Here is a 57,671-nt window from a genome sequence, read left to right as displayed (position 1 = left end):
TTTAAAACCTATCATATCCGGTTCATGGGCGGAGCGCCCTATAGCCCGGCAGATTCCGTAAATGGATTTGTGATAAATGAACTGATGATGAAAAAATTAGGGTTTAGTCATCCTGAGGATATCATCGGTAAAAGAATAACTTTCTTCGATGGCGATATGGTGGCGCCTATTGTGGGAGTTGTGAAGAATTTTAATGGCAATTCGTTGAAAACGGAAATGACGCCTATCGTGCTGGGTTCTTTCAAAACGGTATACCGGATGCTCAATATAAAAATACAGCCACAACGCACCAAAGAAGCCTTAGCCAGCGTTGAGCGGATTTGGAATAAAGCGTATCCTGGTTTTATTTTCGAGTACGAATTTATGGATGACAAAATCGCCAGCTTTTACGAACAGGAAAATCAGCTCTCCCAATTGTATAAAGTATTTGCAGGCATTGCGATATTTATTTCCTGTCTTGGTTTGTATGGCTTTGTTACGTTTATGGTGATACGACGCACCAAAGAAGTGGGAGTAAGAAAAGTATTGGGTGCATCCGTAGCGAATATCGTTTATTTGATCTCTAAAGAATTTACGGTACTTATCGGCATAGCATTTTTAATTGCGGCCCCGCTGGCGTATTACTTCATGCATCAATGGTTACAGCAGTTTGCATACCGGATACATATTGGTGTAGGATTGTTCCTGTCTACTATTCTGATGGCAGAGTTGATTGCATGGCTGACGGTTGGTTACCGGGCAGTAAAAGCAGCGGTAGCAAATCCGGTGAAGAGTTTGAAGATGGAATGAGATATTGTATTATCTTGTATTGGATTTACCCATTATCAAATTAATGAGGGTATTTAGCCTATGTGGTACAAGCTATATTTGTTAACTGGTCTCATTTTATTGGCGATATCATTAACCCTGTTGAAGCAGTCCATTGATTACATCGGTAGAAGTGAAAGAGCCATTGGCACCGTTGTCTCAATGGAATTGAGTGACGGCGCCTATTCACCGGTTTTTGAAATAAAGGTAAAAAAACATCCCCCGGTTGTTTATGAACTTCCTGCTTCCAGTAACCCACCGTCCTGGCATATAGGAGAGCAGGCCACCTTTTTGTATGATACTGAAAAGCCGGATGAAGTCCGGATGATGAGTTATTTCTGGATCTTCAGCTGGACGATTGTCCTGATGGCAATCGCCATTCCTTTATTGATTATTGGCGGAGGATATTTTTTTCTCCAGCCACGAATAGAGAAAGTTAATGAATCCTATTTCTAACGTGGATGACCGCCACCAGAAAATCTAATCAAATGATCGTGTATTCCATTTTTATAATCATTGGCAGCTTGCTGTTGGTTGCAGCCGTAGCGAGTATGAAAAACAGGATGGCCTTTTTAAATAAGGGTGAGCGGGCGGTGGGTACCGTTGTTAATTTGGAAAAGAGAAAAGATGATGAAGGAGAGTTTTATTATCCTGTTTTTGAGGTACGTACCCGTCAGCAGGAAAGAATGGAGTATAAAAGTTCAGGAGGATCTTCGTTCCCATTATGGAAGGTGGGAGATACCAGGAATTTTATATTTATACCTGGAAAGCCCGAAACACTGGTGCATCTTAGCTACTGGAAGCTTTTTGGGTGGTCGTTAATCCTGATGTCGGTAAGCGTAGATCTTTTGATGATTGGTGCCGGCTATTTTCTGTTGAGCGGATATTTTAATGTGTGAGTAAACCTTTTGTTGCCGGATCTCCATTGATATATAGTTAAAGCCAGTAAGTGCCCGTGGTCGTTTGCTGATGATCCGGATTGTCCAATTCACCCCTATATCTTGTCCAACACACCCCCTATAAAAAGTTGTATAAGCCAGTATTTTTGAAAAAAAATAAACAGTTATGGCAAATATCTTACATCGGGTTGGAATTAAAACATCGTCTATTGATGAGGTGTACCGCGCATTGACCACAGAGAAAGGTCTGGCAGGCTGGTGGACTTCCGACACAAAAGGAGAAGGTAACCAGGTGGGCAATACCATTACATTCGGATTTGGTGAGAACGGAAGTATCACTATGAAGGTAAAGAAACTGGAAGCTCCCAACTTCGTGGAATGGGCAGTAATAGAAGGCCCCAAAGAGTGGCTCGTTACTACCATCAGCTTTGAGCTGAAACAGGACGGTGATTATGTTATCGTACTCTTTAGAAACCTGGGCTGGGCAGAACCTGTTGAATTTATACATCACTGCAGTACTAAATGGGCCGTGTTCCTGATGAGCCTGAAGTCATTGATAGAAACAGGAAAAGGACAGCCTTCTCCTGACGATGTCAAAATAGACAACTGGAATTAATATCAGCAGTAGATAACATTAATGGAAAGCCCGCGTTGAACGCGGGCTTTTGTGGTTCATGCTGTTGTTGCAGAACGAATTAGTTCCATCCATTTTTAATGTCTTTCGCAACGTTAGGATTGTAATTCTTCTCAATGTCTGGTATAGGGAGCAACAGGTTTTTATCCTGGAAGGGTTGCGTGCCCGTGCCTGGTTCTGCAGCTTTTTCTGTATTGATGGTTTGCTTGATAATACCCCATCTCAGCAGATCGAAATAACGGCTTTGTTCTCCGCATAATTCCAGTTGCCGTTCGCGCATTAATATTTTCATCGCGTTGTTTTTATCCCCCAACGTAGTATACAGGAGGGCATGGGAGCGGGAACGTACGCTGTCTATCAGTGCCAACGGTGCATTACCGGTGTTGTCTTGCTGGATGTATGCTTCCGCCAGCATCAGCATCACATCTGCTAAACGGATGACCTGTCCGTTAATCGGGCTTTTCGGATCACCATATTTTTCTACGAGGTTGTAATATTCATACTTCTTCCAGCGATAATCACCTTGTGGATCGGTGGCATCAAAGTTATAAGATTTTATACCGGTAGCGCATTGCTGGCAAAATACGGTGTCGCCGCCAGAGGCAGGGGTGCCATAGAAAGTGGACCGGGCACGGGGATCCGTATACGGTAATCCATCCACCGGGCTTGGATAAGTGAACGATTTCACTGCAGCAGTACTGATGTATACGTTTTTCCAGTCGTTAAAGCCGTATTCCATAGCGCGACCGCTATGTGTTTGTTTACCTACCTGTTCTGCGCCGTTACCAAACATATAGTAAGGAGAGCCAACACCCCAATCCGTCCACTGTTGATTCATGACCTGGAAAATACTTTCCGGCGTGTTCTGGTTGGTGGTACTGAAAACATTGTCGAAAGAAGGGTCCAGTTTGTAAGTATAAGGTGCGCCCATCAGCTTTTCAAACGCCGCTTGTGCCTGGGCCCATTTTTTCTGGTACAGGTAAGTTTTTCCGAGGAGGGCAATCACCGCACCTTTGGTAGCACGGCCCAATTCTGCTGCGGAATATACTGTAGGTAATTCTGTGGTAGCTTCTGCTTCTGTCAGGTCTTTTTCAATCTGCTTCCATACATCTGCGGCTGCGCTGCGTGACAGGTAGTTGTTATGAAGCGTGGTTTGATAATCGGTATAGAGTGGCACATCTCCCCATAAAGTAACTAAATGGAGGTATGCATATGCCCGGAGAAACTTCACTTCCGCCAGGTATTGATTCAGTTTTGCACGATCTGCGGTGGCAGTAGGATTCCAGGCGGCTGCGCGATCAATTACCAGGTTGCACCTGAAAATCATCCGGTAAAGGGAGCCCCATAAGCTGCCCAGGTCCGAGTTGTTGGTACCGAAGGTATAATCTCCCAGTTCCTGTTCGGGGCCCAGTAAAAAGCTGGCGCGTTTGGCTTCATGACCCATGAGGTCAAAAATGAAATAGTACTCTCTGGCCCACAGTCCAGGATGTAGCAGGGTTGCATAACTGGCAACGGTAGCCTGGTTCAGCGCGGCAATGTTGGTGAAATAGGTATCGTATGCGTAGGCGCTCTGATCTACCAGGTCAAGACGTGATTTCTTACATCCTGTGGAAATGGCCATCAGACCGGTTATTAGTAATAGTTGACGTATATGCTTCTTCATAAAATCACTTTTAAAAATTAAAACCCTAATTGAAGACCAGCCATGAAAGTTCTTGGCTGTGGCACCTGGCCCTGATCAATACCGCGTGCAAAGATGTAGTCGCCCGCTATTTCCGGATCATAACCACTGTAACGGGTAAGGGTTATTAAGTTTTGCGCCGCAATGTAAATGCGCAGCGATTTAAGGGTGTTTTTTGTCGCGGTGCTTAATATGGCAGCAGGTGCATTGTATCCAATGGTAATATTACGTAAGCGCAGGTAGCTGCCATCTTCCAGCCAAAAGTCGGATGGGCGGAGATTACCATTACCGGTTACATTTTGTCCTATCCTTGGCAGTGCGGCTACATCGCCGGGTTTACGCCATCTGTCGAGGATATCAGTGGTTGCATTATGTCCGGTAGACATGAAGCTGGTATTTAATTTCAGGCCATTCAGCAGTTTTGAATCACTCACACCTGACAGTACCAGGTTCAGATCAAAATTTTTATAGGTGATACCTGCGTTGATACCGTATACATATTTAGGGATGGCATTACCTAAAATTTCCTGGTCTTTTCCGGTTACCACGCCGTCGCCATCAATGTCTTTATAGATAAAATCTCCCGGTAACAAACCGTCCTGGTATTTTGCATTCGGGTTGCCTGTTTTTTTAGCAGCAGCTTCGTTGAGTGCCGTGATTTCTGCTGCATCTTTGGCCACATGGTCCATGCGGTAACCGTAGAAAGAACCAATGGCATAACCCGCAGCAGTATACGTAGTGGTAGGTACCGGTGTAAAGGCGCCCGCCTGGATAGGGGCGGAGAACTGGTCGCCCAGGGATAATACTTCGTTGTGGTTCACCGATCCGTTCACGCTTACGTTGAAGTTGAAGTTTTTGTTGATTTTATCGTGGTAGCCGATGGTCAGTTCAAAACCTTTGTTCCGCGCGTCTGCGGCATTCACTGTTTTCCTGGGTTGTGTGCCCGTAGGACTTACTCCAATGCTGGCAGGCAATAAAGTGGTCACCAGCAAACCGGTACTTTTACGATCATACCAATCTGCTTCCACGGTGAGGCGGTTTTTCAGGAATGCAAGGTCGAGGCCGATGTCTGTCTGCGTGGTTTGCTCCCATTTTAAATCCGGGTTGCTCAAGGTAACGAGTGTGGTACCGGATACAAATGTTTCGTTACTGCCGAATGAATATACCAGTGCACCACCAGGCGTACCCTGGTAGGTTTTTGCGGTGTTCAGGAAGTTGGGAATGTTGTTGTTACCGGTTTGTCCCCAGCTGGCACCGAGTTTTCCTTCTGATAAGAAAGGCAAATTGTCTTTAATAAAATTTTCTTCTGAAAAGCGCCATGATACACCACCGGCGGCAAAGTTACCATACCGGTTATTGGGGCCGAAGTTGGAAGCGCCATCTCTGCGGTAACTGGTGGTCAGCATATATTTATCGTCGTAGGTATAGTTCAGGCGGGCATAGTAAGAGATCACAGAAGGACGTGAGTAGTTGGAGTAAGTATTGGTGACAGATTGGGAAGAGGCCACTACTACATCCGGGAGGTTATCGTTAGGTTGACCGGTACCTCTGATAGAAGAGCCGTTGGTACGTCCCGGGTCAATGTAGCTTTGTCCCGCTATGGCAGACAACTGGTGTTTGCCGATTAATTTGTCGTACGACAGGTAGTTTTCTACCATATAGTAAGAGTTCTCTGAAAAAACGAGATTGGCCTGGCGGGCCTGGTTCAGGAAATTAGAGGCCTGGTATTGTTTCTGGTAACTGCTGGTCCGGTTGGAATTCACTTCTGCAGCGAATTGCGAGCGGAACTTCAATCCATCGATGATGCGTACTTCACCGGATAATTGCGGGAAGAAAGCCAGTGATTTGGCGGTCTGACTTTTCATGGCAATTTCCTGCAGCGGATTGATCGCATTACTATAATCATCGATATTGGAAACAATAGAGTAGCCACCCTGGATAGATGGATCCAGCACCGGTTTATACGGTGCATATTGTATCGCATTGATGATATTGGCATAGTTACCTTTCCCTACATACTGGCGTACGATCACGTTTTGTGTAAACTTAAAGCGGCCAAGTGTTTCTTCCAGGCCTAGACGTGCCTGAAATCTTTTATTGGTAGCATCGGTTAAGATGGCCTGTTGATCTATATAGGTGGCGGAGATGCTATAGTTTACCCTTTCGCCGCCTCCGCTGAGGTTCAGATCATTTTCAGATACCATGGCGTTGCGGAATATCGCATCCTGCCAGTTGGTGCTGTCCTGTAATCCGCCGGGTGTGCTGAATTTGGCGGGCAGGGTAGTATTTTTTGTAGCAGCAAGATCTTTCAATGCTTCCACATATTGATCGGTGTTGAGCAGGTGTAACTGTTTCCACGCTTTGGCCATACCCCATTGCGTGGTAAAGCTGACGCGGGGAGGACCGGTCTTACCTTTTTTGGTGGTGACAATCACCACACCGTTAGCCGCTGCGGAACCATAGATGGCGGTAGAAGAGGCGTCTTTCAGGACGGTGATATTTTCGATGTCCTGCGGACTAATGCTATTAAAAAGGCCTTTGCTGCCCTGGATACCGTCGATGATATACAGGGGATTCACATCGGTAAAACTACCGGTACCCCTGATAATGATCTGGGCATCTGCACCTGCTACACCACTGCTTTGCAGTACCTGTACGCCTGCAGCCTTACCAATGAGTAGTTGTGAAGGGTTGGTAGCGTTAACGGCGCCGGCTTCTTTCACATTCACCACGTTGAAAGCGCCGACTATATCTTTCTTCCGGGCAGTACCATAGCCGATTACCACGATATCGTTCAACGCGGATACGGTTTTAACGAGGCGTATGGAAAAGGTGAGGGTGCCCCCTGGTTTCAGGATGACATTGTTCAGTTGTTGGGTTTCAAAGCCCACATACGAAATGCTGAAAGCGTATTTTCCTTCGGGGGGTAACCCGGAAAAACGGAATACACCGTTACTGTCCGTCATAACACCGGCAGTATACTTTGTTTTTTCATTGAGTGCCACCACAGAGGCATTAGGGAGTAGTTCGCCCTGATCCGTGCGCACAGTGCCGGTCACCTGCATGCGGCTTTGCGCCATGGATACGCCTGATATCAGCATAATCAGCAGCAGGAAAAGGCGCCATTTTGGTCGATAGAACATCTTCATAACTGGAACGTGTTTTTAAAGTACAGGGCACAGCAAGCCCCCAACGCCATTGGCGTCGATTGTGGAATAGAACTATATCAGTGAATTATTTCTTCTTAATAATAAATCCGCTATCGTTTCTGATCAGCGCAAGATTATTAGGAAGCGTTAAATCGGTCAGGATCTTTTCCAGTGAGTCTGTTTTCTCAAATTTACCATCGAAATAAATTTCCATTACGTCGGAAGGATAATAATAGATGCTTACGCCATAGTAATTACTCAGCTGTTCCAATACCTGTGACATTGGTTGATTGTTAAACTTATACCAGTCCGGTTTCGTGTAACCGGTACCGTTGTTACCGGCTTTTACTAATACATTTGCGGCTGACGTATTAAAATCAGCTACCACGGCCTTCCCGGATCTGCGGTAATACCTGAGTTCTTTACCTGGTGTCAGTACTACATCATTAATGACTTTGGTTTTATTGACTGTTCCTTCTACCAATACTTTCCCGTTGTTGAGTCTTACGGTAATCATATCCTCCCCGGGGATTGCTTTCACATGAAAAAAGGTGCCTAATGCCGTGGTCGTTAGTTCGCCGCTATGAACAGTAAAGGGGTGTGATTTGTCGGCGGCTACAGTAAAATCCGCTTCTCCTGTCAGGTATATATGCCTGTTTGCTTTGAATTCCTTGTAATATACCATGGTGGCAGCGGGTAGCAGTTGTACTACAGATCCGTCCGGTAATACCACGGTCATGGCCTTATTGCCGTTGTTGACGGTAAGCTGTTGTTGTTCCCGTGGAATAGCCACCACGATAGATGTATTGTTCGCCATTTGCGGGCGGTGACGGTTCACCAGGAAGAGGGTACCGCCTGTTAACACGCCGGTGGCAACCGCCGCGATGGCCAGTCGTTTTACCCACCTTTGCCGCCTGTTACGGGACACTGTTTGCAGATGAATATTTCTCAGCCATTGCCGGGAAACGGTTTCAGGGAAGTTGTCGTCGTTTGTTTGTTGCAGGAATTCTTCCACCGGCAGATATTTTTCTGCCAGATCAGGATGTTCCTGCAGGTATTTACCAACCTCACGGGCTTCTTCCGGTGTGCATTTATTGCTGAAAAACCGTTTCAGTAATTCATCATTTATCATAATAGTATACGGCTGATAGATAAGTAATACGTTTGTAAAGCACTAACTACGTAGTCCGATGCAAAAAATATTTTAAAACCGGCTAAACCAGGCCAGGAGCGAGACCAGGAATCCCAGGTAACGCTTGATCTGTTTCAGGGCCTGGAAAATATGTGTTTCCACTGTCCTGGACGACAAGGAAAGTTCGTGCGCAATTTGCTGGTAGCTCATGCCTTTATAACGGCTCATTTCAAATACCTTGCGACGCATGGGGGGCATTTCTTTCAGTGCATTTGCTACTTTGACCTGCAGTTCCTTTTCCGCCAGCTTGCCCCAGAGGTCATCTACAGGCAGGGTATATTTATCTATTACATGGATTATTTTTTCCTTGTAAACAGTTTCTTTACGTAGTAAATCGATGAGGGTGGTGCGGGCAATACGGAACAACTGCAACTGGATATCGAGTTCGTCTGCCAGTTGTTCCCGGTGGTTCCAGCATTTAATAAAAGTAAGCTGCGTCACCTCTTCGGCAATGAAGGACGACCTTGTTTTTTGAAGAATGAAATAGTAAATCCTTTTGTGCCAGGTATAGTAGACTTCATTAAATACCAAAAGGTTACCCTGTTTCAAAGCAGCAATAGTATTCAAAACGTGGCAATTTTACTACAGCAATTTAAATAAATAAAAATGGAAATTCCTATAAATACGGTAAGTAGTTCCGTATATATGAACGCGTTATATTTAAAAAGGAGCGCCATAGCGCGTTTGATTTTTAAAAGTTAACGTGGCTGCCTGCGCTGGCGGAATCGTTAATCCGCGCGCCGGCAGCTCCATATCCATCTCCTCAGATATTCATAATGACCATCAGGTGCTCATCATGCAAAACACCATTTTTAATAATTGCATTTACTTTCACCGCTTCCTGGTGAAATCCACTCTTCAACAACACCTGTTTAGATGCTTCATTATAAGCAAATACGCCAGCATAAATACGAAGGATAGATAATTCATTGAATGCATAGGCGGTCAGTAATGATACCGCTTCGGTCATAACGCCTTTGCCCCGGAAGGGCGCACCCAGCCAGTAGCCAATTTCAGCAGAGTGGCGGTAAATATCTGTTTGTGGTGTAAGGGTAATCACACCGGCAATTTTATCTTTTACATAAATTCCCCATACATGATCCAGCTTGCCTTCCTGGATCAGCGCAAAAAATTCCTCCGCATCTTTCAGGGAATAAGGCGATGGAAAAATATCACGGAGATTGGCGGCTACAGCAGGATCATTGGCGAGTATCGCCATGTCCGCCAGGTCGCGTTGTTCAATGTTTTTTAGTATAACATCATTTTTTCCGGTAAGTGTCCGCATCTTTTTCATGCCACAAAAGTACGGTTATCGTGTTGTTATTATCTTATATTTAGCCGAAAATGTGAGGCGTATAGGTGGAGATATTGTATTTACCAGGTATTATTATCGGCGTTTTCTTATCGGTGGTGTTGTTCACCAAGTCAGGTAAAGCGGTGGCAGATTATATGCTTGCCTGCTGGCTGGCGGTTTCTGCTACCATGCTACTGTCGGTATACCTGTTGATGTCCGGAGGATATACCACGTATCCATCGTGGGCGGTTCTGGGATTATGGATGCCGCTGGCACAGGGACCTTTCCTGTATCTGTATATAAAGTATCAAACGCAACCTATACGATTTCAGCAATGGGACCTGCTTCATTTTTTACCGTTCGTGCTGGGATACTTACTATTTGCGCAGCGGGTATCCTTGAAGAGCAGGAGCAAATGGCATCCGTAAAAGCAGCCGCCGCAAAAATTACTGCGATGGGCAATATTCCTTTATATGTGCTGACCGCCACCGATCCCGATAGATTCAATACATTTATTAAAGATAGCCGGTTGCAGGGAGAGATGCTACAGGCCTGGACCCGTATGCAACAGGACCTGTTACACCTTTCGCGGGGGAGCAGGCAGGTATTAGTGCCGGGTAGCGGACATTATATTCACCAGGATCAGCCGGCAGCAGTGGAAGCAGCTATAAAAGAGATGTTGGGCCAACTGCAGCAACACCCGCCAGCTACTGCGGATGTTGGAATCTTCATGCGAAGCTGTATCTTCATGGCCCGATAAATATCTATGGAAGAATTACTGACTTTTAAAAGATTTCACACGGCAGAACAGGCCGCTGAAATAATAACGCTCCTGCACGAACATCATATCCCTGCGCAATATGAAGAGGAGGTGATATTGCTGGATAAAGTTTATGTTGGACAGAACTTTGATCAGCGACACCTGGTGAAAATTGCGGCGGCGGACTTTTCCCGTGCCGATGCCCTCCTGAAAAGCCTGATCAGCGTGGATCCTGAGGACGTGGAGCCTGATTATTACCTGTTGTCTTTCACTACCGAAGAGTTGAAAGAGGTGATTACAAAGAAAGATGAATGGGGCGATTTCGATTATGCGTTGGCGTTAAAACTTTTGGAAAAGCGGGGGATAACCTATTCACCTGAACAACTGGAACAAACAGGGAATGGCCGCATACAGACGCTTTCGCAGCCGCAGGAAATACCGGTCGCCGGGGTTTTAATTGGTTTCCTGGCCCCGCTCATCGTGTTTATACCATTTCCATATTCACCCGTGTTCTCTTTCCTGGGCATCTTTATGGGAGGATTTATCTGGTGGACCAAAAAAACATTGCCGGATGGTTCGCGCGTACTGGCGTTTGCAGAAAAAACACGACAAAAGGGCAAGTGGATGATGATCTCCGGCGTGGTATTAGTCGCTATCTGCTGGGCATTGGCCATCAGGATGGCACGAGGTTATTAATCTGTGGTTAACCGCAACAGTTACCCGTATTCAAAAATGTTTTCATCATCATTATAAATTCTTCCGGTTGATCCATGTGCAAACTATGTCCTGCATCCCGGATCAGCCCTGCCTGTAGCCGGGGATTCAGTTGCTGTAATTCCTCTGCCATGTCAACTTGCACCACACCTTTATCGCCAAATAACAGCAAGGTAGGTATATCTATCCGGCGGATCAGTTCCCGGTAATCAGGATTCGGTGGCCTGAGTACGTCGAAAGCCGCCATGCTGGTTTGCAGGCGGGCATTTGCATATGTCTCCGTTATTTCCGGTGATCGTTTAGGATGCCGGATTCGTGCTGCAGCAATCAGTTCTTCCAATGATTGCCCCAGTATTTTTTGATGCTGCGCGGCTACGTCGCTCTCATACACTTCCTGCTGAACTGCCGGCGACAGGAAGGTGGGATCCGCCAGGATTACGCTACAGAGTGCAGCAGGAATGCGGCTGGCAACAACGGCTGCTGTCATCCCACCCATGGAGTGCCCAAGGAGAACAGGCGCCGGAAGTTGTAAGGCGGATATGAAACCAATGATGTCACTTGCATGATCCTCGTATTGATAGCCGTGGCCCGGCTTACCGGAGAGGCCATGTCCCCTGGCATCCGGCATGATAACGTCATAATCCGTTTCCAGTACACGGGCAATATGGCTCCAGCAAAGGCCGTTTGTCATCAGGCCATGCAGCAGTATAAGCGGTGGTTTGTTGCCACCCGTGCGGGTGTAATGTAGACGGATACCGTTGGTTTCGCAATAAGCCCTTTCCCAGTCAGACATTTTTTTCTTTTTCCGGATGAAGCATAAAGATAGCATATTGCCCCGCTGCAGACAATGATGAATTAAACCAGTCTTTCGTATATTCGTCCATGTTATACATTGCCGGCGCATTTAAACGGGATGGGCGCCGGAAATTTTAAAATTACCCAACGATATGGCCCTGATAACAATCAACGGAATCAAACTAAATGTAACAGTGAAAGGAACCGGACATCCTATTATCCTTGTCCATGGCATTGGCGGCGACCACAGCTATTTTTCAGACCTGACTGACCGGCTTTCGCTTCACTTTAAAACCATTGCTTTCGACTGCCGGGGACATGGACAGTCAGACAAGCCTGCAGCCTATACTTTACAGGACCACATCAACGATGTTATTGGTATCATGGATTATTATGAGTTGCCGGTAACCGCTTTATATGGCGTGTCTATGGGCTCTTATATTGTGCAGGGGGCGGCAATTGCGCTGGGAGACAGGGTAAACAAACTGGTGTTGACAGTACCAAAGTCCAACGGCCTGACCTCTTCAATACAACGACTCATGACGGAGCATGCCGATGAGCTGACAGGCATGGATAAGAACGAAATTTTTTCCTACCTGGTCCGCTACTTCACTTATGATCCGGAAGCGATGAAAGTGCATATGGATGTATTTGTTCCCCAGATGCCACCAGAACAGTTTGCAGCAGCCAGTAAAGCGCTGGAAGGATTTGATTTCCGGAAAGACCTTCCTGCAATAACGGCTGAAACACTTGTTATCAGCGGAAAGTATGACGGGCTGAATCCACCGGAATGGGGCCGGGAAATTGCGGCGTTGATACCTAACGCGAGTTTTACAGAGATGTTATACTCCGGCCATATTCCTATGTATGAGGAACCTGAGACTTACGCTAATTTGGTAGAAACATTCCTGTTGAATGGTGTTGTTGCATAAGGAAGAATTAAAATGTGCCACCCGTAGGGTATATTGCGTAACCAATAATTTCCTTTCATTTAACATCTCAAATCGATGGATAATTATAGAGACAGGCTAATTTATTTAAAAGGATTTCTTGATAGCATATCCTATTTAAATACATTTGATAATGACGGCAAAACATATGCTGTCGGGATGATAGAGAAAGTGAATGCTGACTTCCAGGACACCCTCTTAGCACATTTTAATAAAAAGAACTGGTTAGTGACCACAACGCTTATAACCGGGAACTGGCGGGAAGTACTCAGGAAAGACCTGCGGCCGTACTTTGACCAGATAATAGCAGAGGTTTTTACTAAAACAAACAGAACGACGCTATTTGACGAGCGTGGTCATTACAAACAAGGTGCAAAAGAGTTAATTGAAAAAGTACGCTTAGACAATAGCTTTTACGTTGACCATTTGCTGCAGCAGAAATTTTTAGATTGTTTGGAACAAATAGTTGGCAGCGAACCACAACTTTACCGTGTTGAAATAGATTGGCAGCCCAGCGACAAAGCATTTGAAGGCTATTACGAAGGGTACTGTAATGACTTCCTGTTTGACATGGGTAACCAGGTATTATTCTTACATTTTGGTGGGTCAGACTAGTGCGAAAGAAAAGCAATGCATAAGTAGGCGAAAATAATCAACCCATATTTCCATTGGGGCTGTTCACCCGGCTTTCCTTCTTACAAAAAAAATGTTTAATTTATCAGACAGGATCCGGGTAACCCATGAAGCACTAATAACAGCCGCTATGAGAATCATCTGCTTTTTATTGCTGGTACTTATTGCCAGCTCCGTAAAATCACAGGCACCTTTTGATACAGCTTTGGCTGTCCGCAACAACCGCGGCATCTACTCGCTGGTAATAGCGGTGAAAAACCAGGTAGTATACGCTAACACCTTTAACGGACAAAAGGAGAACGACCTGCGCAACCATCAATCTCTCACCAAAAGCCTGGATGCGGTATTAGTAGGCATTGCCATCGACAAAGGTTTTATTCCTTCAATCCAAACCAGGCTATGTGACATACTGCCGGCATTGAAAAATGATCCGGATAAACGTAAACAACAAATCACTATTGCGGATGTCATGAACCAGGCCTCTGGCTTGTGGCATGAAAACCTTGACCGGTTAGACCGTTACCTGGGGTTGCCTGATCCATCCGGTTACGTATGGCAACAACCCCTGCTGTCTGATCCGGGCGCCGAATTGCATTATAACAACGCCGCCTCTCACCTGGTATCTGTGATACTTACCAAAGCCACGGGGCAAAGCACACTGGAGTTCGCACGTCAATATCTCTTTGCACCGCTGGGAATTGAGCAGGTAGAGTGGCCGCTGATGAAAGACGGATATAATGATGGCAGCGGATTATTAAGCGTGCGCATGCGTACAGCCGACATGAATAAAATAGGCCGGCTGATACTGGATAGTGGTCGATATAACGGCCAACAGCTGGTAGCAGCGCAATGGACCCAGGCGTTACTTCATCCCCCGAAAACCTACCCGGCACCCTGGGGACTCCGGAATACCACTTATGGATTGTTCTTCTATCATAAAACATTTAAGGGAACAGCTATCACTTACGGCATGGGCTGGGGCGGGCAATTCCTGATCCTCATCCCATCCCTGGATGCGGTGATATCCGTGAACCAGGCGGTAGATGACCGTAACGCCATCCGGCAGTCGGGTGTTTTTATGGAAGAAATATTTCCGTTGATTTTCGATTGGATACAACGTGGTGCCGGCTTAATAATTCCTTAATGTTGGAATAGTAGTTTTGTGAAACGGAACACAGGAATTAACACTATTAAAGTATTTGGTTTGAACTACATTAGTTTGTTAGGTGCCTTCCAGGCATTGGTTGTATTGGGAATTTCTATTGTTTTTGCCGCGAAGGAACCGGTGAGGAATGATCGTATACTGAGCTGGCTGCTGGCCTGTATCTTTGTACATCTGACAGGTTGCTTTGTGATGAACAAGGCATTTCCGGACGCGGAAATTCATAAGGGCTATAGTACTTTTATTGTGTTATTATACGCACCACTGTTATGGCTATACGCCAGGCAATTCCAGGAACACCGGAAGATGCCGGCTATAAAAGTGGCATTTTTGTTTATTCCTGCAGGATTGGCGGCTATCGCTTATTTCACCATTGCGGGGTATGTAATTACCCATGGTGGCAAAACTCCTGTTTATATCGGCTTATATAATAAGATGGTAGGTTGGTCCTGCACTGTTTCATATATTTTTTTTGGTATAAAATCGCTGAATATATCGCAGCAATTACGGGGACTGTCATTTTCTGAGAAGCAACTCATCCGCCTTATAGCGACTATATTTATTGGTGGTATTGCTATCAGCACTTTGATATCATTAGCTAACGGGGCTTTCCCCAATGAAATTTCAGCAACAGATGCGCATCTCTGGATAAGGATAGTAAGTTATACCATGCTGTTGGCTATTTGCCTGGCCATCGGCCGGGTGAAAATTATTGCTATATGTAATATCTCCGCGGCAGATATCTCCCATGGTCATCTATTACTGGCCGAACCTGCGCTGGTAGAAGCCCGGAAGAACTTTGTTTATCCTGTTTTGATAGACAGTCCTGAGCCGCAGCCAGCACCAATAAATCATATGGCAGCGCCCTTGGGTACCACCCATGAAGCAGGCTTCATTTCAGAAAGTAAACAAAAGAAGTCTTCATTATCGGATACCATGCAAGCTGAAATTATAGAGAAAGTCAATTATCAGATGGTGAATGAAAAGTTGTATACAGATGCTGATTTGTCGTTGGATGGCCTGGCGGTACTGATCAAAGTACCACGGCATCATTTGTCGGAATCGCTTAATAAATACCTGGGAAAGTCTTTTTATCAATATATCAATGAATATCGGATTCAACACGTAATAGTAGAAATGGAAAGATTGAGGGAGCATCATAAAGTACCTAATATTTTATCTATTGCTTTTGAGGCAGGATTCAATTCTAAATCTTCTTTCAATCAATATTTCAAAAAAACAACCGGAATAACGCCTTCCGGCTGGCTGAAAAATGGTAGTACTCCTGTAGATGATGTGATTGCTTAATAATTCCTTAATATATTATAACTAATTGTTTATTAGTTGTTTAGAATAAAATCATACTAGCCCGATTTATCCGGACGTACGTCTTTATCGGGAAGGACGACCAAACCTTCTTCAACTTTCATCTTTGTGCAAATTAAAAATGCACAATGAAAAGGATTCTTTTACTCGTATGCTTACTGGCACCGGTATTTGCCAACGCGCAGCAGATCACCGGGGTAACGGTATCAAAGGGCGAGTTACTTCCCGGCGCCACTGTTACCGTCGGAAGCCTGGGTACCCAAACTGATCTTAATGGAAAATTCACCCTTGTACTTAAACACACGGGAAAGGTTACACTGACTTTTCGCTACCTGGGCTACACCAGCAAATCACTCGACATAGACGTAAAAACAGGACTGAATAATATCGGAGATATTGAATTAGCGCCTGCGGCGGGCGTTTTGGGAGAAGTGATCGTCAACGGGGCCACCGCTGGTTCGCAGGTAAAAGCCATTAGCATCAAGAAAAACGCCACTGGTATCATGGAAGTATTGGCGGCCGATGCCATTGGAAAGTTACCAGATCGTAATGCAGCTGAAGCTGTACAAAGAATTCAGGCGGTTTCCATTGAGCGGGATGGCGGAGAAGGCCGCTATGTATCCGTGAGAGGAACCCCCATTCAATGGAGCGCCACTTTATTAAACGGCAACCGCTTACCTTCTGCCAGCCTGGATTACACGGACCGCCGCGTTCAAATGGATATTTTCCCCTCGGAGCTGATTGAATATGTACAGCTCTCCAAAGCCCTCACCCCGGATATGGAAGGCGATGCTATTGGAGGCTCCATTAACTTCATTACCAGGGCCGCGCCACAGCAACGGATCCTGAACATCAACGCTGCCGGAGGATATAATGCACAATCCGATAAGGGATCTTACAATGCCTCCGTCGTATATGGCGACAGGATCGCCAAAGGAAAACTGGGCTATCTCTTTTCCGCAGTGGTGTGGAAACGTACCAGTGGCACCGACCGGTATAATGTTAATTATGATTTCTCGAATCCTGATAGCAAGCAGTCGTATTCCATCACCGATCTGCAACTGCGCGACTATCTCGCGGGTCGCCGGACAACAGGTTTAAATGGTGGTATCGAATATAAATTCAACGACCGCCATAAAATACAGGCCAAAGGAATTTATACAGAATACCAGGATGTACAAATGGTAAGAGAGAATTACTTCTATTTCAATACCGGCGTTTCCACCATCACTACCCGTTCCGCTAAATATAATACGAACCTGTATTCCGCAGAGTTAAGCGGGCAATCCACTTTGTCAGGCAAACTCCACCTGGACTGGGCTGCGAGTATTGATAAATCGAGGTTTAAGTTCGGAGATCCGGGTTCCTATCCCATGGCCTTCTTCTCCCAAAAAGTTAGCTATGATGGTCTGGCTCCGGATGGTAAGAAATACCTGGCCATGGATGCACCCAATGGTATAGGAGATCAAATTGATGCGGTATTGCCACACCTGTCAGCCACTACACCTATCAGTCCCAATGCAATGACGCTATCACAGGTGGTGATGCTCAGAAGCACCAACTGGGAAGCCAACAAACGATTTGGCATCCACCTGAATTATCATCCCAGCGAAAAGTTGAAGTTGAAATTTGGTGGTAAGGTGATTTACAAAGACAAGCTGGTGGAATCCCCGCTGAGTATATATATGGCGGGCATCACCGGCAAGGCACCTACGCTGACACAAATAGGCACGGAGCCATTCCCTTATAACGGCGGATTTCTGACTGCCATCCATGCACCCTACAAGAATGTAATGATTGACCAGATGCCAATTGACCAGGTAAAGCAACTCATCACACCAGCGGGAATTGCCAAATACAGCCTGTTTCCCGTAGAAGTAGATTCCGCTACCAACGCTTCCGGTGCCGGCAGATATTTTACCGGGAAAGAAAATGTATATGCCATATACGCAATGGGAGAGTATAAAGTATCTGATAAAATCACCATTATTGGAGGCCTCCGAAATGAGTACAGCAAAGTGACCTTTAATGGAAATAAGGTGGTGACAAAAGCTGGTCGCAGTACCGTAGCGCCATTGACACAAGACAATAGCTACAACGCTTTCCTGCCGATGCTGCACTTTAAATTAAATGCTACCAGTAATGACATTATCCGCCTTGCCTATACCAGGACGTTTGCGCGTGCTGATTTCAACAATCTCAACCCCGCTACCACGGTGGACGAAACCAATCGTGTGATCACCCGCGGCAATGCGGATCTGAAGCCTACCTTCTCCAACAACTTCGACCTGATGGCAGAGCACTATTTTGGTGGCGTGGGATCTATCACCTTTGGGGCATTCTACAAAAAATTAACGGACCTGATCTATACCAACGAATCTTCCCAGGATATCAATGGCGTATTATACCGGGTCAGCGAACCGGTAAACATGCAGAAAGCCTGGCTGGGCGGCCTGGAAGCAGGATTCTCAAAACGGTTCACCAACCTGCCCGGGTTCTGGAAAGGCTTCGGCGTTGATCTGAACTACACCTATACCAATTCAAAAGTGAAAATACCCCGCTTTACCGGTGGACAGAAAGTAGAAGATGAAAGTGTGATACCTAAACAGGCAAAGCATGTCTTCAACGCATCTATCCTGTATGAGTATGGCAAATTTACCGCGAGAGTAGCCGGCAACTACAAAGGAAAGTACCTCGATGTGATCCGCCAGGCGGCAGGCCCGGATCATTATCGCTGGTACGCAGAGAACTTCACAGTCGATTTCTCCTCCTCCTACAGTATTACACCCAAAGTGAGAGTGTTTGCGGAATTAAATAACCTCACCAATGCGCCTGTGCGATATTACCACGGCACCTACAGCAGGGCAGAAGAAGCCAGTTGGTTCTCTATCCGCGGACAAGTGGGCGCCAGCATAAAACTTTTCTAACCTTTAAGCATATATGAAATGAAAAAAAAGATAACAACATTGGCAGTGGTAGCAGTATTGGCCACAGGTAGCGTTTACGCACAAAAAGTAAAACAGGGGACGGCTGCTGTAGATGGACTTAAGATCAATCAAATACAGGTATTGGGCACCCACAATAGTTATGCGCGTCCGGTAGATCCTAGACTGCTGGCTTTGGCGGATCCGATTGCGGAAAAAATGATGACGCAGATGACAAAGAATATCACGAAGGAACAAGCCGCAGCTTACCAGGAATATCATCCCAACCTGACGAAACTCAGCGAGGGCTTAAGTTATAACCATCCATCTTTTGATGTGCAGCTGGATGCTGGTATTCGTAGCCTTGAAATAGATGTGTACTATGACCCTACCGGCAATCGCTTTAATCATCCGGCTTCCTATCGCGCATTGGCAGAGAAGGGCGTAAAGAACCTGCTTCCTTTCGATAGTACAGATCTGGATAAGCCCGGGTTCAAAGTGTTGCACATGGCGGATTTCGATTTCCGCTCACACTATCCTACGTTGAAACTGGCGTTACATGCGCTGAAAGACTGGTCTGACAAACATCCGGATCATCTGCCTATCTCCATTATGGTAGAAGCCAAAGACAAAGGTATTCCTTTATTCCCCAATTCAGCCGAGGTGCTGCCTTTTACAGCAAAAGCCTTTGATGAACTGGATGAAGAAGTGGGGAGTGTGTTGGGCAGAGATAAATTAATTACGCCAGACGATGTACGTGGTAATTATGCTACCCTGAAAGAAGCGGTACTCGCTAAAAACTGGCCTACCGTAAAGTCGGCCAGGGGCAAGTTTATTTTCCTGTTACTGCCTTCTGCTGCGGGTATGGAGTTACGCACCCCATACGTAGAAAACAGGCCTAACCTTGAAAAAAGAATCATGTTTGTGCAGTCTGCTGAAAAGGATAGCTATGCCGCATTTTTCCTGCTGGACAATGCGATCTTAAGACAGGAGGAAATCAAACAATACGTTAAAGAGGGTTATATGGTCAGAGCACGTGCGGATATTGACACCTATGAAGCGAAAGTAAACGATCAAACGCGCGCCAAAGCTACTTTTGAAAGCGGGGCCCAGGTTATTTCCACTGACTTTTTCCGCCCGGGGAATGCTTACGGAACCAGTTATTTTGTACAACTTCCCGGTGGCGGTGAGGTGCGCCGCAACCCGGTAAATGGCGGTAAATAAACGATCCGTATATTAAGCACAAAAAGCGTTACACGGCAGCATCCGTGTAACGCTTTTTGTTTAATGGTATATGTTGACGGAAGGAGTAGTTATTCATTCACGGCAACCTCTGCATCCAGGAAAGCCGGAATCATGGCCATGAGCAAATCTGTTTTTTTCGTCAGCGCGGTATGCATAGTACCAGGTAGTATCGCCAGTTGGGAGGCCGGCAAGCCAAACTCTCCAATGCCGCCACCACCCAGTAATCTAAATAATTCAACCACATGACCGGGCCGCACAATATCTGCATCTCCGGCAATGATTAATGCCGGAGCCGTTATTTTCCGGATCTCATCGGCGGACCAGTTGGGTGGTTGCTGATTGAACGCAGTAACTTTCGCCAGGTGTAAGGGCCAATCCTGTGGCCTCGGCGCGGTGCTCAGGTATTCTGCAGCATACGGCGTGCGCTGCATGGCTTCCACGGTGAGCAGTTGCTCCAGTTCGCGGAGGCCCGGATGCCGCCCGTTGCTGTTCCAGGTAATGGAGGCGAGGATCAGCCTGCGCACCAGCACGGGCTGCTGCATGGCCACCAGCAACGCTACGCCGGCGCCGGTGCTGTACCCGAAAATGTCGGCCTGCTCAATGTGCAGCGTTTGTAATAGTGCAATCACATCTGCCGCAAATTGTTCAAAAGAAAGCGGCCGGTCGGGAATATCGGCGGTATGGCCATAACCCTGGAATTCCACCGCAATTACCTGGCGGTGCATCGATAACAACGGGATGAGTGCTCCAAAGGCAGTGCCGGTGCCGGATACAGCGCCGGGAAGCAACAGTAATGGCTGGCCCGTTCCATGTATTTCGTAGTACATATCCAGCCCGTTGACGTGGGCATAGTGAGTGGTAGTCATAGCAGTATTGTTTGCGTGGTTGTAAAGGTCGCAAGCCCATGGCAAACCAATCTTGGTATACACCAACCTCAGAACTTCACCTGGTTAAATAGCTTACTGAAATTGGTAGGATCTATTCCCAGGTAAGAGGCAATGTATTTATGTGGCACCAAATGCAGTAGCTGCGGGGTTTTCTGGCAAAACGTTTTATAACGTTCTTCAATGGTCAGTGCACGCAGGTTTATATGGAGGTCTATCATACCGGCAAACATGGCTTCGGTCATGCGGCGAAACAGCCGTTCTATTTGTTGCGACTGGTCCACCAGTTGTTGCAATTGTTCGTAGGAAATATATTCAAGAACACTATCCGTTAAACAGGTGAGATAGTACCGGGAAGGCACCTGGAATGAAAACGATTCTGCAATGGCGCATAAGTTAGGCGGGTAGCTGAAGCTGATTACATAGGTTTTATCACCATTATCGAAATAGGCCATCTGTACGCCATTATTCACGAAGTAGAGATCGCGTTGCACCTGCCCGGGTACGGTGATGTAATCTCCTTTTTTAAACGAGCGGGATTGCAACTGTTCCGTGAGCAGGCCATAGTCTGCATCACTGATAGGATGAAATTGCCTGAAGTACTGAATACGTTCCATAACAATAAAGCCAGTTCCAAATATAAGAAGAACGGGGGCTTAAATATGTTTTCTAAGCAAAGGTTGTGTGCTGCAGCGAAACGAGCCGCCAAAGCTGCGACTGATCCTGAAATCGATATATTCCACTTTTACGCCGTGTGCCGCAACCTGCTCACCGATATGGCTAAACGCCGGATCTGTAATATACACTTGTGCGCTGATGGGTAGTCCGTTAGTACCCAGGGTGGTGGCTTCTTCCATAGGTATATTAATCCGCTTCCAGTCTTTCAGTGCAGCAGGTATACCGTCCACAAATGCATCTTCACAAATCACCATGAGACCTTCGCGGATAAGGCCCAGCGCGCAGTCCAGGTGAAGGATGCCAGGATCCAGTTTTACTATTTCCACATCGTAGTGAAGGGGCTGTAAAAATTTACGCAGCCATTGGGCGCCCAGCGGATTGGAGGCGAGGCCGGAGCTGCCAACAAAAACTTTTTTCCCGAGTACCAATACATCGCCGCCTTCCAGGAATGGCCCGGGGCCCAATGTGCTGTCATCAGGCGCGGCAATTGCCGGTCGTGGCACTGCTGCATATACACAATCGGCCGGGTATACCTGTGCCAGCATAATATCGCGCACCGGCAATACTTCATTCCTGCGGTGCAGGAAGCGCATAGATCCTTCTATTACACAAGGCCCCACCGTAAAGAATGGATCCCTTACAAAGAAATTGGAATAACCATCATTGCCGGCGGCGGCCTTTTCAGCCAATGTGAGTTTCCGCGGACGATATACTTTTACCCCGTATTTTTCCAGTACCGCTTGTAAGCTGGCTCTTTCTTTTTCCCACTGTTGTTGCAGGTCGGGGAAGGCTTCGCTATAGTCCTGTCCCTTATGCTGCATATTTTCTGTGATGGCTTCTTTCGTCAGGAAACGAAGGTCTTCCGGCCGGGGTTGCAGCGGAAATCCAAATTCTGATTGGGCCAGTACCACGCGTTGCAAAGTGGCAAATTCGCTTTCTACAAAAATCATTTTTTAGCTTTTAGCAGTTAGCTCTTAGTAGTTAGAAAGTCATGGAATCCCTAATGGGTAATTGCTAAAAGCTAAGGTAACTTTTTTATTTTCAACGATTAACCTAGTTTTGCCGGATGTTTTAAATCTATTGCGCATGCCGTTGACGAAAGTGTTGATTACTGTTAAAGCATATCCTACATTATCTTCCCATTATAATGAGCAATTGAGCCTGGGAGGTTTTAGGGAAGATGGTACTTTTATCAGGATATACCCCATTCCTTTTACAAAAAAAACTTACGACGAACAATATCAGCTGTACGATTGGGTAGAATTTGACCTGGTGCGGAGTAACCGGGATTTCAGGTTGGAAAGTTTCAGTCCTGTAGTACCAGATGCACCGGTAAAAAAAATTGGTCACCTTGGCGAAGCAGACCACTGGAGCGATCGGAAAGCAATTGTTCTGAAAAATATTTATCGTAACCTGTCTACCCTTGTTGTAGAATCTAAACACGAAGCCTTTTATACTTCTTTGGTTGTATTTAAACCAACCCGCATACTGGGATTTGAGGTAGAAGAAACAGAGCGGGAGTGGAGCCGGGAGCGGCGATCTAAGCTATATGCTGAAACGAACTACGGACAAGTATTTGAGCAACCGGAAGACCCGTTTGAAGTCATGCCCAAACTGCCATATAAATTTTCTTACCGGTTTGTGGACCAGGAAAATAAGGAAATTACTTTGCTTGTAGAAGACTGGCAACTGGCGTCTTTATACTGGAAAAGCCTGAAGAAGTTCAACGGCGCTGATAAGGAACAGAAAGCCATTCATGAGGTACGAAAGAAATACCTGCAGGAATATGCCCGGAACACAGATCTGCACTTTTTCCTGGGGACTACACAAAATGTGCACGCCAGTTCAAAGCAGCCGTTTACGATTGTAGGAGTGTTTCCGCCTACGATGCCACCGGCCGTAGTGCAAGGCAGTTTATTTTAACGTCACCAGCCGATATATCGTTGTTTGCATTATCTTGCGTTTTCGTATATACGTGACGTTAATTCCATTTTGTACTATGAGTAACATATCTATGAAGTTCCGGCAATGGATGCTGGTATGCATGATTCCCCTCATGATGCTTGGCAGTTGCCATGAAAACGACCGCAAAGCCGGCAATCAGCAAGACAGCGTCGCCGCCGTTGTCCGCAAGGATTCGCCGGTGGTTAACAACACCGTTGTTCCCGATAGCCTGCCGACAGAAGCTTACATTGCGGAGTTGGTTCGCAGGAGAGAGGCCATCAGCAGGCAAGTGGCCAGCATGGATACCGCTACCGCCGTGAAAATGTATCTGTCGTTGTCCGCATATGTGGATTCGGCTATTGCAGGATTGATGCACAATGAATCCCCCTGGCTGGATAAATACGTGGAATACTATATCCCGGAGAAAGGCATTACTGTGCCGCCTCCACAGGTAGTATCGCGCATCAGGTTGCTGGCTACCGCCGGTATTGAGCCATGGGAAGTAGGAGAAGGCTACACGGACTTACGGGCAGTACCTGATTTCTACACGCACTTGTTTAAATCTTCGCTGCCACCGGATTATACGGCTTACCTGCAGTTGAAAGCAGATGAAGATACTGTTTTATACAGCGCTGATGCCGGATTAGCCGTGCCGTTTTCATTGATAGGTACCAGGGCCCTCAACTGGGAAAAATTCCTGGACACCTATCCGAACAGCGCACTGGCGCCCGCTGCGAAGGAACTATATGAATGGTATTGCATAGATTATTTGTTCGGGGAAGATAATACACCGGCTTTCGACAGGCAGGAAGATCTTACGTCGTTGGTACCGGAAAACAGGCAGGAGTATACTTCCTTTGTAGCACAACACGGCAATACCAAAACAGGCGCCGTAGTAGCCGGTTACCTGCAGAAATTAAGTACAGCAAAATCGTATGAACCATTCCGTGCGCAAATAAAAGCCACCATAGAAGCGGTGCATGCGCCCAAAAAATAATACCTGGTATACTTACAATCCTCCGGAATCTGCAAGGTTCCGGAGGATTGTTGCTTTATATAAATTCCGCCGCAGTAATTACCCGCGCATACAATCCATTCAACGCCGTCATCCCTGCGAGGTAGGCATGTTGAACAGTAGCTGCTTTTACAGGTGTGCCATATAGTTCCCGGTCGCGGGTAGCACAGGCGTCGCCGATCACGGTAGAGGTAAAGCCCAGGTCCATGGCCGCCCGCACGGTAGCATCCACACAAACATCCGTCATCATCCCGCAGATATAAAGCTGCGTAATGCCCTGTTCCTGCAACTGTGCCAGCAGGGAAGTATCTCTGAAGCTATTCGGATAATTTTTGGTGACGATGGTTTCGCCCGGCAATGGCGCTACGCAGGCGTTAATGGCTGCACCGGGCGTACCTGGCAGGAAGAAATCAGCGCCTTCGTTCACCGCCAGGTGTTGGATATGAATCACGGGTAGGTGCTGCTGCCTGGCGCGCTGCAACACCTGTTGCGCCTGTTGGCCGGCTGCCGCGGCATTTACGAGGACATGGGCGCCCCCTTCGAAATAATCGTTTTGTACGTCAATAATGAGCAGTGCTGCTTTCATGTTGTTGTCATTTAGACTTCAAAAGTAGCTGGCCCTGCGCTCCCGGAATTTGAACTAGTTCAAAAAATGCACGCGTTTATTTATTTACCGGATAACTTTTTCCGGATCTTACTTAAAAATTCATGGGAGATACCAAGATATGCCGCCAACTGTTGCTGGCTAAGGCGTTGCTCCAGCGCCGGGTATTTTTCAATAAATTCCAGGTAACGTTTATCCGCTGTTTTGCCTAAAGAAGAAATAACCCGGCGCTGGAAAGTAACAAGCGACTTCTGGTTCATAATACGAAACATCTTTTCTACTTTGGGCACGGTTTCATATAACCTGTCTTTATCCGCTTTGTTGATCACCAGTACCTCGCTGTCTTCCAATGCCTCAATATTGAGCAGGGAAGGGCGTTGGTTGGTGAAGCTGTCGATGTCCGTTGCCCACCAGCTCTCTACCGCGAAGTACAGGATCTGTGCATCTCCTTTGTCGTCGGAATAGTAAATGCGGAAGCAGCCTTTGATGACGAACGCCTCGTATTTACAAATTTCTCCTTCCCGCAAAAGAAAATCTTTCTTCTTTATTTTTTTCGGGTGGAAAAGCGCGGTAAACTGTTCAAATTCCACATCGGTGATGGGAACGTATTGTGCCACATGTTGCCGGAGTAAATCAAAATCTGTCATAATATACTTTTACCCGGGGAGGAAGATAGGGATTTTTCCCTGATGCCGGGAATATCCCGTATTCAGGGCATTTAGGGAGATGTGATTGGCATTGCTAACTATTAAAATGCGGATAATTTGTTTTTTTAGCCTATATTTAGATATCGTGTGATACGAACGGATCTGCAAGCAAGTTTATTCCCCCATTCTCAAAATAACTTTTTACATCTCACTCATTATTGCTTTAACCAAAATTCTTCAAGCTATGAAAAGAAAGTACAGCGTTACCGGTCTTGTGTTTACCCTATTTGGCCTGGTGGTATTCGCTTATAACTGCGCAAGCAACAACAAAAAAGAAACAGGCACCCAGTCGGAGGAGAATGTTTCTTTTACAGAAGGTGCGTTCATGAATCACCGGGACTCCGTACCATCCAAACAACAGTACTCTGCCCCCTTGTTTGTGCTCAGTCATGATTATCCGACCAGTTTTACACCTATTGTTGATCCTCCCTGGCGCCGCGCATTGAACGGGCATCCGATCGACTCTTCGAATGTATTTCCGTATATGGATTCCCTTAAGAATTATATTGCTCCCCGTGTAATACCTTTCTTTACCAGCAATACTACGTGGACATCCGCCAAATACGGCTGGTTTAATGAACCCTGGCTGGGATCACAACGCGAAGCGATCCTGGGTGCTTACCTGGGAAATGGTAACCCGGCCAATATGTTTAAAACATTAAAAGAGGCGGAAGCCGGCTATGCATTGGTATTGTATGATTCCATTGCTGCGTATACGGTCGGACAAATCTGGGGCAAAACAGGTCAGAAAGTGAACCTGATGAATGATGCCGCACAGTTTAAAGAAGGCAGCGTGATTGTGAAGCTGGCATTTTCCAACGTGAATGGCCCCGATTGGTCACCTATGGACGGCGCACAAACTTTTGATGTATATGATACCATTCCTACAAGAGCCGATCCCCGCCTGGGATACCAGATGCGGAAGGTAAGCTTCTTCCAGATGGATATTATAGTGAAGGATAGTGCTACGTCTCCGCAAACGGGATGGGTGTATTCTACTTTTGTATACGACAAACTTAAACCTGGTAAGTCTTTCTGGGATAAGATGGTGCCACTGGGCGCTATGTGGGGCAATGATCCGGATGTAAATAGTCCGCTGCAACCGCCTTATCCGCCACTGAAAGAAACCATCATCAACAAACTGGCTCCTGAATACAGCCGGGAAACATTAGGTTGGGGTGGCCGCCTGAGCGGTCCCAATGATGGTGCCGTAGCGCAGGAAGCATTTGATATTAACACCGGTAAGAAATACAATAACCTGGCCCTCTCGTCCTGTATGAGCTGCCATAGCCCCGCACAGGATACGTTCGTGTCTTTCCTGTTACCAGGTCCTTTCCCGAACGATACTTTGTTTGTATACACGCCCGGCAGCCCTAAATGGAAATTATGGTTCCGGAATAATTACGGCAACGTACCATTCGATCAGGGACAGGTAGCCATGGACTATGACATGGTGATGGCGTTTAAATCAGTTGGCGCCTACGAAGCTGCTAAAAATCCACAACAGACTTCCCAGCTTAAAAAGAACTTCGAGGCAGTCAGGAAATTCAGAAGACATAATACCAACGCCCGGTTCTGGCACTAAGCTACTGGCAACAAATAATTTTATGTGGGATGTAAAGAAGCCGCCTCTTAGCAGGCGGCTTCCCTTTTTTAATTGTATTTTCGGGCTATGTGTAATACCACTATCATGAAATTTAGAGTAGCCACCATCGAAGATATTCCCCAGATACATGCTGTTAGAACAGCAGTTACAGAAAACAGGTTATCTGACCCCAACCTGATCACAACAGACGATTATATCTCGTTCTTAACTGAAAGGGGCCAGGGATGGGTATGTGAGGTAGATAAACGTATTGTTGGTTTTGCGGTAGTGGATGTTTGGGAAGACAATGTATGGGCATTGTTCCTGCTGCCCGGATATGAAGGGAATGGCATCGGAAAGGAATTACAGCGCCTGATGCTCGATTGGTTTTTTACCAGGGGAAAAGACTATATCTGGTTAGGTACCAGTCCTGGTACGAGGGCCGCCACTTTTTACCGGATGACCGGCTGGCAGGAGGTAGGTTGTCACGGGGAAAAGGAAATTAAGTTTGAGCTGACGAAGGAGAACTGGATGAAGCGCCAGGCCCTTTAAAAAATTGCGAATTACGAATTACGGATTTGTGGGGAGACAATAGCGAAAGTTATCATTTGCGTTTACCATCTACCCACAAATTCGTAATTCGTAATTCGTAATTCGAACGCCGTACGGCTTAAAATTTAATCAGCAGCTTTTCAGAAATCAGCTTGCCATCTTTGTAAGATTCAAAGTACCAGTCGCCATTCTTTTTCAGCACAATACCATGACTGTCTGCACCCTCGGCGATGAAATAATCCTGCGCAGAAGTTTTAAACAGTGTCAACACTTTTTTAGGCGATGTATCAATGAGCTGATAACCAGTAGCGGTTGCCTGTGCATACAAGGTACCTGCTGCTTCCTTCACCTCAGCTACCGCTGGTGTGGTAGCTGGAGCTGCAGCTGGAATTGTTGCAGGTGCAGGTGTTGTTGGCTGTGCCACTGCAGATGCCTGTGACACGCTATGATTGGTGCCGTCATACGCATAAGGCACGTCATTCAGTGATGTAAATGCATCCCTCAACGCAAGGTTATAAGAAGTAGCAAATTCTTTTTCCCGGCTCTTACCTTCTTTACTTTTGAAAATGATGTTACCAGTACAGTCTTTCAGGATCAGCGTCAGGTTGGTCACAAAAAGACCTTTTTTCTGCACTACTTCAGTGGTCAGCGCATTGCAGCGATTGCTGGCTATTTCTTTGGGTATTTCTGTGTTATCAATATAAGCGGCAAATCCTTTTTCTTCCAGCAGTGATTTCGTCAGTGTGTTTAATCCATATTGGTTTATTTCCCTGGAAAAGTTAAATCTTTCCGGTACCAGTACATACTTGTAGCTGTTGATCGTATTCTGGGCATAGCCGGAGATCGAGGCGAATAATGCGAATAATAAAGCGTATCCTTTCATATAATAGATTGATTGCTGATGGTGACGAATATAGAAAATAATTGTCACAATCAGCAGTTCATCTGCCGGCTTATCCAAAGCTAACCGTTAAAGGCGCCGCTACCACCATGGTGGTTCCGCCACCTGCTACGGGTACCTGGATGGTTTGGCCAATGAAGGCTACAATGCTCTGACCATCAGGTGCAGTATAGTTGAAAGGGGTAGGGGAAGATACATTATTCATGGTGCCAAATGGGCCATATGTCTTATCCAGGCTGGTTTTAACCGTTACCTGTGCAGTTACCTGCCAGCCAAACCAAACGCCGCTGTAGCCGGATATTTCCGTGATGAGTTCTCCGGGTGCCAGGTTGATAGTTTGGCTATGACCGCCATTACCACCATGTTGCAACAGGCCCAGCACATTGGTGGTACCATTGGTGATCCAGGTGTTGGTTGCCTGCAGGGCATCGAGTACTTCGCCGCTGTTCACAGCAAGATTGCTAATCGGTGGGTTGCCGGCCTTACTCACAATGGTGCCGTCGTTAAAGGAAGAAGAGAAAGTCCCATAGGCGAATTGATACAGCAGTATTTGCTGGCTCTGTTCATATTCATAGTTGTTGGAATTGAGTCGCCACTGGGTAATATTATTGTAGACATACTGAGTGTCCTTGTACTTAAACCCGGCCTGTGCCTGCTGCCAGGCGTTGTTGGCGGTTTGATAGTTCGATTCAAATTTGGCGCCATAAGCCATCAGCAAATGGTTGATGCCAATATCCACAAAGTCATTCACGAACGTGAAGCCGGAGTATAATTGCAGGTTCACAATATCAAAGCAGGCGTTCATGGTAGCCACGTCCAGGTTACCCACGTTGGCTGGCGAGAGGCTCAGGTACAGGTAGGAGCCGGTAGTGGCATCAAAAGCCTGCCGGATGGCATTGAAAAGAATGCTGAATTGCTGTGGGGTGATGGCCGTAGAGAAGCTGCCTTCCCAGTCGATATCCAGTCCATTCATTTGATTAAGCGTAAGATAGTTGGTGACGTTAGCCGCAAAATTAGCGGCTTCCGTAGGCCACTGGCTGGAATCGGACGAAAAGATCTGTGCCAGCGTGTTGGTGTTGTAATTGATGGTAGCCAGAATTTTTACGTCGGGATTCTGGGCACGCGCATCCTGTATTACATATTGCAGGTATTGCGCGGTGGTGGAGCCATCCGGATGCACCGTGGAAGCATTGCCGATGTCGATGGTATAGTAGCCACCAGGATCCAGGAATACAGCAAAAAAACAGACCATCAGCATGTCTGTATTTTGATATACGTTGTTGTTGACGAGGGATTGGTAGCTACTGTTGACGGTGGTGTAACCGGTGCCTTTTGGCTCGTCTTCGTCCAGGTAGATCCAGGCGTTGACGCTTTTTGAGGGAATGAGAGGAGCTGTCATAAAAAATAGGGTTTGCAATGATAGTAAAGCAAATATAATGGGTAGCCCCGGTTGGGCGACCCGTGAAAATCCCCGTATCCCCTAAAAATAACATCGGGTTAAAATGAACGCACATCGGGGTAATTACTGCAAACAGATATCTGCCAAAGCTGCGCATATTTGGGAAGGGCGTTCTGCTATCATGGAGCGCCGTAAATGAAACGCTATGTCCCACACTTCCCTGCCAGCATCGCATCCTAAGGGCCTGTATATTCTTTTTGCCACAGAAATGTGGGAGCGCTTCAACTACTACGGTATGCGCGCCGTATTGATCCTGTTCATGACCAAAGCGTTGTTGTTCAGCAAAGTATTTGCCGCCAACCTATATGGCAGCTACACCGGCCTGATTTACCTGACCCCTTTGCTGGGCGGCTATATGGCCGACCGTTACTGGGGCAACCGCCGCTCTATTATTACCGGCGGGATTGTTATGGCAGTGGGAGAGTTGATCCTTTTTGTCAGCGCTTCTTTATTTCAAGATGCGCAGCAATTATCTCTCTTGTTGTTTTTCAGCGGCCTGGGTTGCATGATTGCGGGCAACGGCTTCTTTAAGCCGAATATATCTTCTTTAGTAGGGCAACTATATCCGGATGGAGATAACAGGAAAGATACGGCCTATACCATCTTTTACATGGGCATTAATACCGGTGGGGCATTGGGGCCCATCATCTGCGGACTGGCCGGCGATACCGGCAACCCGGCCGATTTCAAATGGGCGTTCCTGTTAGGTGGCGTAAGCATGATCATCAGCGTGATTGTACAGGCCATATTTCATCACCGCTATGTAGTGAGCCCGGAAGGAAAAGTGCTGGGACTTACACCCGAAAAAGCTTCCGCAAAATTACTACAACCATTGATCATGACTGGCGGCCTGGTGCTGATTTCCCTGGCCATGATAGGTTTACTGTACCTCGATGCAGAAGTGGTAAATTATTTATCTTACCTGCTGCTGGCAGCGGTGGTGCTGATTGCGGTGATCATCTTCCGAGATCCATCCCTTACCTGGCTGGAGAAGCAACGGATTAAAGTTATTTTCATCATCTCTTTTTTTGTGATCTTCTTTTGGGCCGCCTTTGAACAGGCAGGTGCCTCTCTTACTTTTTTTGCGGATGAACAAACCAATCGCCATCTTGGTTGGCGCATCCCTATATGGAGTATTCACCTGCTGAGTGTTTTCCTGGTTTATGGCATCTACCTGTTGTATCAAAAGGCCCGCCGGCAGTTGTCTGCGCCAGCGGATCTGGTACTGCGTAACACCGTATATGCGTTACTGTGGTTATCCTTATTTGGTATCGTTGGTTTGAACGGCTACTATCTCATGAGCCGAGAAAAAGTGTTGGTATTGGAAGAAGTGCCGCCTAGTCTTTTCTTATCGCTGGGCTCTATTTATATCGTCTTGTTTGCGCCATTCTTTGCGTGGCTATGGCCGCGCATGGGCAAATACGAACCTGCAGCTCCCGTGAAAATGGGCATCGGGTTATTGTTGCTGTCGCTGGGATACTTATGGATTGTATTTGGTGTAAAAGAAGCAGGGCCGGGAACAAAGGTGAGTATTATCTGGATTACCGGTATGTATGCGTTACATTCTTTTGGAGAGCTTTGTTTATCGCCTATAGGCCTGTCGCTAGTCAATAAACTTTCCCCGCTGAAATTCTCTTCCCTATTGATGGCAGTATGGTTCCTGGCTACTGCGGCGGCCAATAAATTAGCCGGCGTGCTGAGTACGTTATATCCTGAGCCTGGCCGTGTGATTGAACTGGGAGGATATGCCATCCGGAATGCGTATGATTTCTTCCTGCTCTTTGTAATAGTAGTAGGCATTGCAGGAGCGTTGCTGCTGGGGATGTCCAGGTGGTTGTCGTCGTTGATAATAATACGGAAGTAGCATAAGCAGAAAGCTGAAAGCAGAAAGCAAAAAGCTATTGAAGCGATTGACAAGAGCGGAATAACCGCAATGATCAATCGCTTCAATAGCTTTTTGCTTTCTGCTTTCAGCTTTCTGCTTTTACTACTTCCTGGCGCTATCCGCCTTCAGCAAGCTAGCCGGCGTAATTTCATTGCTCAGCAAATGCCCGAAACGTTCCCATCTTTTTTCTTCAGGAACTGCTGTAATGTAATTTTTGATCAGGTCCTGGCCGTAGTTATAGTTAATGATATAACTGCGGTTTTTCTTCACAAAAAGTAGTCCTTTATCAGCGGCCTCTTTATTGAGCAGGGTGTAGTCCAGCAGCCAGCGGAGAGCGGTGGAATCGGACATGGTACCATTGATCAGGCCTCTGCCTACTTCGTTGCGGGCGTAGTTGAGAGCGCCTTTGATGGTGAGTGCTTTGATATAGGTAGTGATACCGGTGGTGTCTATGCCTACGAGTGGCAGCAATACATTTTTGGTAAAAGTGGTTTTTTCCTCGCCGGGGAAGGCCATTTCAATACCGTAGTTGGCGCTGCCTTCCGCAATCAGCGATTGCGGACTGAATAAGGGATACAGCGATATTTCCACCCATCCTTTATCATGATAAAGGTTCTTTTCCAGCAGCATATTATACACATGATGCCCCGGATATCCCTCGTGACAGGCCAGGTCGATGGCTTTTTCGATGAAGATCTTCAGGTCGGCACTGATTTGAATCAGGCTGGTGTAATGCCCTTTGTACCAGTTATAACCCATCCACGGCTTACCGGATACATATTCCAGCGTAAAGGTTTCATCAGCAGGCAACGGATAATGTTGCAAGGTGCGTTTACGGGCTTCCGCGATGGCGGTTTTAAAAACAGTATCCAGTTTGTTGGGGGAGATGATGAAGTGGTTGGCCAGTTGTTGAAAACGGTCTGCTACCGGGCCTTTGCCGGGCAGGAGGCTGTCCAGCTTTGCAATGAGCGATTGATAATAGTGCTCGGGATAAGTGGGAGCCACCGCATCAAACAGCTCTTTGGATTCCGCATCGAAGGTGCTGTATTCGCCGGAGAATATTTTGATACGCCGGCTGAAGGCTGTAAGTTGACGCATCATCCAGTCTGCGCGAACACGCACGGTATCATTTTTTGTGTTGGTTGCTATTTGTTGTAAGGATGCTTTCAGCGTATCTACCGCCTGCAGGAAACTATCTTTCGGAAACACCGGTTGGCGACTGGTGGGTTTCAATGAATCCGGGCCATAGTAGGCGTCTACAAAGTCAGTATCGTATTGACCAATGTTGAGTCCCAGCCGCACATATTTTTCGGCGAGCACTGATAGTTGCTGGTCGCTGTTGTTGGCTGGCTGGTGTTCCTGGCAGGCGTTTAATACTACTACGCAGAGGAACAGGAATAATTTGTTTTTCATGCTAACGGAAATTTATGACTGGAGCAGGTTTTCAATGTCGGTGGCAGTGCTGGCAAACGGACGGCCCAATATACGGCCGCCGGTGGCAGTCACGAGGAAGTTATCTTCTACCCGTACGCCGCCGAAGTGACGGTATTCAGCCACCCGCTCATAGTTGATAAAGTGGGTGTGTTTCCCGGCGGCCTGCCAGGCTTCTGTCAGCAACGGGTTAAAGTAAATGCCCGGCTCAATGGTGAATACAAATCCTTCTTCCAGTTCACGTCCCAGGCGTAACGATTTTAATCCGAAGTCCGTACTTTTCTCCAGGGTATCCGTGTAGCCTACATAAGCTTCTCCCAGGTTCTCCATATCATGAATATCCAGTCCCAGCATATGTCCCAGGCCGCAGGGGAAAAACAGGGTATGTGCGCCGGCTGCTACCGCTTCTTTGGCATTGCCTTTCATGAGTCCCAGCTCAATGAGTCCGGCAGCCAGTTGCTCGCAGGCCAGCAGGTGTACATCTTTAAAGCGTATACCCGGCTTGATGGCATTGGCAGCGGTTTGGTAAGCATGATGTACAATATCGTAAATTTCCCTTTGCCGGGTGGTGAACTTTTTATCTACGGGATGGGTGCGGGTCAGATCGCCGGCATAGCGCATGGCGTTTTCTGCGCCGCAGTCGCACAACACCAATTGCCCTTTTTGCAAAGGCGTAGGATGCGGATGATTGTGCAGGAATTGCCCGTTGACCGTGAGGATCACGGGGAAAGAAATATTACCGCCTGCGGCGATGGCTACCGCCTGGAGTCGCCCTGCTATTTCAGTTTCGGTGACGCCCGCTGCCGCCAGCTCCATGGCTTTTAGCTGCATATCGATGGTGGTATTCACCGCATCATCGATCTGCTGGATTTCTTCCGGGGTTTTAACAGACCGTTGGCTCACGATCGCTTTAATCAACTTAACGGATACACGCCGTGGTATTTCGCCACCGGGTATACCCAGCCAGCTGCTTAATTTCAGTGTCGTTTCTCCGCGGTATGGCGGCAGGAAATGAATGCCCTGTTGCAGGTTCACGCAGCGCCATAAAAAATCAGGTAACTCCGATGAAGGCCGGATATCCGTCAGGCCCGCTTCAGCCGCCTGAGACGCCAGTGAGTGGATAGGCCCCGCCCACATGATCTCTTCAATGGTGGCTTCGTCGCCGAATAATATCTCCCGGTTATTATCTACATCTATCACCAATGTAAGCCCCGGGCGATCTATACCCGCATAATATAAAAAGCAGCTGTCCTGCCGGAATGGATAGATGTTATCTTTATAGTTCATGCCGCTGTCGTCATTCCCCGGCAACAAAATAATGCCTTGTCCGATGGCTGATTGCAGCCGCTGTCTCCTGTTACTATAAGTTTCCTTTGAAAACATACCTGTGAATTTGTGCAGCTTAAAATTAATTAACAAACAGATGTGATACGTCAGCAGGTTAAAAAGAGCAGACAGATAGTTAATTATTGCAAAATTGAATGGCCTGTTTACCGGGCGTTTCTTATATTAGAAGCCTGACCGCCACTACATGAAAAGATTTGTTTTTGCCTTGACCCTCCTGTTGGGAGTTAGCCATAGTTTCGCGCAATCCATGCTTTCCCGTGAAAAAGCCGTGGAAGATATCGACTACTATATTCGTGTTATGAAGGAGTCGCATTATGCGCCTTTTATGTACATCTCACAAGCCGCGTATGATGCGCAGGTAAAGCAACTGAAAGCTACCATCGGGGATAGTATCGGTATCCGCGATTTCGTGCTGCTCTGCTACCAGGTCACAGCATTAACGAAAGATGCACATTGCACGCCCAACCTGGTACAGGCCGCATTCATGGATGAATTTAAAAAGGAACAATTCTTCCCCTATAAAATTGTACAGGATAAACATCTCATCTATGCTCCGCTATTGCTGGCGAAAGATCTGGATATACCGGAGGGCACAGAACTCGTCACCATCAACGGGAAAAAGTTCAACGCCCTGTTTGAGCAAATACAAAGCGGGATAGCGGGTATTCCAGCATTTAAAGAAGAAGCAGCCTGCAGGCTGATGCCTTACTTTTTATTCCTGCATGGCATACAGCCGCCATTTGTACTCGGGTACAAAGATGAAAAAGGCGTACTGCAACAAGTAACGCTGCCCACAGGTACCACTTTTAAAAAAGCATTAACCGCTTCTTTACCGCATCTTGTCCAACCTTACCACAGTGAAATAGTAGAGGGCACACTGGGCTACATTGATGTACGAAGCCTGAGCGGTGATGTAAAAACCTTCGGTGCTTTCCTGGATACCTGTTTTCAGACCTTTCGCAAAGCAAACGTCAAAGCGGTAGCTATCGACCTAAGACAAAACAGTGGAGGAAATACTCTGCTGGGAGATGTGCTGTTCAGTTATATCACCGATAAAAAATATAGCTGGGGAAATAAAAGCTGGAGAATCAGCCAGGCATATAAAGATTACCTGGTAGCAGATGGAGATACCGGCGCTGCATATTTAAAACAGCCGAACGGCACGGTGTGGGAGAGTGGCAACAATTGTGTGCCGGAAGAAAATAAATTCACGCAGAATGAAAAATTCCAGGGAAAGGTTTTCTTTATCACCGGTCCTTTCACTTTCTCCAGTGCTATGGCTATGGCGGACGTTGTTAAAACTTATCATTTAGGCACCCTTGTAGGAGAGCCTACTGGTGAAGATACCCAGGACTTTGGAGAAGCATTTGGCATTCTCATGCCCAACAGCAAAATAAAGATACAATCCACTACTTCGTTTAGTCACGGTGCGGATTGTCATCGCACAAAGAATAGCCCGGTACAGCCGGATATCCCAATCAGCAGGGAGCTGGTGGAAAAGGTATGGGGAAAAGATAAAGCACTGCATGGGGTGTTGCATCTTACCATGCTGGGGAATTAGCTTAAAGCGGTTTTTTGTTTTGTTCAGGAGGATACTGATTTTGTTTTTGATCTGAGAGATAACAAGCATCATCTTCTTTCATCTTTTAATACAAAATCAGTATCCTCCTGAACAAAACAAAAATTCGCCTTATTTCCACCCGCCGCCGAGGTCTTTATAAATATTTACCACCGCGTTGAGTTGTTGTTTCTTCGTTTCTATCAGCTCCAGCTTAGATTCCAGTGCATCCCGCTGTGTCATCAGTACCTCGAAGTAATCGGCCCTGGCTGACTTAAACAGGTCATTGGAGATATCAATTGATTTGGTCAATGCCTCCACCTGCTTCGATTTCAGCGTATAGCTTTTTTCCAGGTTGCTGATGTTCGACAGTTGATTGGATACTTCGAAATAAGCATTCAGAATGGTGCGCTCGTAGTTATACATGGCTTGTAGTTGCCTTGCATTGGCGTTGCTGAACTCTGCCTGGATAGCGTTCCGGTTAATCAGCGGAGCCGCCAGATCGCCTGCCAGCGAGTATAGTAAGGAGGCAGGCAATTTTACCAGGTAAGAAGGTTTGAAGGCCTGTAATCCCAGCGCCGCAGAAATGCCAAAGGACGGATAGAACTCTGCTCTTGCTACTTTAACGTCGAGCTTCGCTGCTTCCAGGTTGAGTTCTGCCTGTTTGATATCACTACGGTTGGCCAGTAGTTGCGACGGAATACCAGTACGCACTGCGGGTGGCAATGCCTCCAGGAAATTGCTTTTATCGCGGGCTATTTCCTGCGGATAGCGTCCCAGCAGGAAGTTGATCCTGTTTTCTGTTTCTTTGATGTTCTGCAGGATATCAAATTCCAGGCTTTGGGATTTCAATACTTCTGCCTGAAATTTTTGTACCGCGAGTTCCGTCACACGGGCCGCTTCTTTCTGTACTTTCACCAGCTCCAGCGCATTTTGCTGCAGTGTGATGTTTTGCCGCACAATCGCCAGTTGATTGTCCAGCGCCAGCAGTTCATAGTAGGAGTTAGCCACTTCTGCAATCAGGCTGGTGAGCACAAAGTTCTTACCTTCTACCGTCGACAAATACCTGGTAACTGCCGCCTTTTTAGCGTTGTGTAATTTCTTCCAGATATCAGCTTCCCAGGTTGCATAGGCGCCGATGCTATAGTCCATCAACGGGTCTGGTACTTCTTTGCCGGGTTCAATTTCGGTAGAAGCATCACCGGCACCCTGGCTGGTGTACCGGCCTACCTTCTCAACGCCGGCCCCCGCTCTGAGGCCTACGGTGGGAAGTAGCGCCGCTTTCTTTGAACGGATATCGTTGCGCGCTATTTCTACTTCCTGTAAAGTAACCTGCAGCTCCTGGTTATTTTTCAGCGCTGTATCAATCAGGCTGACCAGGTTGGGATCAGTAAAAAAGTTGCGCCATTGCAGGTCCGATATATTAGTGCTATCCTGGCCGTTGCCATAGGATACAGGAACCGCCTTGTTTTCGGCAGATGGCCGGAGAGCAGGCACTTTGCAACTGGCTACTGCCAGGCAGGCGCTCAGCAAGCCAATGCCGCTATGTATCCTGAATTTATACATTGTGATCAATTTCTTCAGTTAATGGATTCTCTTCCTCATTTTTAACAAGTGCATATCTTTCAGCAATTCTGCCGAAGATGTAGTACAGTCCGGGTATTACGAGCACGCCGAAAATAGTTCCGAACAGCATCCCGCCGGCGGCAGCGGTACCAATGGTCCGGTTACCCAGCGCACCAGGCCCGGTAGCAACCACCAATGGAATCAACCCCGCAATAAAGGCGAAGGAGGTCATCAGGATAGGACGGAATCTCACTTTGGATCCTTCCATAGCCGCTTTCAGCACGGATACGCCTGCCCGGTGTTTCTGCACCGCAAACTCTACGATCAACACCGCATTTTTTCCGAGCAAACCGATCAGCATTACCATCGCTACCTGTGCATAGATGTTGTTTTCCAGTCCCAATAATTTCAACAGGAAGAACGCCCCGAAAATACCGGGAGGCAACGACAACACTACCGCTAACGGCAGTATGAAACTTTCATATTGCGCTGCAAGGATGAGGTATACAAAGCCTAAGCAGATCAGGAAGATGTAAATGGCCTGGTTACCCTGCGCCACTTCATCTTTGGAGATACCCGCCCAGTCGATACCGTAGCCCCTGGGCAACGTTTTCTGTGCTACTTCGCTGATCACTTTGATGGCTTCGCCGCTACTATAGCCGGGAGCGGCAGAACCACTGATCTCAGACGCGTTGTACATGTTATGCCGCGTGATCTCGGATAGCCCATACACCTTTTCCATTTTCATGAAAGCAGAGAAAGGCACCATTTCATCACGATCGTTCTTCACGTACAGTTTCAGGATATCTTCCGGCAACGCCCTGTACTGCGGCGATGCCTGTACAATCACCTTGTACTGGCGATCGAATTTGATAAAGCTGATTTCATAGTTACTACCCACCAACGTAGATAGCGTATTCATGGCATTATCGATGCTCACGCCTTTTTGTTGGGCGAGGTCGTTATCCACGCGCAGCATATACTGGGGGAAGCTGGCGCTATAAAAGGTAAACACAGAGGCCAGTTCGGGGCGTTTGTTTAATTCTTTTACAAAATCCCGGCTCACGGTTTCCATCTTTTTATAATCACCTGTACCTAATTTATCCAGCAAGCGTAGCTCAAACCCGCCGGCAGCACCGTAACCAGGAACAGCCGGTGGCTGGAAAAATTCAATGGTGGCGCCGGTGATGTCTTTGGATTTTTCTTCCAGCTCTGTCATGATCTGCTGTACGGAATGTTTTCTTTCCTCCCAGCTTTTCAGGTTAATCAAACAGGTACCGGAGTTGGAGCCGGTTCCTTCTGTGAGAATTTCATATCCCGCCAGCGAGGAAACGGATTGTACGCCTTCAATGCCTTCGGCAATTTTCTGCAGTTTCTCTGCTACCTGGTTGGTTCTTTCCAGCGATGATCCCGGAGGTGTTTGTATAATAGCATAGAACATTCCCTGGTCTTCATTCGGGATAAACCCGGAAGGCACGGTTTTGTTCATGAACCAGATGCCAGCGCAGAAAGCCACCAGCACCAACCAGGTAATGGTTCTCCGGTTCACGATAGTGCCCAGTACCTGCATGTATTTATTGGTGGTCCGGTTAAAGGTGTTGTTGAAGCCATCCAGGAATTTGTCCAGTACATTCTTCTTCTTCGGCTTGCCATGATTATTTTTAAGGATCATGGCGCAGAGTGCAGGCGTCAGCGTGAGTGCCACTATCCCGGACAAAATAATTGCGGTTGCCATCGTAATGGAGAACTGCCGGTAGAAGATACCCACAGGGCCCGACATAAACGCTACCGGTACAAACACCGCTGCCATCAGGAAGGTGATGGCCACAATAGCGCCGGCAATTTCATGCATGGCCCTCTTCGTGGCTTTGAGTGCCGATAGATGTTCCGCCTCCATTTTTGCATGCACAGCTTCAATTACCACAATGGCATCGTCCACTACCACCCCGATGGCCAGTACCAGCGCAAAGAGGGTGATGAGGTTGAGCGTAATGCCAAGGAACTGCATGAATACAAACGTACCAATCAATGAAACCGGTACCGCCATGGCAGGAATCAGGGTAGATCGCCAGTCGCCCAGGAAGAGGAATACCACCAAACCTACCAGCACAAAGGCTTCGAGTAAGGTATGTACTACTTTCTCCATAGAGGCATCCAGGAATTTGGATACGTCGTAGCTGATTTCATAATTCATGCCTTTGGGGAAAGAACTGGCTTTGATCTCTTTCATCTTGGCCTTGATATCCTTGATAACCTGGCTGGCGTTACTGCCGTATGATTGTTTGAGTACAATGGCCGCAGAAGGCTTACCATTCAGGTTGGAATAGATATCGTACATGGAGCTGCCAAATTCTATGTCAGCCACATCTTTCAGGCGAAGGATTTCACCGTTGGCACTGGATCTTAATATCACATTTTCATATCCTTCCTTGGTGGTGAACCTGCCGGGATATTTCAATACATATTCGAAGGTCTGAGATCTTTTACCGGAGCTTTCGCCGGTCTTACCCGGAGAGGCTTCCAGGCTTTGCTCACCCAGCGATTTCATTACTTCATCAGCAGAAATTTTGTAAGCCAGCATGCGGTCTGGTTTTAACCAGATCCTCATGGCATATTCCCGGTTACCGAGGATATCTGCGAAACCAACGCCATCTACCCGTTTTAATTCCGGTAGCAGGTTGATGTCGGCGAAGTTGAAGAGGAATTTCTGATCGGCTTGTGGATCGTCACTGTACAGGTTAATGTACATGAGCATGTTGGATTCCTCGCGGGTAATTTTTACCCCTTCACGTACTACCAGTGGCGGGAGCTTGTTGACTACGGATGCCACCCTGTTTTGCACGTTCAGGGATGCCTGGTTAGGATCGGTGCCCAGGTTGAATACTACCTGTATGGAGGCTTCCCCGTCGTTACCGGCATCAGAGGCAATGTATTTAAGTCCGGGTACCCCGTTAATGGCTCTTTCCAGCGGGATGATCACTGATTTAATCATCAGCTCACCGTTGGCGCCGGGGTATTCGGCGGTAACGTTCACTTTAGGCGGCGATATGGACGGGAACTGTGTTACCGGCAACTGGCTGATGGCCAGCAACCCGAGGAACACGATAACGAGCGAGATCACGATGGACAGGACCGGCCGCTGTATAAACTTTTTAAGCATTGTATACGATTAGTAAGAATGAATGACTACTCTGCTTTTAAGCGCAGATGAGCAATAACGTCTTCAGGTTTCCGGTAGTCATAGTTGATCTTCTCATCATCTTTGGCTTTCTGAACACCTTCGAGCAGTATCTTATCATTTTCAGAAATACCGCTTTCCACTACATACAGATCCGGCAGCTGGCCGCGGATGGTAATGTTTTTGGAGTGTATCACGTTGTTGTTGCCGACTACGAAAACATAGATTTTATCCTGGATTTCGTAGGTAGCTTTCTGTGGGATGACCAGCGCGTTTTTAAGCGGGATGGTCATTAATACTTTACCGGTTTCCCCGTTTCTCAGCAGTTTCTCCGGGTTCGGGAATCTTGCGCGGAAAGCGATGTTGCCGGTTTCGTTATTGAATTCGCTTTCGATGGTTTCTACGTCTCCTTTGTAGGGGAGCGGCTGGTTGTTGGCCAGGAGCAGGCTTACTTTATTGTCGCCACGTCCTTTGGCATTGGTTTGATAGTCGAGGTATTCCGGCTCAGACACATTGTAATAAGCAAACATCTGGCTGTTGTCGGAAAGGCTGGTCAGCAGTCCGCCTTCATCGATAACGCTTCCCAGTTTAAAAGGAATACGGTCGATGGTGCCGTCAAAAGGTGCCCTGATTTCAGTGAACGACAGGTGCAGGTGGGCCAGCGACATTTCCGCTTTGGCCTGATCCAGCTTGGCTTGTGCCAGGGCCTGTTCATTTTTGGAAACAATGTTTTTATCGGCCAGAGTTTTGGTATTCTGCAGCTCTATTTCAGCAGCACGGGCCTCCGCCTGTGATTTCGCCAGTTCTGCCTCGTATACTTTAGGCATGATCCTAAACAGGAGCTGACCGGCTTTTACGTACTGGCCTTCGTCTACATAAATGTTTTGCAGATAGCCTTTTTCCTGTGCACGGATTTCAATGTTCCGGACAGATTTTATCTGTGAAACATATTCACTGGTAAAAGAAGTATCAATTTTGAGCGGACTGGTAACCGTGTACTTTTCCGTTTCGGCTTCTTTTACTTCTTCTTTTTTTTGCTTACAGCTCAGCAGGGCAAATAAGCCCGCGAACATGACAATTCTATTCATGATATTAAATGGATATTAAGCGATGGTATGCTGGTTTGGCACAGGCGCCGCAGGCGCAACAGGTTATCAGCAGCCGGGATAGCTCCCAGACTTAACTGCAGCAGAAAGTATATGACATATACTTCCAATCAGGTTGGCATGATCTCACTTTTTGAGTAACCGATGCAAATAACCGGTCAGAGTCGGAGTACGCGTTGTGTAATGTAAATATTGGGAAGATGCCCCAGGAAGTCTGGTGGCGCATTGAAACACTTATGGAGATAACTTAATGTAAGCAGTTGGGAGTTTGCCAGGCAAAACCGCGCCAGCAGCCGGTACTTCCGGACAAAAAAGTTGCTGGGATCATCTTCCTCCCTGTCCTCACGTACCTGGATATCATCCATGTCGTCGTCGAGGTCGGGGAGCAGGCTGACCATATCCGCCTGATTGCTGTCATCCGATTTTAACTGCTGCGCCTTTTTGATATTTTCGTTGGTAATACGGCAGAGGTGAAAGTGCTGAGTAGTTGTAAATACGCATCCGTCCCCCTTTATCAGCAGGAAACATATATACATAAAAAAGATAACTACTCTCATCAGGGGACCAAAAGTAATAAAACTTTGATAGCAAAAAAAGAAAATCGACGGATACTATTTGCCACAGATGAGCGTTTGCGGGAAGATTAACATTTTTTTAATGAAGCAGAAAGCAGAAGGGAGAAAGCAAAAGCTATTGTAGCGGGTGATTGTAGGCTTTGATCACCCGCTACAATAGCTTTCTGTTCCTATTCGCATAATTACTTTTCCACCTGGTAGCCTTTGGCATTGGCCATTCGTATAATGGAGCCGTTAATGGCGGCGCCCAGATCATCTGTATGGGACACATTTTTTGATGCCTCTGCGATATATTTTTCCCGTTGTTTGGCCAGGGTGGCAATTTCTTTCTGAATAGTTACTCTTTCCTCGCCTTTCGCTTTAATGATGGCATACATTTCTTCAGGGGTTTTGTTTTGCAGTTCCTGGGGTAAATCAGTTTTTGTCATGGTTTTCAACACCGATTTATCCTGCTCTACCCGGTCTACCAGGTCCCAGCTTTCATTTTTGTAGATGGCTTTTGATTTGCTGACGTAACGCTCTGTAGAATTGGCGGAGGAGAGGGATTTTGCATTACTGTCCTGGATCACCTGGTTGCTTTTTTTGGAGGCGCCATGCACACCGTATGCAATATAGGTTTTGTTGATCCGGTCGTTGCAGGCCTCAATCTGTGCATCGTAAGGCGTGGTAATAAACGCTACCTTCCTATCGGAGTCAATATTGAAATACTCTCCACGACCCCTGTCGGCGCCGTCTTTCCAGAGTTCGCCGATGCCGCTGCGCTTATCCCCGCAATAGATGGTGCTAACGAAAATGTTTTTGTTTACTGCATCAGCAGTTGATCTTTTATAACTGATTTCTCCCTGGTTAAAGGATTCATTGCCGGCAATATAAATGAGCTTCATATCTGCCTCATCAGCGCCCCAGTGCAGGGAATTCAGGGCAGATCGGATGACCGCACCACAATATTCGGAACCGCCATTGGTGCGGAGGGCAAACAATTTTTCGGAGATGAGATCCAGGTCGGTGGTCAATGGGGTCACCTGCCGGATATAGTCCTGCTCACGCGGTAAACCATCGTTGCCATATTCATACAGTGCAATTTCAATTACGGGTGCTTTCCCCTTGTCTCTCAGGGTAGTAAGGGTATTGATAATATTCCAGAGCCGTGATTTGGCCTGGTCTATTAATCCATCCATACTATTGGAAGTGTCCAGTAACAGGGCTACCTGTATATGTGTGTTGTCGGCGGCAGAAGGAGAGGCGGAAGGAGAGGGCTTTGGAACAACAACGGGATGAAGGGCCGGACGGGATATAGGATGCCGGGCTTCATAACGCCGTAAGGCGAAACCGGATGCCAGCAATGCGCAGGCGAGTAATGCTGTTTTCATACTATTTGGTTTAAGATGATGGGATGAAAATAAACGGTCCTAGCCGCCCTCATAAGCAACACTTGGTGAAACACCTTTCTCAAAGGGTGAAATATGGCCCTGCCCATTCGGAAAAAAACTATTTTGTGCTGGAATCTATTACCATGATACGTTACTGTAGTGGCATATTTATCTTGTCTGGCATACTGCTGTTAGCCCCGAAGGCAGACGCACAGGATTACCCGTCGAAAAAGGGAGGTGGTTTCCGGAAGTCAAAGGCAGCGAAAGACCTGAGTAATTCATTATCTAATGATGATGGCAGCCTTAAAACAGCCGGCTTCTACGAGGCCCTGGCCAAAGAGCTGACCGACCAGCACGACTATCCCCGGGCAGAAAACTACCTGCAAAAGGCATTGGATATTTACAACCGGTTGAATGATAAAGAGGCCGCCGCTACTGCTGCCCGCTCCCTGGCAAAAGTGCAGGAAATGCAGCACAAAATTAATTCCGCGATACAAAACTACCTCTCAGCCGCCGACATCGGCGTAGATAAACGGACCGACACCATCAATACCAATGATGCCAACCGCCTGCAAAATGCCACCAATCCCGGCGCACAGGTGAAATACTCCCAGTCCAACGCCGCTATCTTTGAAAGAGAAGGAAAGAAAGAGGAAGCCGCAGACGCGTACAAACAACTCGGTAATAGCCAGCTGCTGCAAAATAACTCCACTGAAGCCATTGCCAGCTTTAAGAAAGCCATCGAGAAAAGCGATAATACCAAAGAGATCAGCGCTATCAGCAGGAAAATTGTGGGCGTATATGTGGCCGACAATAAAGTTGCAGACGCCATCCGCCTGAGTGAATCACTGTTGGAAAAAGCAAAGCAACAACACAATGTAGAATTGCAAATAGATCAAACGCGGGAGCTGGCCCAATTGTACAACCGAAATAACCAGCCCGAAAAAACAGGCCCCTTGCTGGAAGCTGCATACACCATGGCTTACAACAGTGGCAATACCTCCAAAACAAAAGACTGCCTGCTGGCGCTTACGCAGTACTACCGGGACCAACGCATGGATGCTATCGCACTGGCCCGTTACGACAACTTCCTTCATCACCTGGATACCCTCATCAGAACCGATAGCTCATTGGTAGATGCCAGCATCTTTGATATCACAGAAGGCAGGATCAAAGACCTGGAAAAGGAAAAGGCCTTGCAGCAGGCGCTCATCAAAAATAAAAATACCCTTAACTACTTCCTGATCGCCTTTGTGCTGGCTATGGCGGTGTTGTTATTCTTCATAATTCGCTCCCTGTATGCCATTAAAATCAAGAATAAAAAAATTGCGCTGCAATCTCTCCGCCGGGAAATGAATCCGCATTTTATTTTCAATAGCCTCAATAGCGTGAATCAATATATTGCGGAAAGCAACGAAGTAGAAGCCAACAAGTACCTGACATCCTACTCCGGCCTGATGCGCAATGTGATGGAGCATTCCAGCAAAGATTTTGTGCCATTATCCGTAGAAGTGGCACAGTTAAAAAGTTACCTGGACCTGGAACACCTGCGCTTTAGTGATAAATTTATTTATGAGATGGATATCGACGACAGCCTGGACGCCGATGCGGTCATGATTCCCAATATGCTCATCCAGCCACATCTCGAAAATGCGGTATGGCACGGCCTTCGTTATAAAGCCACCAAAGGCTTGCTGCAGGTGACTTTTGAGAAACAAGGTCCCTTGTTGCAGGTAGTGATCACGGATAACGGGATCGGGCTGATAGAGAGCCAAAAGCTGAAAACAGTACACCAGAAAGCGTATCAGTCGAGGGGCATCACCAATACCCGGGAGCGGATTCAGCTACTCAACGATATATACCACCTCCACATCCGGCTGGAGATGAACGAAATTACCGGCAACGGCGTTACCGGCACCCGGATAGTATTGCAACTTCCCTTAATGGATAGTCATGATGTTAACAGAAAAAATCAGGTCAGTTATCGTTGAAGATGAAGCCGCCGCTATGGCCGCTTTACAAAACTACCTGCAGAAATTTTGTCCGCAGGTAACTGTTGTAGGCACCGCACAAAATAGCCGGGAGGCTATTGGCCTGATACAGGAGTTGCAGCCCCAGTTGGTTTTCCTGGATGTGGAAATGCCTTTCGGCAATGCCTTCGATGTATTGGAAGGTTGCCAGGACCTTACTTTCGAAACCATTTTTGTCACTGCCTTTTCTGAATATTCGCTGAAAGCGCTCAACCAGAGTGCAGCTTATTATTTATTGAAGCCGGTGAGCATTGAAGAATTGATACTTGCTGTAAACAAGGTACAGCAACAGTTACAGCAGCAGCAATGGCTGAACCGTAACCGTATCATCATGGAAAATGCCCGTGAAAACAATCCGGGCATGCAGCAGGTAATATTACCGACCCTGGATGGATTTGATGTAGTGAAGATGGGAGAAATTGTCCGCCTCAAAGGAAATGGCAATTTTACAGACGTCTACCTGACGAATGGTAATAAAAAAATGGTCTGCCGGTTTTTGAAACATTTTGCAGAGATGTTACCCCTCCCGTTTGTGCGGGTACACAAATCACATATCATTAATATCCATTTTGTACAATCCTACCACAAGGGCGCCGGTGGCTATGTGAGCCTGAACGACGGCACCGCTGTGGAAGTATCTCCGGCTTATAAAGATAGCCTGCTGAAAGCTTTTCAGTAACCGGGCGTCAGTGTTCGCCCATGGTACGACTATCATACATCATCTTTCCATTACGGATGGTATATACTACTTCCGAAAAATGACGGATATCTGTATGGGGATCAGCCTTCAGTACTACCAGGTCGGCATCCATGCCTTTGGCAATGCGGCCGCTGTGCTGCGCCTGCCCAAATCTTCGTGCAGGCGCTGTCGTTAGTGCAGTCAGTACCTGGTCAAAACTAAGTCCTGCTTCCGACAACAGGCGAAATTCATCTTCCGTGCTATAGTCAGGTACATAGCCTACATCGGTACCAAACAATATTTCACCGCCGGCTTTCGCGTAAGCGCCTACCTGCTGTAGTGCAGTAGTCATCAACGGATGAGTGGCGGCTACCAGCTTGTTCCGTTCCAGCTCATATTTGAAAAGTTTTAAAGTAGGAATCAGTGCTATCTGATGTTGCTGTAACAACTTTATTTCCGCTGCATCCCATGGCCGGTACCCATCCGGCGAAGGGTGCGTCAGGATGTTGACGCCACCTTCCATGGCCATAATGACACCGGTATCAGCGGTGGGATGCGCAAAAACCGGTTTGTGAAACTGATGCGCGGTGACGCAGGCAGCTTTTAATATGTCCAGCGGCATCGGTACTGTTTTGTGTGCATGAGGGGAAGCGGACCATACTTTGATGCCATCGGCTCCCGTCTTTATCTGTTCGGTGACGTGCGCCTTCGCAGCAGCAAGTGTACTCATTTCAGGTAGCTTCAGCGGCTCTATATAAAACGGATTGCCGTTAGGCGGCACAAAGGGAACGCCCACCGTGAGCATCGCCGGACCATTCACTTCACCCTTGTTGATCCTTGCTTTCAATGCCAACAGGTTGGGAAAGTCCAGCGTTCCCAGGTCAAATACATGCGTAAAACCGCGACTGTTCACCATGTCATTAAGTTGCCGGTTCAATTGTTCAACGGGCAGGCTGTCGGCATGATTCCATTTCGGCTCCATGAAATGAACGTGGCAGTTCCAGAAGCCGGCCATCAGCACCATTCCTTTACAATCCAGTACCGGGGTAGCGGCGGGTATCTTCGTTTGCTGCCCGGTGCCAACGGCAGTGATTTTCCCGTTTTCAATAATTACTACGCCATTGGTAATGGGAGTGGTTCCGGGAGCGGTGTAGATGGTGGCGCCTGTTAGCGCCAACCGGCCAGCATTGGGTGTTTGGGCGTAAAAAGTGAGGGGGAGCAGCAATAACGCCAACAATAGTTTCTTCATAAGCGAGTTATTACAAAAGGATATTTTTTAGATGATCACTAAGATACAACTTAACAGTGTGGCGGAAGGGAGGTTGTGATGTTTGGCCTGATAGCAGCTGTAAAACATCGCAAAGCTGTGACAAAAAACGCGTGGCGGAATGCGCGATAAATATTAGCTTTATCTGCCGAAATTATTAGCAGCTATGGAAACAGGTATCGTCATCAAACCTATGCGCATCTACATTCCGGAAGAAGATATTGTTGATTTGCATTATCGCCTGCGTCATACCCGTTGGGTATCGCCGATGGAAGATGCTACCTGGGAAGATGGCACCAGTGGGGAATACCTGCGTGACCTGGCGGCTTACTGGCTTTCAGGGTACAACTGGCGCGAACGGGAAGCCAGGCTTAATAAATTCGATCATTACCAGGCCACCATCGGCGATTCACAACTGCATTTTATTCATGCCAAAGGAGAGGGGCCTGATCCCATCCCGTTACTGCTGATGCAGGGATGGCCGGGTAGTTTTGTGCAGTTGTTGCCATTGATTCCATTGCTCACTGCTGCCCGTACCGATGGCACGCCTTCCTTTGATGTGGTGGCGATGTCTATGCCCGGGTATCCCTTCAGTTCCATTCCCCGTAAGCATGGCATGAACTTTAAACGGATAGCGGACCTCATCGTTCCGTTAATGACAGAAGGCCTAGGCTATGAGCGCTTTGCCTGTCGCGGCTCAGACCAGGGCGCATTGGTACAACAGCAAATAGGACTGCACTACCCGGAGCGGGTAATAGGGCTGCATCGTTCGGGGATTACGCCATTTATGTCGCCGATGCCTGCGGACCTCAGCGAGGCAGAAGTAGCCTATCAGCAAAAAGTGGCGGCCTGGGCGCCAACAGAAACCTTATACGCACGCATACAAGCCCTGCGTCCTGAAACGCTGACACCTGCGTTGGCCGATTCTCCCGTAGGCCTGGCCAGTTGGTTTATTGAGAAATTCCAGCGATGGGGCGATGGCGGTGAACAAATAGATCAACATTTCGGCCGTGACGAACTGCTCGATAATATATCCCTGCATTGGTTCACCGGCGCTGGTGCTGCCGCTATCCGGTCGTATAAAGAGGCCGTATCAGGAACGGTGCTGAATCCGGAAAAGCCACCGCGCGTTGCTGTTCCCTCTGCTATTATGATGCCTTTACACGACGGTGTAACGGTGCCGGCCCCACGCGAATGGGCAGAACGAACTTATAACGTACAACGCTGGACCATCATGGAACAAGGCGGCCATTTCCCCGAATGGGAAGTGCCCGGTGTAATAGCCGCCGATGTACGGCAGTTTTTCGGCGACCGTAATGGTACCATCACCGGATAATATTTGTAAATCAATACGACATCGTTTATATGACGAATGAGGAGTTGTTGCTTAATAATCTGGCCCGCCATATTAGTCTTGAGCAAACAGAAATCGACTTTTTCTTTTCATTACTCACCCAAAAAACATTGAAGAAGAAAGCTTTCCTGCTCCGGCAGGGAGAGGTATGCAAAACAGAGAACTTTATTCTCAGTGGCTGCATACGCATGTACACGATTGACGACAGTGGCCAGGAACATATCGTGATGTTCGGCGTGGAAGGCTGGTGGACCAGTGACTTGTATAGCTTCTTTACCGGTACGCCTTCGGAATATTATATTGATGCCCTCGAAGATGCCGTACTGCTGCAGATTACAAAGGAACGCCTGGAACTGCTTTATGAAAAGGTGCCGAAGTTTGAACGCTTCTTCAGGATCCTGTTGCAAAATGCCTTTATTGCGCAGCAGCGGCGCATCAACCAAAACCTGTCCTATACTGCAGAACAGCGCTATCTTGATTTTATACAGAAATATCCGCAACTGGAACAACGTATCTCCCAGAAACAGGTGGCGGCTTATTTAGGCTTTACGCCGGTATTTTTAAGTATGCTCCGCAAAAAGTTAAGCCAGTCCTGATTTCTTCAACTACTTTAATTTTTATCATTTTTCTGCCTCGTTACTTTGTACCATCAAATAAAGGCAAATAAATGAAAAAGAACATCTTTGCAACAAACAACGACTGGACAGGCCTCATCATACGGCTCACTTTAGGATTGATACTATTTCCTCATGGTGCCCAAAAGATGCTGGGCTGGTTTGGCGGCCCCGGCTTTGCCGGAGAAATGGGCTTCTTTACAGGAACCCTTCACTTACCCTGGATCATCGCTTTTGCTGTGATATTCATTGAATTTTTCGGTGCTATCGCCCTGATCGTGGGATTTGCGTCCCGGCTATGGTCAGTGGCCATTATAGGGTTGTTCATCGGGATTATTTTTGTGGCCCACGTAGAAAACGGCTTCTTTATGAACTGGTTCGGTACGCAAAAAGGAGAAGGCTATGAATACCATCTGTTGTTCATCGGGCTGGCCATCGCTGTGATCTTGAATGGCAGCGGCAAATATGCGGTGGATAATATTATCTGGAAGCGCCCTGTGGTGAATAATTCAACGCTGGCACTGGTATCCCTGATGCTACTGTTAGGTACCGCCTGTGGTACAGCTACTGCTCCTGCAGTAGCTACCACCGGCACTGACGTGGAAGCACACAACAAACAGCTGGTAGAACGCTATTTCAACGACGTATGGAATAAGGGAAATGTGGACCTGCTGGACAGCTTATTAAGCCCTGATTATATCAATCACACGCCCTCTACACCTAACCCGCCAAAAGGCGCTGTAGGCTTAAAACCTATTGTAAATGCCATCCGGAAAGGTTTTCCGGATTTGCATTATGAGATCCGGGATATGGTGGTGACATCCAATAGAGTAGTAGCCAGGGTCATTATGACCGGCACACAAACAGATACGTTGTTTGGTACGCCACCTACCGGGAAGTCTGTTAGCGTGAATCAAATCAATATTGAAGAAATTGTGGACGGAAAAATCGCTGAACACTGGCGGGTAACCGATGAACTGACCATGATGAAGCAGCTGGGCGTAATTAAATAATACCCCTATTTTTTATCTTCTTCATCCGGATCTTCTGTTTCTTCCAGTTTGTTATCACTGCCGCGGCGTAGCTTTACCTGCGGGTTGTTCTGTGTCCCTGTAACGTTAAAGGGTATACCAAAAATACCAAAAGGTGGCAGCCCCAGTCGCCCTTTCAGGTTTAGCCTGCCATCCAGGCTCACCTGTCCCTCAAAGCGTGGCCGGAAGCCCGCAATGCGCATTTTGGTTCTGCTGATAGTGAGGATGTTATTGTTAATCTCCGACTTGATATTGACTTCAGAAAGATCAGGATCTTTCATGTCACCTTTTCCTGTACTGCTGCTCACCGCGTTGAATAATTTGAAGCCCTTCAGTTTTATTTTTTTGATAGATAAAACACCACCCCCTTTCAGCGACGGATATACAGGATTCATGTTCTCATCCAGTTTGCCATTCAGGCGATAGTCCAGTCCTACCACACCACTGGCATAGGCAGCGGAAGTGGCCATGTCATGAAAGATTTTTATTTCGTTATAAGCACGTTTGATATCAAATTCTTTCGCCGTGATGTGGTAATCGAAGGATGCCCGTTTAGGTTGCAGGCTTACATAAGTGGCATCCATTTCTACCGGAGCACCAATAATGGTAAACCCGGTCTGGTTCAGCTTCATCCGGCTGCTGTCTACCACCAGTTGCCCATGGAAATTACTGATGTCTATTCCTTTGAAACGGATTTTATCTGCGGCGGCATTGAGTGTAAGCGATAAGTTGGACGGGATCATCACTACGCCTGAAGATGCAGGTGCGGCGGGGCTATTGTTAGGCGCGCCATTCACCATCATTTCATCTACCAGTATATACCCGCTTTTCAGGTCAAAGGAACCACGCAGCGGCTGATCTTTGGTAGTAGCATAGCCAATCACATTACTGAGATATCCGTTCAGGTTAATCCCTGATTTGCCATAGGTGGCATTAAACTGGTCAAACCACATTTTGTCCTGGTCGAAACGGAAAACACCATTGTTGATCACGAATGGCAAAGGCAGTTGAGCGGCCGTCAGGGCAATGTTTTTGATCACCATGGTGCCACTGTTACTGAGTTTATTGTACCTGCCGGCGAGTGCGTCGCCCTGGGTGCCCTGGAGCGACAGGTTCGTTTTAATAAATCCTTTCAGGTCGTATCCTTTGATGGCAAACACCTGGTAAATGCGGCCCAGGTCTATTACCCCATTGGAGGTGATATTATACCGGAGATTATCGAAATTATTCAGGTCCGCTTTCAGCACAAATGGTTGTCCTTCAAATTCGAAGGAAACAGGCTTCAGGTTTACTTTCAGCGATTGCATGGTACCGGTGGTATTGGTAACGGAGGCGTCTATATTAATTTTCTCCAGCGGATGCGGATAATATTTCGTTTGTACGGCACCGTTATTCATGGTAAGCTGTCCGGTAGTAACGGGGAAGAGTCGTTTGGCTGGCAGGTAGGTGCCTTTGGTGGCCACGTTGATGGCCAGGTCACCAGTCATATCGAGACTGTCTATCGGGTATACCTTTTTGAGGTCGCTCATGTGCAGCACGGATTCCAGCTTAGCATCAATGAGTGGCTCCCGGGCATTCGACAGTTGGAAGTAGCCGCGGATATAGTTACTCAGCATCGTGGCATTGAGATCGTTGATGCTGAAATAGGTGTGTGTATACTGGCCGTCGGGGCAGGAGGCTTTAGCGTTAAAGCTGATGTTTTTCACGCCTTCCGGCATAGAAGCAAATTTAAGATAGCCATTACGCAGGGTAGCGGCAAAATCAAATACAGGGATGCTGCTGATCACCGTATCGGGGCGGTGTTGTAAACCTTTATACACCACTGTTTTGGCATAGCGGCCATTCGCCTGTAGATGTGCCTGCAGGCGTCCTTTCAGGTCTATGGTTTTCAGTCCTACGGTCTGGTTCCATTTTTCCAGGTCTATATCGGTATTCATTTTAGCATAAATATCCGGTGTGGCCAGGCCTTTCAAACGTACTACGGCGCTGAAATAGTCTTTATCAAGATTAAAGAAAATGGAATCTACATTCACATAGAGGCTGTCGGTGTTCAGGTGTGCGAGTGTAGATTGAAAGTTCAGGAACAGGTTTTTTACCGGTGCAGGTGCTTTGTCGTGGGTGATGGTGCCGTTTCTGACCTTCATGTTAAAGGTAAGGTCCGGCATAGTATTGCTTTCTGCGAGATATTCCCCGATCAGCGTAGCGTTTACGTCGGCAGTGCCGGTGATATTCATATGCTCGGCCCATTTGGCATATTCCGGTGGGAGCGCGCCGAAGATGGCGTGCAGTTCGGATTCCATGGAGCTGAGGCGAAAGTCCATTTTATAGCCATTCTTCAGGAAACCAAATTCTCCTTTGAAGCGTACAGGAAGTTCATTGATCTTTAGATCATTCTTTTCAAAAATAAGGTCGAGCGAGTTGGTATTGATTTTAGTGATCAGTTCCCCGTTCAGTTTCTTCGATAAAATATATTGGGTATTAGCGTAATTGATATCGAAGGAACCGATGCTGATCTTAGAGTATAAGTCGAATACTGCTTTGCTGAGATCTCCTTTCCCGAGGTAATTAACTTCTTTGGCCCGGAGGAACATGGGGAGCGACTGATCATTATAAATGATATTGCAATGTTCCAGTTGTATGCGCGCAATTTGCATAGAGGCGCTGCCGCTGTCGGATTTATTGGAAGTAGTGGTATCGGATGATTTGTAAACGTTATAGTTCGGGTGACCGGCGGTATCTACCAGTACATGTATATTTCCTTTGGTCAGGTATATTTCATCAATATTAATGGAGCTGGAAAAAACGCTGGATAAGTTAATGCCCAGTGCTACTTCGTTGGCAGATATCAGTGTATCCGCCTGGAAGGGTGCGGCGCCTTTCAAACTAAAATCATACAAGGTTAGGGTGAGTGACGGAAAGTGATTAAAAAAGGACAGTCTTGCTTTGGAGAAGTTCAGGTCCCCGGTGATGCTGTTGTTGGTCCAGGTTTTTATTTTATTGGAGATGGTGGTGGGAAAAAGTATCGGCATTAAAAATAATAACAGGATGATGGCAGCAAGCGATATGGAAACTATTTTTAATACTTTAAGGACAAGTCCTTTCATATTTGTCTGGCGCATGGAGTAATGGGCGTATTTTTTTTACTATCTCACTATATATAAAAAAATATATCTATAAGCTTATCTGGCTTAATTATGAGAGGAAATTATTATATCTTAAAAATAATGATGACTCTGCTGCGAAGGTACTTATAATTAAAATAGGAAGCGCGGGGGTAGCGCATTTACTCTATGCCACCGTGGGGGCATCGCCTGTATAGGCGTTGCCGTTATATGCAGTGGTAAAAATATTTTACAATATGGTAATGTCTATTTTCTGAACAGGTTCAGTGTCAGGTTTATTTCAAAAGTGCCGCTGGTATAATTGCTGAGTCCTGCCGTCTGCGAATTATAGATCAGCTGAAAGCCGGCAATGGATTGGTAATTGGCGCCAACGCCTGCACTGAAGCTATTTGTGGAATGATACATGCCAAAGGCATTCAGTTGATTGTTAAGAAAAGAAAAGTTTGCGCCGGCATCCATGATATTATCATAGCCTTTGATACCACGGAAACATACTTTCGGTTCAATGGCGCTCAGTTCTGTCCCGACGTTGATTTTATAGCTGGTGGCGGCAAAGAAAACGGAGCGGTCGATCCCCAGGTCAGTGGAACTATTTTTCACCAGGCTGACGAGGTTAGGCAGAGAAGCCTGCAGGGTAAACCCTTTAAGGGTATAAGCCATTCCAAAATCTGCTTCAAAATAATTATCTCTCCGGTTAAAGGCGTGAATATCCGGGTCGGTGACATCCCCATTTACTTCTTTGGTATCCAGCCGCCTGGCAATGAAAGCGCCTGACAGTCCAAAGTGCAGGGCGCTGGCGCCATTCAGCGACAGGGGCAGGTGATAGGCATAACTAAAAGCCACTTTCGTATTGTTGAGCAGGCCGGCCTTATCATTAAAAATATTCATGCCGATGCCTACCCGTTTGAATAGCTGGTAGTCGGCTGTTAGTGCCTTTGTGATGGGGGCGCCGTTTATCCCCGACGATTGGTGACGATAGGCGAGGTTCACGTGTAATCCTGTATCCAGACCTGCCATCGCAGGGTTGGCGAGATAGGGATCCAGGAAGTATTGCGCGGCCAGTGGTTCTACCAGCATTTCCGGGTTACCGGTACTTTGTGCACCGGCGGAGAAGTTGCTGAGTGCAAATGCACTCAGCAACAGGAGGTATGAGATGTACTTCTTCATGATCATTAGTTTGAATGGATGATGGTGATGAATCCTTTGAACTGACGGTTACTATCACCCAATGTGATGATGTAGTAATAGGTGCCTTCAGCCAGTGGCTGGCCATTCACTTTACCATTCCAGTTATTGGTATAGCCGCGTTGCTGGAATACCATTCTTCCGGCACGGTCGTAAACTTTTACTTCATTCTGTGGATACATATCGATGTTCTTTACCACCCACAGATCGTTTTTACCGTCGCCGTTAGGCGTCAGGATGTTGGTAGCTTCCAGTTTGTAATCTTCTTTCACAGTGATTGTTACTTCTTTGGTAACGCTACAGTTAAAGAGATTAGAGATGGTTACCTGGTAAGTAGTAGTCATCGCCGGACGGGCTACTGGTGCTGCAATACCCGGATCATTCAATCCTGCAGCAGGGCTCCATTCATAGCTGTTGCCACCGGAAGCGGTCAACGTTATACTTTCCCCTTTGCTGATAGTGGTATTGCCACTGGTTTGCAACTTGCCATCAGGTAATGGATGTACGGTAACGGTTACTGGTGCCGACTGCAGGGCAACATTATTGTTATAAATGGCTTTCACCGTATAAACACCACTTTCGCTGGCACTGAAGGAGCTGCCCGTAGCATTAGATATCAATACATTGTTGCGGTACCACTCATAAGCCGGGGCAGCGGTAGCCTGGAGTTTGATGCTATTGCCGTCACAGAAGGCGGTGCTGCCGTTGGCTGTAATAACCGGCGCCATAAACGAAGTAACGATGATGGTTTGTGTTACCGCAGTAGCTGGCTCATAGTTATTATTTCCAGCTTGTGTAGCGGTGATATGTACCGTACCGGCAGTACCTACATGCGCAGTATTGCCATTTACACTGATTACAGTGGTATTATCACTGCTAAAGGACACTGGCAATCCGGAGTTGCTGGTCGCCGTCAGCGTAAAGTCAGGATCTCCTTCATTCTTACCACCGATGTTGGTGAAGGTGATTTGCTGTGTGGCACGCGTAATGGTGAGCTGACCGTTCGCATAAGTGATATTATAGTCGTTGCTGCTCAGGCCCGATGGCTGGATGATATAAGTGCCGGCATCAACAGCTCCCTGTGAGTTACCATGATAGCTGAGTGTACCGCCTAATTTGCCCTCATCATCGTTACCAACAAAGCCACTGTAGCTGACACCATTGCCATTCGTATAGGCGGTGCCGGTATAAGTACGGGAGTCGTTGTTGGCAGTTACTGTCAGTGCAGCTTTACCTATGGTAAAGCTTTGCGTTACCTGCATAGCTGGCAGGTAGGTAGCATTACCCGCCTGGTTAGCAGCGATGGTCACAATTCCTGCACCGGTAATAGTAACGGTGTTACCACTGATGGTAGCCGGACCGCTTACGATGCTATATGTCACCGGTAATCCGCTGGTGCTGGTAGCGTTGAGTGTAAACGCTGCTGCACCGTATGTTTTATTAGTGATAGCAGGGAAGGTGATGGTTTGAGTTGTTTGGTTTGCCTGTCCAACCGTTAAGGTACCATTTACCAGCGTGAACTGATAGTTGGCAGCGCTTAACGAGCCAATAGCTACCGTGATCGGATAAGTACCTGGTGTGCTGTTGGTAGTAGCGGTAGTACTGAGTGTAGCCGTACCCGTTACTACGCTGTTATTTTCACCATTTACAAATCCGGTGATGGTATAAGTAAACGCCGGATTAGGTTGTTGGTATACTTTAGAAGTGTTTACCGCCGTCACTGTCAACGTTGCCTTATTCACCGTGAAGCTTTGCGTTACCTGCGTAGCTGGCAGGTAGGTAGCATTACCCGCCTGGTTAGCAGCGATGGTCACATTGCCAGCACCGGTGATGGTAACAGTGTTACCACTGATGGTAGCCGGCCCGCTTAGGATGCTGT

General features: G+C 47.1%; 48 protein-coding genes (1 of these 48 only partly in view). 24 read left to right on the top strand and 24 right to left on the bottom strand.

Annotated features, from left to right (window positions below):
• The 4 genes from J7623_RS22670 to J7623_RS22655 all read left to right on the top strand — a co-directional run.
• Positions 1-789, top strand: the final stretch of a protein-coding gene (locus tag J7623_RS22670) for an ABC transporter permease (protein WP_291924683.1). Its footprint begins 1,608 nt before the window's first position; 789 of the gene's 2,397 nt are visible here — the last part of the coding sequence; its start codon lies off the left edge, out of view; the stop codon is at positions 787-789.
• A gap of 60 nt (positions 790-849) precedes the next feature.
• Positions 850-1,263, top strand: a complete 414-nt coding sequence (locus tag J7623_RS22665; RefSeq protein WP_291924681.1) for a hypothetical protein — start codon at positions 850-852, stop codon at positions 1,261-1,263.
• Positions 1,264-1,295: 32 nt separating this feature from the next.
• Complete coding sequence (locus J7623_RS22660; protein ID WP_291924679.1) at positions 1,296-1,706, top strand: DUF3592 domain-containing protein; 411 nt, start codon at positions 1,296-1,298, stop codon at positions 1,704-1,706.
• A 166-nt stretch (positions 1,707-1,872) separates the two neighbouring features.
• On the top strand, positions 1,873-2,322 hold the full coding sequence (locus J7623_RS22655; protein WP_291924677.1) for an SRPBCC domain-containing protein: 450 nt from the start codon (positions 1,873-1,875) through the stop codon (positions 2,320-2,322).
• 79 nt (positions 2,323-2,401) lie between these two features.
• Here the strand turns inward: J7623_RS22655 and J7623_RS22650 are convergent, their stop codons facing one another.
• From J7623_RS22650 to J7623_RS22630, 5 genes are all read right to left on the bottom strand, one after another.
• A complete protein-coding gene (locus J7623_RS22650) occupies positions 2,402-4,003 on the bottom strand; it encodes a RagB/SusD family nutrient uptake outer membrane protein (protein ID WP_291924675.1) in 1,602 nt (533 codons plus the stop codon).
• 17 nt (positions 4,004-4,020) lie between these two features.
• Complete coding sequence (locus J7623_RS22645; RefSeq protein WP_291924672.1) at positions 4,021-7,170, bottom strand: TonB-dependent receptor; 3,150 nt, start codon at positions 7,168-7,170, stop codon at positions 4,021-4,023.
• A gap of 85 nt (positions 7,171-7,255) precedes the next feature.
• A complete protein-coding gene (locus J7623_RS22640) occupies positions 7,256-8,302 on the bottom strand; it encodes a FecR family protein (RefSeq protein WP_291924670.1) in 1,047 nt (348 codons plus the stop codon).
• Positions 8,303-8,374: 72 nt separating this feature from the next.
• Complete coding sequence (locus J7623_RS22635) at positions 8,375-8,929, bottom strand: sigma-70 family RNA polymerase sigma factor (protein WP_291924668.1); 555 nt, start codon at positions 8,927-8,929, stop codon at positions 8,375-8,377.
• Between the two features lie 196 nt (positions 8,930-9,125).
• Positions 9,126-9,656: a GNAT family N-acetyltransferase gene (locus J7623_RS22630; protein WP_291924666.1), complete on the bottom strand. Its 531-nt coding sequence runs from the start codon at positions 9,654-9,656 to the stop codon at positions 9,126-9,128.
• A 65-nt stretch (positions 9,657-9,721) separates the two neighbouring features.
• On the opposite strand from J7623_RS22630, the gene J7623_RS22625 reads away from it, so the two are divergent.
• From J7623_RS22625 to J7623_RS22615, 3 genes are read left to right on the top strand one after another with little or no spacing between them, the layout of a single operon-like run.
• A complete protein-coding gene (locus J7623_RS22625) occupies positions 9,722-10,084 on the top strand; it encodes a hypothetical protein (protein ID WP_291924664.1) in 363 nt (120 codons plus the stop codon).
• Complete coding sequence (locus tag J7623_RS22620) at positions 10,072-10,416, top strand: alpha/beta hydrolase (protein ID WP_291924662.1); 345 nt, start codon at positions 10,072-10,074, stop codon at positions 10,414-10,416. The genes J7623_RS22625 and J7623_RS22620 overlap by 13 nt, the downstream gene beginning before the upstream one ends.
• A 6-nt stretch (positions 10,417-10,422) precedes the next feature.
• On the top strand, positions 10,423-11,112 hold the full coding sequence (locus tag J7623_RS22615; protein WP_291924660.1) for a hypothetical protein: 690 nt from the start codon (positions 10,423-10,425) through the stop codon (positions 11,110-11,112).
• A gap of 7 nt (positions 11,113-11,119) precedes the next feature.
• Here the strand turns inward: J7623_RS22615 and J7623_RS22610 are convergent, their stop codons facing one another.
• Positions 11,120-11,923 (bottom strand): alpha/beta hydrolase, encoded by an 804-nt coding sequence (locus J7623_RS22610; RefSeq protein ID WP_291924658.1) that lies wholly within the window; start codon positions 11,921-11,923, stop codon positions 11,120-11,122.
• 154 nt (positions 11,924-12,077) lie between these two features.
• Here J7623_RS22610 and J7623_RS22605 point away from each other — a divergent pair, with 154 nt between their 5' ends.
• The 6 genes from J7623_RS22605 to J7623_RS22580 all read left to right on the top strand — a co-directional run bounded on the left by J7623_RS22605 (position 12,078) and on the right by J7623_RS22580 (position 20,144).
• Positions 12,078-12,857 (top strand): alpha/beta fold hydrolase, encoded by a 780-nt coding sequence (locus J7623_RS22605; RefSeq protein WP_291924657.1) that lies wholly within the window; start codon positions 12,078-12,080, stop codon positions 12,855-12,857.
• A 75-nt stretch (positions 12,858-12,932) separates the two neighbouring features.
• Entirely contained in the window at positions 12,933-13,490 is a 558-nt protein-coding gene (locus J7623_RS22600; protein ID WP_291924656.1) for a hypothetical protein, read from the top strand.
• Positions 13,491-13,638: 148 nt separating this feature from the next.
• A complete protein-coding gene (locus J7623_RS22595) occupies positions 13,639-14,652 on the top strand; it encodes a serine hydrolase (RefSeq protein ID WP_291924654.1) in 1,014 nt (337 codons plus the stop codon).
• 18 nt (positions 14,653-14,670) lie between these two features.
• Positions 14,671-15,978 carry a helix-turn-helix domain-containing protein gene (locus J7623_RS22590; RefSeq protein WP_291924652.1) on the top strand — a complete coding sequence of 436 codons (1,308 nt, stop codon included), beginning with the start codon at positions 14,671-14,673 and terminating at the stop codon, positions 15,976-15,978.
• Positions 15,979-16,124: 146 nt separating this feature from the next.
• Positions 16,125-18,923 carry a TonB-dependent receptor gene (locus J7623_RS22585; RefSeq protein ID WP_291924650.1) on the top strand — a complete coding sequence of 933 codons (2,799 nt, stop codon included), beginning with the start codon at positions 16,125-16,127 and terminating at the stop codon, positions 18,921-18,923.
• A gap of 18 nt (positions 18,924-18,941) precedes the next feature.
• Positions 18,942-20,144: a Ca2+-dependent phosphoinositide-specific phospholipase C gene (locus J7623_RS22580; RefSeq protein WP_291924649.1), complete on the top strand. Its 1,203-nt coding sequence runs from the start codon at positions 18,942-18,944 to the stop codon at positions 20,142-20,144.
• A gap of 89 nt (positions 20,145-20,233) precedes the next feature.
• Here J7623_RS22580 and J7623_RS22575 read toward each other — a convergent pair whose 3' ends face one another.
• The 3 genes from J7623_RS22575 to J7623_RS22565 all read right to left on the bottom strand — a co-directional run bounded on the left by J7623_RS22575 (position 20,234) and on the right by J7623_RS22565 (position 22,677).
• Positions 20,234-21,031 carry an alpha/beta hydrolase gene (locus J7623_RS22575; protein WP_291924648.1) on the bottom strand — a complete coding sequence of 266 codons (798 nt, stop codon included), beginning with the start codon at positions 21,029-21,031 and terminating at the stop codon, positions 20,234-20,236.
• Between the two features lie 68 nt (positions 21,032-21,099).
• Positions 21,100-21,666 carry a Crp/Fnr family transcriptional regulator gene (locus tag J7623_RS22570; protein WP_291924645.1) on the bottom strand — a complete coding sequence of 189 codons (567 nt, stop codon included), beginning with the start codon at positions 21,664-21,666 and terminating at the stop codon, positions 21,100-21,102.
• Positions 21,667-21,705: 39 nt separating this feature from the next.
• The gene (locus J7623_RS22565) at positions 21,706-22,677 is read right to left on the bottom strand and encodes a hypothetical protein (RefSeq protein ID WP_291924643.1); all 972 of its coding nucleotides are present in this window, start codon (positions 22,675-22,677) and stop codon (positions 21,706-21,708) included.
• Positions 22,678-22,813: 136 nt separating this feature from the next.
• Here J7623_RS22565 and J7623_RS22560 point away from each other — a divergent pair, with 136 nt between their 5' ends.
• Positions 22,814-23,650, top strand: a complete 837-nt coding sequence (locus J7623_RS22560; RefSeq protein WP_291924641.1) for a hypothetical protein — start codon at positions 22,814-22,816, stop codon at positions 23,648-23,650.
• A 76-nt stretch (positions 23,651-23,726) separates the two neighbouring features.
• Positions 23,727-24,668 (top strand): hypothetical protein, encoded by a 942-nt coding sequence (locus J7623_RS22555; RefSeq protein ID WP_291924639.1) that lies wholly within the window; start codon positions 23,727-23,729, stop codon positions 24,666-24,668.
• 55 nt (positions 24,669-24,723) lie between these two features.
• On the opposite strand, the gene J7623_RS22550 is transcribed toward J7623_RS22555, so the two are convergent.
• Together J7623_RS22550 and J7623_RS22545 are read right to left on the bottom strand one after the other, a co-directional pair.
• Complete coding sequence (locus tag J7623_RS22550) at positions 24,724-25,272, bottom strand: cysteine hydrolase family protein (protein ID WP_291924637.1); 549 nt, start codon at positions 25,270-25,272, stop codon at positions 24,724-24,726.
• Between the two features lie 80 nt (positions 25,273-25,352).
• Complete coding sequence (locus J7623_RS22545; RefSeq protein ID WP_291924635.1) at positions 25,353-25,937, bottom strand: Crp/Fnr family transcriptional regulator; 585 nt, start codon at positions 25,935-25,937, stop codon at positions 25,353-25,355.
• Positions 25,938-26,181: 244 nt separating this feature from the next.
• On the opposite strand from J7623_RS22545, the gene J7623_RS22540 reads away from it, so the two are divergent.
• Together J7623_RS22540 and J7623_RS22535 are read left to right on the top strand one after the other, a co-directional pair.
• Positions 26,182-27,582 (top strand): hypothetical protein, encoded by a 1,401-nt coding sequence (locus tag J7623_RS22540; RefSeq protein ID WP_291924633.1) that lies wholly within the window; start codon positions 26,182-26,184, stop codon positions 27,580-27,582.
• Between the two features lie 105 nt (positions 27,583-27,687).
• Positions 27,688-28,134 (top strand): GNAT family N-acetyltransferase, encoded by a 447-nt coding sequence (locus tag J7623_RS22535; protein ID WP_291924631.1) that lies wholly within the window; start codon positions 27,688-27,690, stop codon positions 28,132-28,134.
• A gap of 118 nt (positions 28,135-28,252) precedes the next feature.
• Here J7623_RS22535 and J7623_RS22530 read toward each other — a convergent pair whose 3' ends face one another.
• The gene (locus J7623_RS22530) at positions 28,253-29,095 is read right to left on the bottom strand and encodes a hypothetical protein (RefSeq protein WP_291924629.1); all 843 of its coding nucleotides are present in this window, start codon (positions 29,093-29,095) and stop codon (positions 28,253-28,255) included.
• A complete protein-coding gene (locus J7623_RS22525; protein ID WP_291924627.1) occupies positions 29,088-30,434 on the bottom strand; it encodes a glycosyl hydrolase family 18 protein in 1,347 nt (448 codons plus the stop codon). Before J7623_RS22525 ends, J7623_RS22530 begins: the two co-directional genes overlap by 8 nt.
• Before the next feature lie 205 nt (positions 30,435-30,639).
• Between J7623_RS22525 and J7623_RS22520 the strand changes: the two genes are divergently transcribed.
• Positions 30,640-32,358, top strand: a complete 1,719-nt coding sequence (locus J7623_RS22520; protein ID WP_291924625.1) for a peptide MFS transporter — start codon at positions 30,640-30,642, stop codon at positions 32,356-32,358.
• A 123-nt stretch (positions 32,359-32,481) separates the two neighbouring features.
• Here J7623_RS22520 and J7623_RS22515 read toward each other — a convergent pair whose 3' ends face one another.
• A complete protein-coding gene (locus J7623_RS22515; protein WP_291924623.1) occupies positions 32,482-33,792 on the bottom strand; it encodes a hypothetical protein in 1,311 nt (436 codons plus the stop codon).
• A 12-nt stretch (positions 33,793-33,804) separates the two neighbouring features.
• Entirely contained in the window at positions 33,805-35,193 is a 1,389-nt protein-coding gene (locus J7623_RS22510) for an aminopeptidase P family protein (protein ID WP_291924621.1), read from the bottom strand.
• A 148-nt stretch (positions 35,194-35,341) separates the two neighbouring features.
• On the opposite strand from J7623_RS22510, the gene J7623_RS22505 reads away from it, so the two are divergent.
• Entirely contained in the window at positions 35,342-36,718 is a 1,377-nt protein-coding gene (locus J7623_RS22505; RefSeq protein WP_291924619.1) for a S41 family peptidase, read from the top strand.
• Positions 36,719-36,847: 129 nt separating this feature from the next.
• On the opposite strand, the gene J7623_RS22500 is transcribed toward J7623_RS22505, so the two are convergent.
• From J7623_RS22500 to J7623_RS22480, 5 genes are all read right to left on the bottom strand, one after another.
• Positions 36,848-38,281 carry a TolC family protein gene (locus J7623_RS22500; protein ID WP_291924617.1) on the bottom strand — a complete coding sequence of 478 codons (1,434 nt, stop codon included), beginning with the start codon at positions 38,279-38,281 and terminating at the stop codon, positions 36,848-36,850.
• Positions 38,274-41,441: an efflux RND transporter permease subunit gene (locus J7623_RS22495; RefSeq protein WP_291924615.1), complete on the bottom strand. Its 3,168-nt coding sequence runs from the start codon at positions 41,439-41,441 to the stop codon at positions 38,274-38,276. Before J7623_RS22495 ends, J7623_RS22500 begins: the two co-directional genes overlap by 8 nt.
• A gap of 26 nt (positions 41,442-41,467) precedes the next feature.
• The gene (locus J7623_RS22490) at positions 41,468-42,547 is read right to left on the bottom strand and encodes an efflux RND transporter periplasmic adaptor subunit (protein WP_291924613.1); all 1,080 of its coding nucleotides are present in this window, start codon (positions 42,545-42,547) and stop codon (positions 41,468-41,470) included.
• 176 nt (positions 42,548-42,723) lie between these two features.
• Positions 42,724-43,122 carry a hypothetical protein gene (locus tag J7623_RS22485; RefSeq protein WP_291924611.1) on the bottom strand — a complete coding sequence of 133 codons (399 nt, stop codon included), beginning with the start codon at positions 43,120-43,122 and terminating at the stop codon, positions 42,724-42,726.
• 200 nt (positions 43,123-43,322) lie between these two features.
• Complete coding sequence (locus tag J7623_RS22480; protein WP_291924609.1) at positions 43,323-44,510, bottom strand: hypothetical protein; 1,188 nt, start codon at positions 44,508-44,510, stop codon at positions 43,323-43,325.
• A 65-nt stretch (positions 44,511-44,575) separates the two neighbouring features.
• Between J7623_RS22480 and J7623_RS22475 the strand changes: the two genes are divergently transcribed.
• The gene (locus J7623_RS22475) at positions 44,576-46,501 is read left to right on the top strand and encodes a histidine kinase (RefSeq protein ID WP_291924607.1); all 1,926 of its coding nucleotides are present in this window, start codon (positions 44,576-44,578) and stop codon (positions 46,499-46,501) included.
• On the top strand, positions 46,464-47,219 hold the full coding sequence (locus tag J7623_RS22470; protein ID WP_291924605.1) for a LytTR family DNA-binding domain-containing protein: 756 nt from the start codon (positions 46,464-46,466) through the stop codon (positions 47,217-47,219). The genes J7623_RS22475 and J7623_RS22470 overlap by 38 nt, the downstream gene beginning before the upstream one ends.
• Before the next feature lie 7 nt (positions 47,220-47,226).
• On the opposite strand, the gene J7623_RS22465 is transcribed toward J7623_RS22470, so the two are convergent.
• Complete coding sequence (locus tag J7623_RS22465; protein WP_291924603.1) at positions 47,227-48,468, bottom strand: amidohydrolase family protein; 1,242 nt, start codon at positions 48,466-48,468, stop codon at positions 47,227-47,229.
• 184 nt (positions 48,469-48,652) lie between these two features.
• On the opposite strand from J7623_RS22465, the gene J7623_RS22460 reads away from it, so the two are divergent.
• The 3 genes from J7623_RS22460 to J7623_RS22450 all read left to right on the top strand — a co-directional run bounded on the left by J7623_RS22460 (position 48,653) and on the right by J7623_RS22450 (position 51,467).
• Positions 48,653-49,822, top strand: coding sequence for an epoxide hydrolase family protein (locus J7623_RS22460; RefSeq protein WP_291924601.1), 1,170 nt, complete (start codon positions 48,653-48,655; stop codon positions 49,820-49,822).
• A gap of 29 nt (positions 49,823-49,851) precedes the next feature.
• Positions 49,852-50,436 (top strand): Crp/Fnr family transcriptional regulator, encoded by a 585-nt coding sequence (locus J7623_RS22455; protein ID WP_291924599.1) that lies wholly within the window; start codon positions 49,852-49,854, stop codon positions 50,434-50,436.
• Positions 50,437-50,507: 71 nt separating this feature from the next.
• The gene (locus J7623_RS22450) at positions 50,508-51,467 is read left to right on the top strand and encodes an ester cyclase (RefSeq protein WP_291924597.1); all 960 of its coding nucleotides are present in this window, start codon (positions 50,508-50,510) and stop codon (positions 51,465-51,467) included.
• A gap of 5 nt (positions 51,468-51,472) precedes the next feature.
• Here the strand turns inward: J7623_RS22450 and J7623_RS22445 are convergent, their stop codons facing one another.
• The 3 genes from J7623_RS22445 to J7623_RS22435 all read right to left on the bottom strand — a co-directional run.
• Positions 51,473-54,604, bottom strand: a complete 3,132-nt coding sequence (locus J7623_RS22445) for an AsmA-like C-terminal region-containing protein (RefSeq protein WP_291924595.1) — start codon at positions 54,602-54,604, stop codon at positions 51,473-51,475.
• Between the two features lie 249 nt (positions 54,605-54,853).
• Positions 54,854-55,774: a PorP/SprF family type IX secretion system membrane protein gene (locus tag J7623_RS22440; RefSeq protein ID WP_291924593.1), complete on the bottom strand. Its 921-nt coding sequence runs from the start codon at positions 55,772-55,774 to the stop codon at positions 54,854-54,856.
• Between the two features lie 5 nt (positions 55,775-55,779).
• Positions 55,780-57,671, bottom strand: a 1,892-nt coding sequence (locus tag J7623_RS22435; RefSeq protein WP_291924591.1) for an MBG domain-containing protein, incomplete at its 5' end; no start/stop codon positions are given.

Source organism: Chitinophaga sp. (assembly GCF_017745275.1).
Taxonomy (GTDB): Bacteria; Bacteroidota; Bacteroidia; order Chitinophagales; family Chitinophagaceae; genus Chitinophaga.
Note: the sequence above shows the minus strand (reverse complement) of the source record. Positions and strands in the feature narration are given on the sequence as shown.

Bases quoted from the DNA above. Each gene is read 5' to 3' on its own strand.
- J7623_RS22600 (WP_291924656.1), top strand. From the start codon at position 12,933: ATGGATAATTATAGAGACAGGCTAATTTATTTAAAAGGATTTCTTGAT.
- J7623_RS22485 (WP_291924611.1), bottom strand. From the start codon at position 43,122: ATGAGAGTAGTTATCTTTTTTATGTATATATGTTTCCTGCTGATAAAG.
- J7623_RS22660 (WP_291924679.1), top strand. From the start codon at position 1,296: ATGATCGTGTATTCCATTTTTATAATCATTGGCAGCTTGCTGTTGGTT.
- J7623_RS22465 (WP_291924603.1), bottom strand. From the start codon at position 48,468: ATGAAGAAACTATTGTTGGCGTTATTGCTGCTCCCCCTCACTTTTTAC.
- J7623_RS22540 (WP_291924633.1), top strand. From the start codon at position 26,182: ATGAAAAGAAAGTACAGCGTTACCGGTCTTGTGTTTACCCTATTTGGC.
- J7623_RS22645 (WP_291924672.1), bottom strand. From the start codon at position 7,170: ATGAAGATGTTCTATCGACCAAAATGGCGCCTTTTCCTGCTGCTGATT.
- J7623_RS22495 (WP_291924615.1), bottom strand. From the start codon at position 41,441: ATGCTTAAAAAGTTTATACAGCGGCCGGTCCTGTCCATCGTGATCTCG.
- J7623_RS22565 (WP_291924643.1), bottom strand. From the start codon at position 22,677: ATGATTTTTGTAGAAAGCGAATTTGCCACTTTGCAACGCGTGGTACTG.
- J7623_RS22520 (WP_291924625.1), top strand. From the start codon at position 30,640: ATGTCCCACACTTCCCTGCCAGCATCGCATCCTAAGGGCCTGTATATT.
- J7623_RS22655 (WP_291924677.1), top strand. From the start codon at position 1,873: ATGGCAAATATCTTACATCGGGTTGGAATTAAAACATCGTCTATTGAT.
- J7623_RS22665 (WP_291924681.1), top strand. From the start codon at position 850: ATGTGGTACAAGCTATATTTGTTAACTGGTCTCATTTTATTGGCGATA.
- J7623_RS22620 (WP_291924662.1), top strand. From the start codon at position 10,072: ATGGCATCCGTAAAAGCAGCCGCCGCAAAAATTACTGCGATGGGCAAT.
- J7623_RS22650 (WP_291924675.1), bottom strand. From the start codon at position 4,003: ATGAAGAAGCATATACGTCAACTATTACTAATAACCGGTCTGATGGCC.
- J7623_RS22570 (WP_291924645.1), bottom strand. From the start codon at position 21,666: ATGGAACGTATTCAGTACTTCAGGCAATTTCATCCTATCAGTGATGCA.
- J7623_RS22595 (WP_291924654.1), top strand. From the start codon at position 13,639: ATGAGAATCATCTGCTTTTTATTGCTGGTACTTATTGCCAGCTCCGTA.
- J7623_RS22480 (WP_291924609.1), bottom strand. From the start codon at position 44,510: ATGAAAACAGCATTACTCGCCTGCGCATTGCTGGCATCCGGTTTCGCC.
- J7623_RS22560 (WP_291924641.1), top strand. From the start codon at position 22,814: ATGCCGTTGACGAAAGTGTTGATTACTGTTAAAGCATATCCTACATTA.
- J7623_RS22440 (WP_291924593.1), bottom strand. From the start codon at position 55,774: ATGAAGAAGTACATCTCATACCTCCTGTTGCTGAGTGCATTTGCACTC.
- J7623_RS22470 (WP_291924605.1), top strand. From the start codon at position 46,464: ATGATGTTAACAGAAAAAATCAGGTCAGTTATCGTTGAAGATGAAGCC.
- J7623_RS22575 (WP_291924648.1), bottom strand. From the start codon at position 21,031: ATGACTACCACTCACTATGCCCACGTCAACGGGCTGGATATGTACTAC.
- J7623_RS22490 (WP_291924613.1), bottom strand. From the start codon at position 42,547: ATGAATAGAATTGTCATGTTCGCGGGCTTATTTGCCCTGCTGAGCTGT.
- J7623_RS22510 (WP_291924621.1), bottom strand. From the start codon at position 35,193: ATGTTTTCAAAGGAAACTTATAGTAACAGGAGACAGCGGCTGCAATCA.
- J7623_RS22535 (WP_291924631.1), top strand. From the start codon at position 27,688: ATGAAATTTAGAGTAGCCACCATCGAAGATATTCCCCAGATACATGCT.
- J7623_RS22550 (WP_291924637.1), bottom strand. From the start codon at position 25,272: ATGAAAGCAGCACTGCTCATTATTGACGTACAAAACGATTATTTCGAA.
- J7623_RS22505 (WP_291924619.1), top strand. From the start codon at position 35,342: ATGAAAAGATTTGTTTTTGCCTTGACCCTCCTGTTGGGAGTTAGCCAT.
- J7623_RS22450 (WP_291924597.1), top strand. From the start codon at position 50,508: ATGAAAAAGAACATCTTTGCAACAAACAACGACTGGACAGGCCTCATC.
- J7623_RS22445 (WP_291924595.1), bottom strand. From the start codon at position 54,604: ATGCGCCAGACAAATATGAAAGGACTTGTCCTTAAAGTATTAAAAATA.
- J7623_RS22525 (WP_291924627.1), bottom strand. From the start codon at position 30,434: ATGACAGCTCCTCTCATTCCCTCAAAAAGCGTCAACGCCTGGATCTAC.
- J7623_RS22585 (WP_291924650.1), top strand. From the start codon at position 16,125: ATGAAAAGGATTCTTTTACTCGTATGCTTACTGGCACCGGTATTTGCC.
- J7623_RS22640 (WP_291924670.1), bottom strand. From the start codon at position 8,302: ATGATAAATGATGAATTACTGAAACGGTTTTTCAGCAATAAATGCACA.
- J7623_RS22615 (WP_291924660.1), top strand. From the start codon at position 10,423: ATGGAAGAATTACTGACTTTTAAAAGATTTCACACGGCAGAACAGGCC.
- J7623_RS22515 (WP_291924623.1), bottom strand. From the start codon at position 33,792: ATGAAAAACAAATTATTCCTGTTCCTCTGCGTAGTAGTATTAAACGCC.
- J7623_RS22610 (WP_291924658.1), bottom strand. From the start codon at position 11,923: ATGTCTGACTGGGAAAGGGCTTATTGCGAAACCAACGGTATCCGTCTA.
- J7623_RS22580 (WP_291924649.1), top strand. From the start codon at position 18,942: ATGAAAAAAAAGATAACAACATTGGCAGTGGTAGCAGTATTGGCCACA.
- J7623_RS22630 (WP_291924666.1), bottom strand. From the start codon at position 9,656: ATGAAAAAGATGCGGACACTTACCGGAAAAAATGATGTTATACTAAAA.
- J7623_RS22460 (WP_291924601.1), top strand. From the start codon at position 48,653: ATGGAAACAGGTATCGTCATCAAACCTATGCGCATCTACATTCCGGAA.
- J7623_RS22500 (WP_291924617.1), bottom strand. From the start codon at position 38,281: ATGTATAAATTCAGGATACATAGCGGCATTGGCTTGCTGAGCGCCTGC.
- J7623_RS22605 (WP_291924657.1), top strand. From the start codon at position 12,078: ATGGCCCTGATAACAATCAACGGAATCAAACTAAATGTAACAGTGAAA.
- J7623_RS22455 (WP_291924599.1), top strand. From the start codon at position 49,852: ATGACGAATGAGGAGTTGTTGCTTAATAATCTGGCCCGCCATATTAGT.
- J7623_RS22555 (WP_291924639.1), top strand. From the start codon at position 23,727: ATGAGTAACATATCTATGAAGTTCCGGCAATGGATGCTGGTATGCATG.
- J7623_RS22545 (WP_291924635.1), bottom strand. From the start codon at position 25,937: ATGACAGATTTTGATTTACTCCGGCAACATGTGGCACAATACGTTCCC.